Raw genomic sequence first — 55,673 nt, forward strand, 5'->3', positions numbered from 1 at the left:
CTACTCGATACGACAAGATCGCCGCCAACTTCCTTGGCTTCATCAAGCTCGCCAGCATCATGCTATGGCTCAAATGATTAAATCGTCACTACAGCCTAAAGGCCCGCGACGGTCGCTTTAGCCGCGCGGATGACATCGTCCCAGGCCCGATCGAACCCGGCATCGTCGCCATAATAGGGATCGACCACGCCCGTCCCCTCGCGCCCCGGCACCATGTCCATCAACAGACGCAACTCCGCCGTGCCGTCCGACGGGCGGATGCGCCGCAGATTCTTCAGATTCTCCGCGTCCAGCGCGAAGATATGGGTGAAGCGGTGGAAATCCTCCGCTGTGACCTGCCGGCCGGCATAGCCGCCGATGTCGATGCCATGCCGCCGCGCCACCGCCTGCGCGCGCGGATCGGGCGCATCGCCGACATGCCAGTCGCCGGTCCCGGCCGAATCCACAACGATATCGACACCGGCCTTATCCGCCTCCACCCGGAGCGCCGCTTCGGCCAGCGGCGACCGGCAGATATTGCCGAGGCAGACGAAAAGAACGCAAGGCGTGCCCATCAGTCCGCCGCCGCCGTGGAGAGGCCAAGGCCCGGCACGCCGATCGAGCGCTTGCCCGAAAAATCGGTGCGGGCGACGATGACGCCCAATTTCTCCATATAGTCGATCAGCCGCCGCACCCGCCCCGGCGAACTGGTGCCATAGGCGCGGCCCAGCAGCGCGTCGTCCGGGCAAGGCCGCCCGTCCAGCGCGGCACGGGCGATCAGCAGGAAAGGGGCCAGCATATCCTCCGGCACCGGCTCCGCCGCGCGGATCGCATCCTGCCAGCGCACATCGTCGGCATCGGCCATTCCCGCCTGCGCCATGGCGAAGCGCTTGCGGAAGGCGGGAAGGTCGAGCGGCGATCGCTTCAGTCCCTTCATCCGGCAACGCACGCCGAAATCCTGATAGAGCGCCGCCACGCTGGGCGCGGCATCGCCCAGATCCGCGACGATATCCTCCAGCACGGCGATGACGACCGGCTCATTCTCGCCGAAATCCAGTTCGGGCGCGGCGGGCTTGGCGGATGGCGTGTCGGCCAGCGCGCGCATGATCTCCTCTGCCGGGCGAGCGGTCGGCTCAGGGCGCGGCGGGGGCGGCGGCAGCGCCTCTTCCTCGGCCTTGGCGAACAGCATTTCCTGAAAATCCCCGCCGGTCGTGACGGGCGGCGGCATCAGCTTGTGCGTGCCGCCGCGCGTACCGGTCTTCACCGTGCCGATCTTCACCGCCACCGGCCGCCGCGCGATCGCGGGGCCAAGGCCCAGAAAGCGCCCGCGCTCCAGATCGCGAATCTGCTCCGCCTGCCGCCGCTCCATGCCCAGCAGGTCGGCGGCGCGCGCCATGTCGATGTCGAGGAAGGTGCGCCCCATCAGGAAGTTGGACGCTTCGGCCGCGACATTCTTGGCCAGCTTGGCGAGGCGCTGGGTCGCGATCACGCCGGCCAGCCCGCGCTTGCGGCCACGGCACATCAAATTGGTCATGGCAGCGAGGCTCAGCCGCCGCGCCTCGTCCGATACATCGCCGGCGGAGACGGGGGCGAACATCTGCGCCTCGTCCACCACCACCAATGCGGGATACCAATGGTCGCGCGGCGCATCGAACAGGGTCGACAGGAAGGACGCGGCGCATTTCATCTGCGCCTCCAGTTCCAGCGATTCGAGGCTGAGGACGACGGACGCGCGATGTTCGCGGATGCGGCTCGCCATCTTCACGATCTCGCGCTCATTATAGTCGCCCGCGTCGATCACCACATGGCCATATTGATCGGCCAGCGTGACGAAATCGCCCTCCGGGTCGATCACCACCTGCTGCACCATCGGCGCGCTTTCCTCCAGCAGGCGGCGCAGGAGGTGCGATTTGCCCGACCCCGAATTGCCCTGGACGAGCAGACGGGTGGCGAGCAATTCCTCGACATCGACCAGCACGTCCTTGCCGTGATGGTCGGTTCCTATGCTGATGCTGGCGGTCACAGCATGCCTTTGGCCCAAGGGAGCGGTGGAGCGCAAGGGCACTCATGGATTGCCGAGACAATCGGTCCGCTGGGCCTTGCCCCGTTGCCTGCGCTAAGGCGTCACCATGCAGAGGCTATTTCATTGTGCCGCAGCGGCAATCCTGCTGCTCTCGGCTTGCGGCGACGATCGGCGGGAAGAACGATTGCGCGCGGTCGGCCCCAATCCTTCGCTGGACGCGCTGCTCAAGGTTGCGGATGCGGACGCCGGCGCGCGCAAGTTTGGCGTCTGTGCCGGCTGTCACAAGGCAAGCAAGGGGGCGCCCGATATTGGCGGACCCAATCTCTATGGCGTTTTCGGTCAACCCATGGGACAGCTTAGCAGCCGTTTCGGCTATACGGCGGCATTGGTCGAAGCCGGCGGGCGATGGGATGCACCGACGCTGGACGCCTGGATCGCCAATCCGCGCGCTTTGGTGCCCGGTACCAACATGCAGTTTGTCGGCATCAGCGATCCGCTCGACCGGGCGGACATCATCGCCTTTCTGAAACGACAGACGGACTGATACCGGCCGACCGATAAATATCCACGCTGGTGCCTTGACCATCGACATGTTGCGGTGCAGCATCATCCTGTCATGGAGAGCAACACAACCCCGCCCGCAGCCCCTGCGATCACGCAGAATCCCGACATTCGCTATCTGGGGCGGCTGCTCGGCGACGTCATCCGGGCCTATGGCGGGGACAAGCTCTACAAGCAGACCGAATATATCCGCTCCGCCTCGGTCGACCGGGCGCGGGGTTTGCAGGGCGCGGACCTGACGGACACGGGGCTGGATGCGCTCAGCCTGGACGACACGCTGAATTTCACCCGTGGTTTCATGCTCTTCTCGATGCTCGCCAATCTGGCCGAGGACCGGCAGGGCGTGGCGGCCGAACCGGGCGCGGACGTCGCCTCCGCCGTCGAGCGGCTCGCCGCCCATGGCGTCGACCGCAGCGCGGTGCTGGACCTGCTGTCCCACGCCCTGATCGTCCCCGTCCTCACCGCCCACCCGACCGAGGTGCGGCGCAAGAGCATGATCGACCACAAGAATCGCATCGCCGACCTGATGCACCTCAAGGATGCGGGGCGGACAGAGACCGACGAGGGCGAGAATCTGGACGAGGCGATCTTCCGCCAGATCGCGCTGCTGTGGCAGACGCGCCCGCTGCGCCGCGAAAAATTGTTCGTGCAGGATGAGATCGACAATGTCCTGACCTATTTCCGCGACATCTTCCTGCCGGTGCTGCCCGCCCTTTATGCGCGCTGGGAACGGGTGCTGGGCGCGCGGCCGCACAGCTTCCTGCGCGTGGGCAACTGGATCGGCGGCGACCGGGACGGCAATCCCTTCGTGCAGGCAGGCCAGTTGCGGTCGGCGCTGGGGCGCGGCTGCGACGCGGCGCTGGCCTTCTACATGGACGGCATCCATGGACTGGGCGCAGAACTGTCGCTCTCGACCGAACTCGCCCATGTGCCGCAGGCGGTGCTGGATCTGGCGGAAGCCAGCGGCGACGCATCGCCCAGCCGGCAGGACGAACCCTATCGCCGCGCGCTGTCGGGCATCTATGCCCGGCTCGCCGCCACCTATGTGGCCCTGGTGGGGAAGGCGCCGCCGCGCCCCTCCGCGCTCAAGGGGGAGGCCTATGCCGCCCCGACCGACCTGCGCCATGATCTGGTGCTGGTGGCGCAGGGGCTGGCCAGCGAGGGTGACGGGGCATTGTCGACCGGCGGCGCGCTCGGCCGATTGATCCGCGCGGTCGAAACCTTCGGCTTCCACCTCGCGACGCTCGACATGCGCCAGAACAGCGCCGTGCATGAGCGGGTCGTGGCCGAATTGCTCAAGCAAGCGGGGGTCGAGGCCGACTATCTCGCGCTCGACGAATATGCGCGCATCGCGCTGCTCCGCCGGGAACTGGCGAACAACCGGCCGCTCGGCGGGCGCTTCACCGATTATTCGGAGGAGACGACGTCCGAACTGGCGATCGTCCATGCAGCGGCGGACGCGCATCGCACCTACGGCCCGCAGAGCATCACCCATTATATCATTTCCAAGGCCGAAAGCGTGTCGGACCTGCTGGAAGTGAACATCCTGCTCAAGGAAGCGGGTCTGTGGCAGGCGGGGGCCGACGGCGCGCCGCCGCAGGCCGCGATCATGTCCATCCCGCTGTTTGAAACCATCGCCGACCTTGAAGCCGCGCCCAGCATCATGACCGCCTATTTCGGCCTGCCCGAAATCGCCGGCGTGGTGAAGGCGCGGGGCCATCAGGAAGTCATGATCGGCTATTCCGACAGCAACAAGGATGGCGGCTACATCACCTCCACCTGGAGCCTCTACAAGGCCAGCCTGGCGCTGGAGCCGGTCTTCGCGGATGCCGGCGCGGCGATGCAGTTGTTCCACGGGCGCGGCGGCGCGGTCGGGCGCGGTGGCGGTTCCGCCTTCAGGGCGATTCAGGCCCAGCCCAAGGGCAGCGTGCAGGGCCGCATCCGCATCACCGAACAGGGCGAGGTGATCGCCGCCAAGTTCGGCACGCGCGATGTCGCCATGACCAATCTGGAAGCGATGACCAGCGCCACCCTGCTCGCCAGTCTGGAGCCGGAGGGGATTTCGGACCGCGATGCCGCCCGTTTCGCAGGCGCGATGGACGAACTGTCCAAAAACGCCTTCGCCGCCTATCGCGACCTCGTCTACGGCACGGACGGCTTCAAGGAGTTCTTCCGCCAGCTAACCCCGATTCAGGAGATATCGGGTCTCAAGATCGGATCGCGCCCCGCCAGCCGGACCAAGAGCAACGCGATCGAGGATCTGCGCGCCATCCCCTGGGTGTTCAGCTGGGCGCAGGCGCGCGTCATGCTGCCGGGCTGGTATGGCGTGGGGCAGGCGCTGTCTGCGTTCGAGGACAAGGCGCTGCTGGCCGATATGGGGCAGCATTGGTCATTCCTCCAGTCCGCGCTCGCCAATCTGGAGATGGTGCTGGCCAAGTCGGACCTGGGCATCGCCGCGCGCTACCTCCCGCTGGTCGAGGATCAGGCGGCGGGCGACGCGATTTTCGGCCGCATTCGTGAAGGCTGGCAGCAGGCGCATGACGGCCTGCTCGCCGCCACCGGCCAGTCGCGCCTGCTGGAAAAGAACCCGGCGCTCGACGAATCCATCCGGCTGCGCCTGCCCTATATCGAGCCGTTGAACCTGTTGCAGGTCGAACTGCTGAAACGCCATCGCGCGGGCGAGGATGATCCGCGCATCAAGGAAGGGATCGAACTGTCGATCAACGCGATCGCCACGGCGCTGCGCAATAGCGGCTAGAGCGCGCTGCGTTAAATTCGACGCAGGTCGCGCGCTCTAGTTTTTTGTTTTCGCATCATTTTAAGCGAAAAACCGGTGCCCACTTTTTCGCACGATGCTCTAAATCATCGTCACCCCGGCCTTAATCCGGGGTGACATCGTGGTTGGACGGTTCGTCAAACCAGCCCCAATTTCGTCAATTCCCCCAGCATCGCGGGCGGCATCGCATCCAGATCGTCGGCCTCGCCTCCGTCCAGATCGGCGGGCGCGTCCTTGTCCTCCAGATAGCGCCAGCCCTGATGCGCGCGCTTGGGCTTGGCCCGCACCGGGATCAGGCGCGGTTCCAGCCTGATCCAGTACCGCCCCTGTCCCGTTTCCTCGAACCCGATGATCGGGCTGCGGCCGACCAGCATATGGCCGTGAATCCAGTAGAGCGATCCGCCCGCCATCTCCTCCACCCGCTTGGGCAGGTAGCGGGTGCTGGTCCGCGCCTCTCCTCCGTCTACACCCGCATGGCTTTCCAGCCAGGCGCGCAGGGTAGCGGGGCTTTCGGCGCCAAAGGCGATCTTGGTCATATGCAGCGACATCGGCAGACAGATGGGCGGTCGCACCGGATGGATCAATGCCTGGATCAGGTCAGAAAGATCGTCGCCAGCCCCAAAAATGTCAAAAAGCCCAGTGAATCCGTCATCATCGTCACGAACACCGCCGAGGATACGGCCGGATCGACATTGCTGCGGTCGAGCGTCACCGGAATGAGCACGCCCGCCAGCCCCGCCACCATATTGTTGATAAGGATGGCTGTGGCGAAGACCAGCGACAGGCCCAACTGCCCGTAAATCAGATAGGAGCCGATCCCGATCAGGACGCCCAGCACCGATCCGTTGGTGGCGGCGATGCGAAATTCCCGCCCGATGATGCGCAACGTGTTGGAACTGGTGACCTGATTGGTGGCGATGGCGCGCACCATCACCGCCAGCGTCTGCGTCCCCGCATTGCCGCCCATGCCCGACACGATACCCATCAGCGCGGCCAGCAGCGCCAGATGCTCGATCGTGTTCTCGAACAACCCTACGACCGACGCGGCGATCATCGCCGTCCCCAGATTGACGACGAGCCAGACCAGACGGGTCCGCACGGTCATCAAAACAGGCTGGTTGATGTCGCCTTCGCCCGCACCCGACAGGCGCAGGATATCCTCGCCCGCTTCTTCCGAAATGATGTGGACCACGTCATCGACGGTGATCATGCCGACCAGCCGCCCCGCCGTATCGACCACGGCGGCGGAGATCAGCGCATATTTCTGGAAGCGCAGCGCGACTTCTTCCTGATCCATGTCGACCGGGATCAGCGTCTGTTCGCGCTTCATCAGGTCGACCATGGATATGGCGCGCGGGCAGGTGAGTATCCAGCTGAGCTGGCAATAGCCGATCGGCCGATGCGCCGCATCGACCACATAGATTTCCCAGAAATCGCGGGTCAGGTCGGCATTGTCGCGCAGATAGTCGATCACCTGGCCGACCGTCATATGTTCGGGCACCGCGACCAGATCGCGCTGCATCAGGCGGCCGGCGGATTCTTCCGGGTAGGACAAGGCGGATTCGATCGCGGCGCGATCTTCCGGCTCCATCGCCTCCAGCACGGCCTGCTGGTCGGCCTCCTCCATATCCTCGATGATGGCGACGGCGTCGTCGGTATCGAGTTCGGCGGCGAATTCCGCGACCTGACGGGGCAGCAACGCCCCGATCAGGTCGTCGCGGACATAGTCGTTCAGCTCGGACAGAACTTCCGCGCCGACCAGATCGCCCAGCGCGGCCGCAACATCGGCGCGCCGGTCCGACGGCGTGAGTTCCAGAAGGTCGGCAATGTCGGCCGGGTGCAGCGGCGATACCAGCTCGCGCGCCGTCTCGCTGTCGCCATCCTCCACCGCGTCGAGCACGGCGGACAGAAATTCAGGTTTCAGCCGGTCATCCTCGTCCAGACCGGTTTCGGCCTGTTCCAGGATGACGTCTTCGTCAGTCTCGTCCCCATGCAACAGGGGTTCGGCTGGATCGCCGCGCTCGCTCATGGCGCCCCCTACTGTCCGGTTCCTGTAACATCGGGCTGCTTTCGCTGATGCACCAACGAATTGCAATGGGGGTCAGGCCCGTTGGCCGTCTTCTCCACAAGAAACTTCCATCCCTTTTTGAAGCCTCTATATGGGGGCATCACGCCTTCAACCACGAGAGGAAGCCTCATGGCCGACGATACCCTTACCCTTACCCTCGACAGCGGCGGCGACGTCGTCATCAAGTTGCGCCCCGACCTTGCCCCCGGCCATGTCGAGCGCATCACGACGCTGGCCAAGGACGGCTTTTATGACGGCGTGGTGTTCCACCGCGTCATCCCCGGCTTCATGGCGCAGGGCGGCGATCCGACCGGCACCGGCATGGGCGGGTCGAAGCTGCCCGACATCAAGGCGGAATTCAGCCGGCAGCCGCACGTCCGCGGCGTCTGCTCGATGGCCCGTTCGTCCAACCCGAACAGCGCCAACAGCCAGTTCTTCATCTGCTTCGACGACGCCACCTTCCTCGACGGCCAGTACACCGCATGGGGCGAAGTGACGTCGGGTATGGAGCATGTCGACGCCCTGCCCAAGGGCGAGCCGCCGCGCACGCCGGGCAAGATCGTCAAGGCGACCGTTGCCTGAAAGCGCGGCCTGAACTGACACAGAAAGGGCGCCCGGTTCAACGACCGGGCGCCCTTTTCGCGTCGCCTGCCGATCATGGCCGGCGTCAGCGTTTCTTCGCCATGCCGTCCGTCATCGAAATTGCCTGGGCCGGTTCCGTGCCGGGGACGTCCGGCGAGGGGACATAGGTGCCGATCGACACGATGTGCCAGCGCCGCTCCGCCGCCTTGTCCTCCGGTGCATCCTCGACCCGGCGCAGCACCACCTGCCGCAACATATGCCAGGGCTTGCCGTTCGCGGCGATACGGCCATAGACCTGCACCGGGACGGTCACCTGCGTCGCGGTGCCATCCGGCGCAGTCACCGGCTCGGACGGCGCGCCGATATGGGCGTGAATCTCGCTGAAGCCCCGGAAGCGCGCCGCGAAATGGGCGTCATCCTGCGATCCGATCGCGCCGCTCTGGTCCCAGAGATCCTGCGCGTCGACGAAGCGCTTTTCCTCCAGCAGGCCATAATAGCCCTGCACCACCTGTGCTGCGCCTTGTGCGCTGTCGGGAGTGATGGACCCTTCCACGACCGGTTCGGGGTCGATCGGCAGGCCGCCGGGCGTACCCGGCTCCGGCGGATTCAGCGGTTCCATCAGCGCCATGGCCTCGGACCGCACATTGTTACCCAATTGCGCGGCATTGGCGCCATTGGCCAGATTGTCGATCGCGCTCTCCTCCCGCCCGTCGCAGGCCGCGACGAACAGGAGGGGCAGCAGAAATATGGTCGTCTTGACAGCCCGCATCAGTCAGGACGTACCCGTGCCGACGGCTCGCGTCCACCACCGGATCGTGCCGGTCCGCTCCAACTGCGCTGTGGGCGCGGCTGGCTCATCTGCGGACGGCTTGGCCGGGGTTGCGGCCGGGCCTGCGGCTGGCGCAGACCCGGCTGCGGCGTCGGGCGCGCGCCGTCTCTCGCACCATCATTGCCGCGCCAGCGGTTGCGGTCGCCACCCTGGCCCGGATTGCGATCCCGGCCCCAGTTGCGGTCGCGCGCCCAATCGCCGGGGCTGCGGTCGCGTCCCCAGTTGCGGTCGGGCCTGTTGCCGTCGGGTGTGTTCGTGCCCTGTGGCGGGCGCGGCGGCCTTACCCCATTGCCCGGCCGGCCATCGCGATCCCGATCCCGCCAGTTACCGTCACGGTCCCGGTCACGCCAGCGATCACCGTCCCGGCGATCGCCCCGTCGGCCTTCCCAATAGCGGCGCTGGCCATCATTCCAGCGGTGACGCCGGCCGCCGCGATCATAGACGTAATAGCCGTTGCCCGGATAATAATAATTGTCATACCAGCCGCTATAGAGGCCGGGCTGATAATAGCCCGACGGACCATAATAGCCGTCACCATAATAGCCACCGCCACCATAATAGCCGGTGCCCACATTCACGCCGCCATAGCCATAACCATCGTCATAGGCGCAGCCGCCCAATGCCAGCGCACCTGCCAGCCCGATCACAGCCAGAAACCGATGTCGGATGCCCGTCATCGTCCTTCTCCTCATCATCATCTTCTGTCAGGCGTAACGCGGCCCGCTTGAATTGGTTGTGAATGGATTAATCTTTCTCCGCCAGCGTTTATCGCAGGTTCAGAAAACGGCCCTTCCGTTCATCCAAATGACAGAAAGCGTGGTCTTTCCGTCACATAATCGCCCTTCGGCGCGCTTTTCGGAATCATTCAGGAAACCTTCCGCCGGGGCCGGCGATTATTCCCCTTGTCGATGGCAGCCGCTTTGAGCGCTCGCATCGACCCGGCGGGTCCACACCGCCGCACATAATCCACAACCGATAAAGGGTCACACCCATGAAGACACTGCTTTTTTCGGCAGCCGCTGCCGCTTTCCTGTTGCCCGCCGCTGCGATGGCCCAGGACGATTCCGGTTCTACCCGTCGCATCGAACCCTATGTCGGCGTCATGGGCGGCGTGCATAATTTCGACAGCGAAACCGGCAAGGAAGGCATCCCGCCCGTCGGCTACAAGGGCCGCATGGTCGAAGGCGTCGCCGGCGTGAACTACAACGTCGCCGGTCCCATCGTCGTCGGCGTGGAAGGCACCGCATCCAAGGGCGTGTCGGGTGACATCGATTGGGAATATGGCGTGGCGGGCCGCGCCGGCGTGAAGGCGGGCAAGGACAGCCTGATCTTCGGCAAGGTCGGTTACAAGTGGGTCAATTTCGACGCGCTCGGCCCCAACAGCCCTGACTTTCACGGCACCACCTATGGCGCCGGCGTCGAACTGTCGCCCGCCGACATGGGCGGATCGGCCCAGAGCAGCAACATCCGTCTGCGCGTTCAGGCCGACACGATGGGCAATTTCCGCTCGATCCGCCCGATGGCCGGCGTCGTCGCGAAGTTCTGATCTATAACGGTTAGACAGGGGCGGGTCCGCGCGATCCGCCCCGTCGTTCGGTCAATTTCCTGTGCCTTTTGATGCAGGAGTTGGGGGTGCGGAACGGTTTCCAGGACTGCAACCGTTCCGCATTTCCACAGATTTTCGCGCGGGGTGCGTGTCTGAAAGCGACCATTTTTAGCCGGTCGCCGATGATTTACGCCACTCTGATAGCAGCCGTTCCCCCAGCACCAACGTAGCAACTATCTCAACGTGCGACCTTCGCGCCGCACTGCTTACCGCCTGCCGCTGCCACCAAATCAACAGCGCTGATGCCTCGTGATGCCATAATGATTCCGTCGTTATCAAGCTGTCCCCAGCTGTATTCATCAGCAGATGGGCGATCGACATCAGGGGGTGTCACCAACCACCATGCATCCTTCGCCCTGTAATGGATTGGCCGCATTAAGGTTTCGTAGTTCGAAGGCGTAAAACCATCTTCTGTATATGATTTATCGAGGGGCGACGCTATCGGCCACACGAGCTTCCCTTTACGATCATAAACGAGCTGATAATTCGATTCTTGCAGAGAATATTTCCCGTCACGTTCCATCTTTAGAAAAAGTAGGAATTGCTTAATGGCGGAGTTGAACCGGGTATGCAGTGATGTTCGAACATCGATATCGGAGGATTTGATTGATCCAGCAATCACCTGTTTGACTGCGAACCGAATTGAAACGGGCGATCTGATAATAATTTCGTCAGGCTTGCTCTCTACCGGCTGCCATCGATAGCGAGGGCTTGTCGCAATTAAAGCGACGTCGAAACATGACTTATCGGCTTCGACGGTTTCGGCACTCGCTGACGATATAGCTGTCACCGTCAATACAAGTGCCAAGCTATAGGTCCAGATTTTAGACATGCTGCTGAGAAGCCACGACGGCTTAATGTCGTCAAGATCGAAGTTTCACCCGAAACCGGCCTGTCGCCTACCCACCCATCCTGCAAGCTCACCCCCGCTTCACCCTTTCCGCCACCACGCGCAGATCGTCCACGAACCGCGCCTGTTCCGCCGCCTGCCTTTCCGCATCGGGCAGGCGCAGCAGATAGCTCGGATGCACCGTCACCCACCCTTCCGCGCCGTCCTTCAAAGCGATTGCCGAACCGCGCGTGCGGCTGATCGTCACCGCCTTGCCCAGCATCGCCCGCGCCGCGCTGGCGCCCAGCGCCACGATGATGCGCGGCCGGATCAACTCAATTTCCTGCCCCAGCCACCAGCGGCACGCCTCGATCTCGCCGGCGTCGGGCGACTGGTGCAGCCGCCGCTTGCCCTGACGCTCGAATTTGAAATGCTTGACCGCGTTGGTGACATAGGCGCGGGATCGGTCCACCCCCGCCTGCGCCAGCGCCCTGTCGAACAACTGCCCCGCCGGCCCGACGAAGGGACGCCCTGCCAGATCCTCCTGATCGCCCGGCTGCTCGCCGATGAACAGCAGCGGCGCGTCGAGCGGTCCCTCGCCGAACACCGTCTGCGTCGCGTCCCGGTGCAGCGCGCAGCGGGTGCAGCCCATGGCTTCCTGGCGGATCGTGGCCCAGACGGTGGCGATATCGCCCTGCCGCCTGGGCGCCTTTTCCGGCAGCGGCGCGGTCGCGATCATCGCGGCCTCACGCGCCTGCGCCCCGGCGATCAGGTCCGGGATCAGCGCCGCTTCGGGCAGGTTGCGCCAATATTTCTTCGGCATTTCGGACAGCATGGCCCCGGTCTTGAGCCGCGCCGGATTGAAGATCGCGGCGTAATAGCCCGTCCATAACGCTTCGACCGGATCGCCGTCGGGCGCATCGTTCCGCTGCGCGCCCAGTCCCTCGATGAGCGTCTCGCCATCCCAATGGATGCTGACGTCCGGCGTCAGGATCGACCAGCGCATCGCGGCGAAACGGCGCAGGAAAAAGCCCGCATTGGCGCGAACGATATGATGCTCCGGCTCGAACCAGGCGACGAATCGTTCGCCCCCCTCATCCGCCATTTCGCGAAAGCGCACGAAGGCGCGCATCTTGTGGATGTCGCGCCGCACCGCCTTGGCCAATATGTCGATCCGGCGGAGCAGCGGATCGGCCTTGTCCTCCATCAGCCCCGGCCGCCCGCGCAGCCGGCATAACAGGGCATAGAGCAAGGCGAACCGTTCAGGATCGCGATGCAGGCTGGCTTTCTGCGCCAGGTCGATAAAGGCGCGCGACACGGAAAATCCCGCGTCCGCCCGATCCGGCGGCAGGGGATCGCCGCCGAACAGGTCGCCCGGCGCTTCGCCCACCTGCCACAGGATATCCGCTGGATCGACGCCCGCCATCGCCAGCCGCCGCGCCGCCCCGCGCCAGCCGTCGAAGTCATCGTGCGCGGTCAGCGCGATGCGGTACATCGGGTTCCGTCACGCATCGGCGGGCGGATCAATTCTCCGCCTGCGCCCGCTCCAGTTCGGCCGGCTTGCGCTTCGCGAACAGCGCGCCCAGCTTCGCTTCCTCGGCCGCCGACAGCGCCTTCGCGGCGTCGGGGAACATCTCTTCCTCCTCCTCGTCGATATGGTGGAGGTAGCGCTTTTTCATCTCGGCGAATTTCTTCCGCCACGCCTCGCCATTGAATTTGAGGTCGTCCAGCTCTTCCAGATAATCGTCGATTTCCTTGTGCTCGGACACGCTGTGCTGCGCATCCTCGCGCAGGTCCGGCTGCGCCAGCATGGTGGCGTAAAGCGTCTCTTCCTCCGCTGCGGCATGAGCGGACACTTCGACCTTGAACTGCTCGAACAGCTTTTCCAGCCGCTCCTCGTCCTTCGCGCGCTCCGCCTCCGCCATCTTGTCGAACAATTGGCGATGGGTGTCGTGATCCTGTTTCAGGCGATCGAAAATGCTGGCGTCGGCCATGGTTCTTCCTCCTCGTGCGAGCAGGAAGAACGACGGTCGCCGCAATTGGCTCCGAAGGATCAGCCGAAGAAGAAGCGGAAGATGATCGCGACCGGAATCCACAGCAGGGCGCCGACGATGCTGGCGCCCCAAAGCTGCAACATGTCGCGGCGAAAGCGCAGCGCAAGGCCATGGTGCGACAGGCCGCCCTGCTCCAGCATCTGCCAGCGCCGTTCCAGCCCGCGCGCGGCGATGCCATAGCCGCCGATCGCGACGATGATGCCCAAGTGCAGGACGAGCGAGCCGCCCATCTTGGCGACGATGAAGATCTGGGCAAGGCAGAAGACGACCAGGGCAGCCGCCAGGTGCGTACTGATGCGCTTGGCGAAGCCTTTGCCCAGTGAACCCTTACCCTGCGTGCGATTGCCGATTGCGGTCGCCAAGACCCCATTCTCCTTTTTTGACCCTGGCGACAGAATTTCATGTGTAGCGCGATCGATCAACCCAAATTTACGCTTATGCGAACAAATCCAGTTGCTGCGCTGGCGGCGCGATATGCGCGCGCAGGTCCGCCCGGTCCGTCAGCGTGAGCGGCCGCCAGTCCGCCGCGATGAGGAACGGCCGCAATTTCTTGATGGACGTCGTAAGCCGCGCCACATCGTCCAGCCGCAACCGGCGGTGGCGTCGGCTCATCAGGATGCGATTGACCGCCTTCACCCCCAGCCCCGGCACCCGCAGCAAGGCTTCGCGCGGCGCGCGGTTGACGTCCACCGGGAAGGCGGCGCGATGGTTGAGCGCCCAGGCCAGCTTGGGGTCGATATCCAGCGGCAGGCAGCCGGTCGCCGCATCGGTCGCCGCCGCGATCTCCCGCGCATCATAGCCGTAGAAACGGATCATCCAGTCCGACTGGTACAGCCGATGCTCCCGCATCAACGGCGGGCGCTTCAATGGCAGCACCGCGCTGGGCGAAGGAATGGGCGAAAAGGCGCTGTAATAGACGCGGCGCAGCTTGTGCCGATCGTACAGGCTGCTCGCCCTGGCGATGATCGCCCGGTCGTCGGCCACGTCGGCGCCGACGATCATCTGCGTTGACTGGCCGGCGGGGGCGAAGCGGGGCGCGCTCTTATATTTGCGCCGCGCGTCATGCCCGTCCTCGATGCCGTTGCGCAGATGCCGCATCGCCCCTTCGATCCGCTTGCCGTCCTTTTCCGGCGCCAGCCGCTGCAAGCCCGCATCGGTCGGCAGTTCGACGTTGATCGACAGCCGATCGGCATACAGCCCCGCCTGCTGTAGCAATGCCGGGTCGGCGTCCGGGATCGTCTTCAAATGGATATAGCCGCGAAAATCATGATCCTCGCGCAGCGACCGGGCGACCTCGACCATCTGCTCCATCGTGTAATCGGACGATGCGATGATGCCGGAGGAGAGGAACAGCCCTTCGATATAATTGCGGCGGTAGAAGTTGAGCGTGAGTTCCACCACTTCCTGCGCGGTGAAGCGGGCGCGGCGCACATCGCTCGACCGGCGGTTGATGCAATAATGGCAGTCGAAGATGCAGCTATTGGTCAGCAGGATTTTCAACAACGATATGCAGCGTCCATCGGGCGCATAGGCATGACAAATGCCCATCCCCTCGGTCGATCCGATCCCCTTGCCATCGCGGCTGTCGCGCTTGGTCGTACCGGACGACGCGCAGGACGCATCATATTTGGCGGCATCGGCCAATATTTCGAGTTTCTGCCGGGTGGATAATTGCGCCATTCGTTCCTGATATGTTCGGGTCAACCCTCTGTCCACAACTTCGATCAAGGCCTGCACCATGGGACAGGGGCTGGCGCAAGCGCGCGCGACCCTTGCCTTCGTGCCCCGGCCCGGCCATCACCCGGCCCATGACATGGCATTTCTGGATCGACCGCGGCGGCACCTTTACCGATGTGGTGGCGCGAGCGCCCGACGGGCAATTGCACACGGCCAAATTGCTGTCGAACGACCCGGAACGCTATGCCGACGCGGCGGTCGAGGCGGTGCGCCGCCTGACGGGGACGGCCACTGGCCCGATCCCGCCCTGCACCCTGCGCATCGGCACCACCATCGCCACCAACGCCCTGCTGGAGCGCAAGGGCGAGCCGGTGCTGCTTGCCATCACGCGCGGGTTTCGCGATGCGATCCGCATCGGTACGCAGGAACGGCCGGAGCTGTTCGCGCGGCATATCCGGTTGCCCGACGCGCTCCACGCCGACGTCATCGAAATCGACGAGCGGCTGATGGCCGACGGCACCATCCGCACTCCGCTCGATGAAGCCGCCGCCCGCGCCGCGCTGCAATCGGCCTATGACAGCGGCCTGCGTGCCGTCGCCATCGTGCTGATGCACGGCTATCTCCATTTCGCGCATGAACAGGCGCTGGCGCGCATCGCCGCCGACATCGGCTTTACCCAGATCAGCGCCAGCCATGACGTCGCCCCGCTCATCAAGCTGATCGGGCGTGGCGATACGACGCTGGCCGATGCCTATCTTTCCCCGGTGCTGCGGACCTATGTCGATGGCCTGCGCGCCGCGCTGGGGGAGGATGCCGACATGCTGTTCATGCAGTCGAGCGGCGGCCTGACCGACGGCGCGCTGTTCCGGGGCAAGGATGCCGTGCTGTCCGGCCCGGCGGGCGGCATCGTCGGCCTCGCCCGCACGGCGGAGCAGGCGGGTTTCAAGGAGGTGATCGGCTTCGACATGGGCGGCACGTCGACCGACGTATCCCATTATGCCGGCGCTTACGAACGCGACAATGAAGCGCGTGTCGCCGGGGTGCGCCTGCGCGCGCCGATGATGCGCATCCACACCATCGCGGCGGGCGGCGGCTCCATCTGCTCGTTCGTCGATGGCCGGTTCCGCGTCGGCCCGGAAAGCGCGGGCGCGGTGCCCGGCCCGGCCTGCTACCGGCGTGGCGGCCCGCTCACCATCACCGACTGCAACGTCATGCTGGGCAAGATCCAGCCCGATCATTTCCCCAGCCTGTTCGGCCCGAATGGCGACCAGCCGCTGGACGCGAAGGCGGTCGAGGCGCGCTTCGCCGCCCTCTGCATGCAGGTGCAGGCAGAAACCGGCCGCACGATGCCCCCGCGTGACGTTGCGCAAGGCTTCATCGCCGTCGCCGTCGCCAGCATGGCCAATGCGATCAAGCGCATATCGGTCGCACGCGGGCATGACGTGTCGCGCTACACCCTCGCCAGCTTCGGCGGGGCTGGGGGGCAACATGCCTGCCTCGTCGCCGACGCGCTGGGCATGGACCGGGTGATGATCCATCCGCTGGGCGGCGTGCTGTCCGCCTATGGCATGGGCCTGGCCGATCGCCGCGCCGTGCGCGAACGCACGCTCGCCTTGCCGCTGGGCGATGGCGGGCTGGACGCCGCCCTCGTCACGCTGGCCGATGACGCTCGCGTCGATCTGCCGCAGGCGGACCGGATCGAAACGCTGCTGCGCCTGCGCTATGACGGCACGGACAGCCTGTTCGACGTCCCGCTGGGCGACGTCGAAACCATGCGCGCCGACTTCCTCGCCCAGCATCAGGCCCGCTTCGGCTTCGCGGGCAAGGGGACCATCCTCATCGACATGGCGCGGGTGGAGGCGGTCGCCTCGACGCGCGAAGCGATGGACGGCATCGTGGACATCGCCGCGCAGGCCGCCCCGGCGCTGGCCCATATCGACTATGCCGGCGACACGGCCCCCGTCCATGATCGCGCCGGTCTGTCCGCAAATAGCGTGATCGATGGCCCGGCGCTCATCATCGACCCCGTCTCCACCACGGCGGTCGAACCGGGCTGGCGGGCGCAGCTCGACGCGCATGGCAACCTCATCCTCACCCGCCATATCCCGCGCGCCAATCCCGACAGCGGCGACATGACGACGGTCGATCCGGTCCGGCTGGAGGTGATGGGCGGACTTTTCATGGCGATAGCGGAGGAAATGGGCGCCGCGCTTCAGCACAGCGCGTCGTCGGTCAACATTCGCGAACGGCTCGATTTTTCCTGCGCGCTGTTCGACGCGGCGGGCAATCTGGTGGCGAATGCGCCGCACATGCCCGTTCACCTCGGCAGCATGGGCGACAGCATCCGCACCATCATGCGCCGTCGCGGGACGGGCGCGGACGGACAGCCGATCGACGGGCGCGGCATGCTGCGGGGCGACGTCTATGCGCTCAATGCGCCCTATGATGGCGGCACCCACCTGCCCGACGTCACCGTCGTCATGCCGGTGTTCGTGGGGGACGGCGCACCGCGCTTCTATGTCGCGGCGCGCGGCCATCATGCCGATATCGGCGGCATCACCCCCGGCTCGATGCCGCCCGGCAGCACGTCGGTCGAGGAAGAGGGCATCGTCCTCGACAATCTGCTGCTGGTCGATCGCGGCGATTTCCGCGAAGCCGCGATCCGCGACCTGCTGGCGTCCGGCCCATGGCCCGCCCGCAACATCGACCAGAATATCGCCGACCTCTCGGCCCAGATCGCCGCCTGCGCCAAGGGGGCCAGCGAACTGCGCCGCATCAGTGATAATTACGGTATCGAAACAATATCCGCCTATATGGGCCATGTGCAGGACCAGGCCGAGGCCGCCGTCCGCCGCCTGATCGACCGGCTGTCCGACGGCCATTTCCGCTATGCGATGGATAGCGGCGATACTGTCCAACTCGCTGTCCATGTCGATCGCGCGGCCCGCGCGGCCACCATCGACTTCACCGGCACGGCGGCGCAGTTGCCCAATAATTTCAACGCCCCCGCCTCGGTCGTGCGGGCGGCCGTCCTCTATGTCGTGCGCACCCTGATCGACGAAGCCGTGCCGATGAACGACGGCTGCCTGAAGCCCATCACCATCATCGTCCCCGAAGGCTCGATGCTGCGCCCGTGCTATCCCGCCGCCGTGGTCGCGGGCAATGTCGAAACCAGCCAGGTCGTGACCGATGCCCTGTTCGGCGCGCTGGGCGTCATGGCGGGCGCGCAGGGGACGATGAACAATCTGACCTTCGGCAACGACCGCCACCAATATTATGAGACGATCGCCGGCGGCGCCGGGGCCGGCCCCGACTTCGACGGCGCGTCGGTGGTGCAGACGCACATGACCAACAGCCGCCTGACCGATCCCGAAATCCTCGAAACCCGTTTTCCGGTGTTGCTGGAAGAGTTTTCGGTGCGCGCCGGGTCTGGCGGGCAGGGGCGGCATCGCGGTGGCGATGGCGCGCTGCGCCGCATCCGCTTCCTGGAGGACATGACCGCCGGCATCCTGTCCAACCGTCGCATCGTGCCGCCTTTCGGCCTTGCCGGCGGGGCGCCCGGTGGGCTGGGCCGCAACAGCGTGGAACGGGCCGACGGCAGCATCGAACCGCTTGGTCCCACCGCAACGGCGCAACTTTCTGCGGGCGACGCCTTCGTCATCGAAACGCCAGGCGGCGGCGGCTTTGGCGATTGACCCCGATCAGGGCCTGATCGCTTGACAAGCGCCCCGTAGGGGTCTGTTCTGCTGTCGGGGGAGTGGGGCATGACGCCGGACTCAGCGACGCAGATCAGATGGGGCTTGGCGGCCGCGCTGCTGGCGGTGGCGGTTGTCGCCATCCTCGCGCTCGTGCCCGATCCCTTCTTCCGCCAGCAGGCGATCGCCACCACGCTGGACGATGTGGAGGGCGTATCGCCGGGTGTGCAGGTCTATTTCCGGGGCGCCCCGGTCGGCGCCGTCCGCTCCGTCGATCTCAACCGCCGGAACCGCACCTTCGCCGTCGAAATGGGCATCGACCGCAACTGGCAACCGTCCGCCTGTTCCTTCGCCACCGTCGCCTCCGCCAATCCGCTCACCGCGCCGCGGATCGAGCTGGTGGCGCTGGAAACCGCCGCCGCGCAATGCGTCGCCGCCCGCCGCGCCTATGGCTGCGATCCGGTGCCGGCCGGGCGCGACGGGGCGATGCTGACCGGCTGTCGCCGCCCGGCCGACCTGTTCGAAACCGCCGCGCTGGCGATTGGCGAAGCCGCCAATGTCGCCCGCACCGCCAATGCCATGGCGCAGACATTGTCCGGCCTGTTGCAGGGCGATGGTACGGGCGGCGCGGGCGACATGGTGCAGGTCGCCCGCAACGCGACCCAGACGCTGGCTGCGCTCAACAACCTCAGCACCCGGCTCGACCACAGCTTCACGCCCGGCCGGGGCGACATTGCCGTCACCCTCTCCCATGTCCGGCAGGCGACCGGCCGTGCCTCCGAAATCGACGTCGCGGCGCTCAACGGCATATTGCGGGAAACCCGCGCGCTGGTGGCGCAGAATCAGGCCAGCATCGCCGGCATCCTAGCCGAAGGAAAGAGCAGCGCCGGCGAAGTGCGCACCATATTGGAGGGGGCATCGGCCTCGCTGGTGGCGACCAGCGCCAATCTGGAGCGCACCAGCAGCAGCCTCGGCGCGCTCAGCGAGCGGCTGGCGGGCGATCCCACTTTTGCGATCCGGGGCCAGCGCTATGCCGATCCGCCCCCGCCGGGAGGTCAGAAATGAAGCCTTGCGCCCTCATGGTCCTGGCTGTCCTGTCCGCCTGCGCCGCGCTCAAGGGCGGCGACACGCCGGTCACCATGCGCCTGTCGCCGGCCTTCGCCCCCGGCCAGCCCGTCGCCAGCCCCAGCTTCACCGTCGCGCCGGTGCAGGCGCGCGGCCTGTCCGGCGGGTTGCGCTATGGCTATGTCGATGCCGCCGCGCCCGGCGAAATCCGGCAAGCCGCCACCTATTTCTGGGAAGAGCCGCCGGCCGACAGCCTTGCCCGTGCGCTGGTTGCGGGCCTGCGCACCCGCTTCGCCACAGTGACCGGCCCGTCGCTGCCGCTGGCGGCCGACCGTCGCGTGGTGGCCACGCTCGACCGGTTCGAGGAAGTGAGTGCCCCCACGGGCGCACAGGCCGTCATCGCTTTCGACGTGACGCAGGTGGCGCAGGGCAAGGCGATCTGGGCCGGCCGTTACTGCGCGACCCGGCCGATCGCCTCGGCCGCCGGCACCGCCCGCGCCGCCGCCTTTCAGGACGTGATCGAACAGGCCGTCGCCGCCTTCGTTCAGGATGTCGCGATCGGTGCGGTCACCGCTGCGTCCTGCTGAATCAGCCTTCCGCGTTCCAGCCGATAGACCCGCTCGCACAGCCGCCCGGCCAGCGCCATGTCCTGCGTCAGCAGCAGCAGCGCCCGGCCCTGCGGCACGATCCGGCGCCGCACCTGCGCCTCCAGCATGTCGCCGCGCGCAAAAGCCCCCTCGAACGGTTCGTCCAATATCAGCAATTCAGGATCGCGCACGAAGGCGCGGGCCAGTTCCGCCCGCCGCCGTTCGCCTGCCGACAGCGTATCGGCGCGGGCCGCCGCCACCTGCTCCAGCCCGAATTCCAGCAACAGCCGGTCGATCCGCCGCGCCGTCCGCCCGCTGCCGCTGTCCATCGCCAGCCGCATATTCTCCTCGATGCTAAGGTCGCCGAGCAGCGACCCGCCCTGCATCGCCACGCCGCAGCGCGCCCGCAGCAACCGGCGCGCATCCGGGCCGGTCGCGTCCAGCGCCACCCCCATCAGCCGCACCGTGCCACTGCCCGGTGGCGTCAGCCCGATCGCCAGCTTCAGCAGCCAGCTTTTCCCGCTGCCGCTGTCCGCCAGGATCGCCACCCGCTCCCCCGGCCCGATGATGAGGTCCACCCGGTCGAGCAGCCGCATGCCGCCCAGCACCAGACCCACCGCCTCGAATGCCAGCAGCGCCGTCACAGCAGGGCGGTCCATAATGCCGCCGCGCTGAATATCCCCAGCAGGCCGGCGGTGAAGGCGGTGGTGGCGCGCCGTCCGATGTCAGCGGGGGACCGCACCGGCCTTGCCCCCACCGCGCTCCCCACGCCAAAGGCGATCAGGGCGTAGAGCAGCAGCTTGGCCATGCCGGTCAGCATCGCCTGCGCCGCATCATGGGAAAAAGCGAAGCCGGCCCACAGCGCCCAGCCGACATTGGCGATCATCGCCAGGGGCAGCGCGCAGCCGACGATCGCCGCGATCCCGCCCAGCGCCATGTGGATCGGCGCGGACAGCAGCACCGCGACCAGCGGCGGTCCCAGCACATGCGCCACCGGATCGCGCCCCAGTGCCTCCAGCGCGTCGATCTCCCGGTTGAGCGCCATCGCGCCCAATCGGGAGGACAAGGCCACCGTCACGCTGCCGCAGGCGAACAGGCCGACCAGCAGCGGCACGATGTCGCGCAGCACGATCTCCGCCAGCGCGCTCAGCACCGGAATCTGTGCATTATACAGCGCCAGCAATCGCGCCGCGCCGATCCCGGCGATGAGTCCCGCCAGCATCGCGAGTGGCAGCAGGGTCCGAAGCGGCCGCCAGACATGCAGCGGCAGGCCATCGGCCAGTTGCCGCCCCGCCAGCCCGTCGCCGGCGATCACCCGCCGCCCCATGCCGGTGCCGGCGCGCATCGTCAGCCACGCCCCTGCGCCGATCGCCGCCAGCAGCTTCGCCAGGCCGTTCAGCGCGACCATGGCGCCCGGCCGATCGTGCCGTCCGCTTCGATCAATATGGCGCGCGGATCATCGACCGGCCCCGTCGCCAGCAACAGGTCCGCGCTGGCCGTGGGCTCCGCCATCCCGCCCGCATGAATGCTGTCCGCCCCCGGCACCAGTGCCGCCGCCTGCCGGGCTTCGTGGCCGGGCAGGGGATCGAGGATCGCCTGCACATGGGCCGGCAGGATCAGTTGCACCAATTGTCCCTGATCCTGCAATGCGATCAGCAGCGCGCGCGACCAGCCATCGGACAGGTCGCCGGCAAAGACCGGCGCCCGGTCTGGATAATGGGCGCCAAGGGCCGCCACCAGCGCGGCCGGGTCGGCCGCCCCTGCCGCGCCACCCGGTCGCAGCGCCACGGTCAGCGTCCGCAACGCCCGCCGCCCGGATGCCCCCAGCAGCCGCGCCATGATCCGCACCTGCTCCCGGTCCAGATCCTTGATCGGCTCGCTCAGATCGTCATAGGGCAGGATATCGGGGTGCAGCCGGCGGCCATCGTCCCGCACCGGCGCATAGGTCCAGCCCTGCACCAGCTTGGCCGCCATCCACCGATCATGTTCGGCGCGCGACAATTGCTCCAGCTCGTCCGGGGTCAGGACCAGCGACGGCCCGCCGCCCTCGACCAGCCGCGCCCCGATATCGCGCAACTTGAGTTGGTAGCAGTCCGCCACCAGCCGGTTGTCGTCGCGAAAGCTTTCGGGCAGGTCTTCCCATTCCTGCATCGACGTCCGTGCGCCGATCCGCTCGCCCTCGGCAAAGCGCCCTTCCAGATAGAAATCATGGATCGACCGGGCCAGCGCGTCATGCCGGTCCTGCAACAGCATGTCGGGATCGGCCAGGTCGGCCAGGCTGCCGAACGGGAACAGGCCCGCGCCGACATGATGGTTGTGCGCGCCTGCCATGCGGACATGGATCGGCGGCGCGGGCAGGGCGGCGGCGCGATAGCGGGCGTCGACCGCCAGCGCCACCGCCAGCGCACGATCGTCATCATCCAGGTCGATCAGGATCGCGACCGGTTCGCCGGCCAGCGCGACATGGGCGTCGATCAGCCCCGCCATCCCCGCCGGATCGGGCCGCGCCTCCACGAAGCGCAGCGGCGACAGGCTGTCCGCGCCGGGATTGCGCGCGTGAAACGCCGCCTCGGCCTGCCCCGCATCCTGCACATGGATCGCAAAGCCCGGCTTGCCGCCATCGCGATAATGGCCGCCCGCCAGCGTCCGCAGCACATAGCGCTCGATCAGCGGGGTGAAGCCGATCACCAGCACACCGCGCCCCGCCTGTCCCGCGCGGGTGAAGGCGTCGATCGGCCGGGCCAGCGCCAGATGCCGCGCGGCGATGTCGGGCAACGCCGCCAGCCGCACCCGCGCGGTGCGCCGGTCGCCTTGCTCGAATCGCTGCTCCACGCTGCGTCGCAGGTCCAGGTCGTCGACGCGCAGGATGATGTCGATCGGGTCGCCCGCCGGCCGCACGGCGGCGGCCTGCGCCAGCAGGGCGGAGGCCAGCGCGATATTGCCGCGCGCCTCGCGCGACAGCAGCAATGCCGCCCGCGCCTTGTCCAGCGCCAGCGCGGCGGCGCTGTCCTCCGCCACATCCTGCTGCACCTCGGCCGCGCCCGCCTCCAGCGCGTCGCCGATCCACAGCCATCGCCGGTCCTGCGGCCACAGCAGCACGCGCTGCCCGTCTGCCAGCGCGCCTCGCGCCGCCTGCCCCGCCAGTCCGCCGCTCTCGTCCCCGGCGATCACCAGATGTCCGCCCCGCGCGCGGATCAGCGCCAGCCGCAGCGGATTGCGCAACTGCTCCCACGCCAGCGCCGCCGTCGACCAGAAGGTCAGCAGCGGTAGCGCCCAGCGCGCGATATTCAGCGACAGCGGCAGGTCGCGCCCCTCCAGCAATTGCGGAAAGCTGCCGACGATCAGCCGCAGCGCGCGCAGCGCGTCCTGCATGAGCGTCGTGGGCAGGTGCGCATCGGCATAGGCCTGCGCAAAACCCCAGCTACCCAGCAGGAAGGCGACCGCCATCGCGCCGAAACGCACGACCGGCGCCACCGGCGGCAGGCGCAGGCCCTTCGCCCTCCCTTGCCGTCGCTGATGGCCCCGGCCGCCCATCGCCGGGGTCAGTTGCCGGTCTGGAGCCGGACGAAGGCGGCCGATACGCCTTCGCCCCGTTGCGCGGCCAGCCGGGCGCGCAGCCGGGTCAGGAATTGCCGCTCGGTCCCGTTCACCACCTCGTCATCGCCAAACAGCGGCTTGGCCGACGCCAGCGCGACGATCATCTCCGGGCCGAAGGGCGGGGCGACCTGATAGCGCTGCGCCGTCCGGGACAGGCCGATGGTGACGCGGCGCGCGCCCTTGCGATCCGGTTCGGGATGGCCGCGATGCAGTTCCACCGCGCTGCCATCCGCCTGAAGATAGATGATGCTGAGATAGGGGCGGGCGGCACTGGTCGTCGCGCTGACGCCGAAAATGTCATTTTCGCGCATCACCACCGGATCGCCGGCCCGATCCTTGCCATCCTGCGTCAGCACGCTGATCGCGGTGCCTTCACTGGCCATCGGCGCGGCCAGCGTCAGCGCGGCCTCGCATTGCGGCCAGGGCAGATGGCGCACTGCGAAGCTGCGGCCGGGATCGGCCTTGGCGGACGCTTCGCGCAGCGCGGCGATGGCGTTCAAATCGCCGGAAAAGCCGGTCACGCTACTGCTGCCCTGCACCATGACCGCACCACAGGGCATGGCCGCCATCTGATCGGCGAAGATCTGCGCATCGCTGCGGGGCGGCGGGGGCGGCGTGCCGGACGCGGCCGGGGCGACCGGCGCCTCCAGCGAATAGGCTTCGCCCGCCAGCAGCCTGAACGTGTCATAGCCGATCCAGGCATAGCCCTTGTCGCCCCAGCCCAGGCCCCAGCTATTCATGACCCGCAGCGCCTGCCGGTCCTCGTCATAGCCGACGATCGCCATGGCGTGATAGCCGGCCCTGTCCGGCTTGTCGGCGCGGGCATAGATGCCATCGCCCCGGAAGGCCTTGAAATCGGCTGAAGCGGGCATGGCGAAGATCACCGGCGCACCCCGCGCCAGCGCGCCCTTCACATCGTCCAGCACGATCGGCGTGCGCCAGTCGTCCTTCACCTCGCGATCGACGGCGCGCCAGTCGAGCAGGCGGAAATCGCTGGCCTTCGCTTTCAGCGCATCGGGCGCGGGGATGGCGCATTTGGTCATGTCGTCGGGGAAGTCGGCCAGGCTGACCGCGCCCTCGTTCTTCAACAGGGTCAGCGCCTGGACGATGGTGATGGAGCCGGTACAGGGCGACCCCGCCGGGCGCAGCCGGTTATAGACATAGGCCGGGCTCATCTGGTCGGCCGGTTCGTCCGGCTGCACATTCTTGTCGCGGAAATTGAGGAATGTGCGCGCCGCATAGGTGGTCGCCCAGGCCACGCAATTGGGCTGCGGCCCCTGCGATCCGGGCGGCGGATAGGCGTTGGACAGGTCGACCTGCTTGGGCAGATAGGCGCGGAATCGCCCCTGTTTGGGCAGCTTGGCATACTCTTCGGGGGAAACGGGCGCCGCACCGGTCATGAACATAGTGTCGTCGGCCTGCTGGGCCGACAGCCCCGCACCTGAGAGCGCCAGCAAAGCCGGCGCTCCCCATTTCACGAGACGGCGTGTCATCACCCGTTCCTCCCCCTGATGTATGTTTTTAGAAGCGGTAACCGACGGTCAGCGTCACCGCGTCGAAATCGAAATCATGCGCGACGCTGCTGGTGCCATGGGTGTAAATGAGGCCGATGCGCAGTTGCTCGGCGCGGCTCTTCTGTTCCGCCTCGCGGGTGCGGATGCCCACGCTCAGCGCGGCTTCATGCACATTTTCATAGGCTTGCGGATCGCCGGCCAGCTTGGTCCAGGTATAGCTGGCGCGCAGCGATCCCTGCCGCCCGCCGAACATCCGCCCCTTGAACGGCAATTGATAGGCGATGCCGTTGCGGAACGACCAGACATCTTCCTTGAAATAGAAGAAAGGCTTCTTGCCGATGCCGGTATCGGTGGTGGTGGACCAGCCGACCATGTTGCCGATGGTCAGGTCGCCGCGACCGACCTGCGCGATCTTGTAGCGGCTGGTGGCGGACATGGTCAGCACTTCGCTGCTGGCGCCGAAATAGCCGTCATTGTTCGACACGCCAAAGGCGACGCGCGGCGTGATCAACCAGTTGGGCTGGACCGGCAGTTCGACGCCGGCCGACAGGGTGCCCAGCACCGCCGTGTCGCCCTTGTTGACATGCAGGACGTTCAGGATCGGGTCTACCAGCACGCGGGCGCGGCTGCCCTCGAACGGGCGGAAGGCCTTCTGGTAGCGCAATTCGTAGCGCTGCCCCTCGGAGCCTGCGCCACCCCAATAGGTGAAGGCGCCGCCGATCGTGTCAGCATCGCCCTCCATGTCGAAACCGGGCGTGTCCGGATCATCGTCATAGTCGAGGTCGTTGAGATTGAGCGCCGTCGTGACGGCCGTATGTTGCAGGCTGTTCGGGCTACCGATGCTCGCATAATAAGGCGAAGCAAAGGCCGTGCCCGGCACCAGAATCGCCACCGCGCCTGCGATCAGAAACTTGTTCATGTAAACTTACCCCCTCTTGATGCGCCCCGGTTCCACCCGCCGGCGCAAACCCTCATTCAACCCCGGATCAGGACGATCCCCCGATTTCGTCCGGTTCCAGATCGCGCACGACGCGCAATCCCGCATCCTGCCGGCGCTTGCCCGGCGGTACGGTAAAGCGGTTGGCCGATCGCAGCGTATCGGGTGCGCTCTGGAACGACCCGCCGCGCATGATTCGCCCCTTGCAACTCGTATCGGTGCAGCCCGCTGTCCATTCCCACATATTGCCCTGCATCTGGTTGAGGCCGAAGGCATTGGCGGGATAGCTGTTCACCGCTTCGGGATAGCCGCGATAGGGCGCGGTATCGGAGCCGTGATAGCGGGCGGTATGATCGTAATTGGCCATGGACGGACCGATATCGTCGCCCCAGGGAAAGGCCGTGGGCGCGCCGGCCCGGCTGGCATATTCCCATTCCTGCTCGCTCGGCAGGCGATAGGCGCGGCCCGACTGGACCGTCAGCCAGGCGAGGAAGGCCTGCGCATCCTCATAGCTGATGTCGCTCGCCGGGATCAGCGGATTGGGATTTTCCTTCGACCAGTTGCCCAGCTTCGGACAGGCATTGTCGCGCACGCAGCCATTCCATTCGGCGATCGTCACTTCATAGACGCCGATCGCGAAGGGTCGGTCGATCTTCACATCGGCTTGCGCCATCTCGTCGCCGCCCCGGCCCGGTTCCGACAGGGGCGATCCGAACGGCGTGACGCCGGCCGGGACCGCGCGCATCCAGGGGCAGTTGGCGCAGTCGTAGAAACGATCGCTCGCCGCCCGGTCGCAACTGATGAAGCAGGGCGGCGCACCCTGAAGGCCATAGTCGAAGGTCGGCTTCTGGAAATTCTTGGTCGAGGACAGCGCCACCCGGTCCGACACGCGCTTCAGCGCATCGGCGATATTCTGCTGCGGCCGGCGGATTTCCTCCGCCAATATCTTGGAAAAGACGCCATCGTCGAACGCGACCTGATCGGCGCTGGTGGAAAAGGCGACCAGATAGCCCTGGTCCGGCCGGATCGCGGCGGCGGGCGCGCGCACCATGCGGCGCAGCCCCTTGCTGCCGGCCAGTTCGCCCACCGCGCTGGCCTCGGTCCCCGTCTCGGCCGCGATCATCTGCGTCAGCGAAGGCGGCGGCGCGGGCAGCACGTTGCGGCACATGTCCAGCACGATCAGCACCGTCTTCGCGCCCGATCCCAGCAGATTGTGGGTCAGCGCCGCGCGGGTCATCGTCGCGCTTTCGGGCGTCAGGTCGCGGCCTGCATCGACCGGCAGCAGCATGACGTCGCCATAGCTGCCCAATGCCGCGCCATGGCCGGAAAAATAGAGCGTGCCGAACGCCTTTGGCCCGGCGGCGGCCAGCTTCGCGCGGAAATCGGCGATGGCCTGGCGCATCGCCGCGCGGGTCAGGTCGCGGCGCACCTGCACCGGGCCGGTCCCGCTGGCGTCGACGAATCCGGTGGCGTTGAGCGCGGTCGCTACCTTGTCACCATCCGTATAAGTGGAACCCAGCCTGTCGAACGACTGGTACGCGCCGTTGACGATCACCAGCGCCAGGCGCGGTTCGTCCGCCGCGCGCACCGGCCCCGCCAGAACCAGCCACAGCATGGCCAGCATGGCCGCCAGCGCGCGGAGTCCGCCGCGCCCGCCCCCCGGCTGAATCCGGCTCATCGCGCGGCCTTGCGCGGGGCGAACTCGACCTGGGTCACGACCTGATCGACGGCGTCGACATGCAGCACCGCGTCATAGCGGCGCGCGGCCTTATAGGGTTGGGCGGGGCCGCCGCCGAACAGGTTGGCGAAGAAGCCGCCGAAGCCGCGCCCCTTCTGGCAATAGGGCGCGATGCTGACCGTGCCGCCGCTCTGCTTCACCTCATTGAGCCATGCGCCCAGCGGCAGCGGCGCCTCACGATCCGCCGCATAGGGCGTGTCCATGTCGACCACGACGGTCCGGCCGCGCCGCAGCTTGCTCTTGAGCGCCTGGTCGAAGGCGACGCCGTCGCCGAAGCGGAGGGTCGGTTTGCGCACCGGCCGGTCGCAGCTTTTGAGGACCGGCAGCACCGCTGCCTGCTTGCCCGGATCGGCGACAGGAGCGGGGACGATCGCATGGGCGGGCGCCTGCTGCACGTGTTGCTCATTTGCAATGGCATTGGGGGCGGGCGGCTCTGGCGGCAAAATCCGCACGCCGCGACCCGCTGCGCCGCTTGCGGGGGCCTGATCGGACGGTGGAACGGTCGCGTCCTGCGCCAGTCCGTTCGTTGTGCTTCCGAACATGAAGATAAGCGAAGCAATAGCTATAGTGCAACGCAACACGGTCATATGCCCGCTCCGAGTCATGATATAGTTATTGCCCCGATTACCTATCCATGATTATGAGTGTAGGAGTTTCAAGGCAACAAAAAAGCGCGGGGGATTCCTAATGTCGGTGGGGCGGCGTGGATTCTGGGCAACAATATTGACCGGATTTATCACACTAATAACCCATTCGGGTTATGCCCATGCCGAGACGCGGGCGCTGCTTGTCGGGGCCTGGCAATTTAAATCCAGTCTTATCATGGATCTGGTCGGGCCGGAAAATGATCTGGCCGCTATGGAGACGCTGATCCGGGAGCAGGGGGCCAGCGATGTCACCGTCCTGCGCAATGAGGGCGTCAACCGCACGACGGTGGAAACCGCGCTCCATGCGCTGGGCCTGCGGGCCAAGCCGGGTGACTGGATCTTCCTCTATTATACCGGCCATGGCGCGCTGGCGGAGGCGGCGGTCAAGGGGACGCGCGACGGCGATACCGACCAGTTCCTGCCGCTGCCCGGCTTCGATCCCGATGTGAAGGATGCCGAACGCTTCATCGTCGACAAGGATTTCTACACATGGCTGTCGCTGTACGTGCCGCGCGGCGTGCAGGTGCTGATGATGGCCGACACCTGCCATTCGGGCACCCTGCACCGCTCGGTCGATCCGCGCGCCATGGGCATGACGCCGCGCCTGACGCTGGGCGCCCGCAATGTCGAGCTGGGCGCCCGGCCCGCGCCGCGCTTCGCCTCGGTGCTGGCGGCCAGTGACGACATCGGGGGCAGTGCGACCCGCGACGACCTGCCCAACCTCTTCTACATCGCCGCCGCGCGCGACGACCAGATCGCCTGGGAAAATGCGCTGCCGGTGGAGGGCGCGCCGACTCGCGGCTTCCTGACCTGGTCGTTCGAGCAGGGGATCGCCACGCCGCGCGCCGATGGCAAGGGCATGGCCGCCGATCAGGATGGCGACGGCACGCTTTCGATCGGCGAACTGGGAGCCTATCTCAACGTGCAGGTGCGGATGCTCAGCGGTCAGCGGCAGGAAAGCAATATAATCATCCCGCCGGGGCGCGAACGGCAGGGCCTGTTCGCCACCGTGCCGCCGCCGCCGCCGCCGTCACCCACACCACCCGCGCCGCCGCCGTTGCCTGGCCTCTATGTCGAGGACCTCAAGGCGCGCGCCAGCGTCAGCGGCGACCATCCCTGGCGTATCCTGACCGACGGGCAGGGGGCCGACTTCGTCTGGGATGCGCGCGCGCAGGCGATGCTGCGGCGGACCGGCGACATCGTCGCGCAGACTGTGAAGACGCCGGCGCAGGTGCGTGGCGTGATCGACAAATGGGCCGCGCTGGAGGCGCTGCGTCCCCTCCTGTCGGAACGCGGCGCCCGGCTGATGGTCGGCCCGCTCGACAATGGCGCGCGCTATCCCTCCGGCGCCCCGGTCACGCTGGCGCTGGCCCAGTCGCAACCCGGTCAGGGCGTCGCGGCCGGTCCGCGCTATGCGACCATATTCAACATCGCTTCGGACGGTACTATCCAGCGGCTCTTTCCGGTCGCGGCGTCGGATGGCGATGGCGCGCTCGCCGCCGGCCAGTCGCTCCCCGTCCTCGACAGTCAGGTGATCCCGCCCTTCGGCGCCGATCATGTCGTCGCGCTGGTCACGCCGCAGCCGCCGCAGGATTTCCGCCTGCTGCTGCGCACGGTGGAAAATCAGCGCGCCGCCGCCCGGCTGGTCGAACCGATCCGCGCGCTGCTGGCAAAGGCCGGGGGACAGGCCGGCCTGTCGATCGGCGAACTCTATACCGGCAACTGACCGGCCATGTCGTCGCCCGCGCGCCTAGTTGCTCAGGATCACGGTCCGGCTTCTGGCGGCGCTGCGATTGCCGATATCGACGCGATATTGCCCCGACGCGCGCGGCGTGACGGCGCAGACCGGCGCATAATCCCTGTTGTCGTCCAGGCAAATCTGCTTACCCGACGCATCGAGCAGGCGGATATACATATTGGTGCCGATATCGCCGATCGCCCCGATGCGCAGCGGCTCGCCCCCTTTGGCGGTGACGGTGAAGCGATAGGCATTGCGCGGATCGACATCCAGCACCCGCCGCACCAGCCCCTTGCCAAAGGCGGAGGCGACCACACCGCGACCGGCCGACTGCGCCATGCGAATCTGCAACAACAGGCTCTGGTCGTCGCGGGCCAGCGCCCTGGCCTCGGCGAACAGGGCGGCCGGCGAGAAGGCGGCATCGTCCTGCGCCCTGTCGCCGCCCATCCTGTCGCCGCTCATCGGCACCTGTTGCAGCATCCGGGCAGCCGTCAGCATCGCATGGGGATCGCGCTCGCGCCGGGCGAAGTCGGCCACCTGTTGCGCGGCGATCGCCTGCGCGAAGGGATCGGCCGGTCCATGTGGCGTTGCGTCCTGCGGTGCGACGGGCGCGGGCGTCGGCTTCTGCGCCGCCATCGGACTGCCCATGCCGAACATCGCCGCCGCGATCAGGAATCCCCGCCTCATGCCCAATCCCCTCGGTAAGATCTTCTCCGCCCCTGTGAATACTGCCGCGGCGGTCGGAAAGCCAGTGCTCGCGGGCGGTGCGGAACTGGCCGGCTACGCCCATAAGCATCTTTCCGCGCTGGTCGGCGGGGCGGGCGACGGCCGCTATGCCGCCTTCATCAGCTACAGCCATGCCGACATGAAGGTGGCGCGCTGGCTGCACCGGGCCATCGAACATTACCGCGTGCCCAGGGGGCTGGTCGGGACGCAGGGCGATCGCGGCACCGTCCCGGCGCGGCTGCGCCCGGTCTTCCGGGACGAGGATGAACTGGCCGGCGCCGCCGAACTCGGGCCAAAGCTGCAAGCCGCGCTGGCCCGGTCCGACGCGCTGATCGTCATCTGCTCGCCCAGCGCCGCCCGCTCGCCCTGGGTCGATCAGGAAATCCGTTCCTTCAAGCGCCTGAACCCGGACGCGCCGGTCTTCGCCCTCATCGCCGCCGGCGTCCCCGGTGACGGGGAGCAGGCATGTTTTCCCGCCCCCCTGCTGTTCGCGCTCGATGCGGCCGGCGATCTCGACCGCAGCCAGCCGCTTGAACCGCTCGCGCCCGACCTGCAAAAGAACGAGCGCACCATCGTCAAGCTGAAGCTGATCGCCGGGCTGCTCGGCCTTCCCTATGCCGCGCTCTACCGCCGCGACCAGCGCCGCCGCCGGCGAATCGTCGCCGCCCTCTCGGCCTTCGCCTTCCTGCTCGTCGTCACCCTGTCGGGCCTGTCGATCGCCGCCTTCACCTACGCCCGCATGGCGGTCCAGCAGCGCAACGCGGCGCAGACCGCGCGCAAACTGGCGGAGGAGAATGCCGACAAGGCGGAACGCCGCGCCTGGCTGGCGCAGGTCGCCGCGCAGGAGGTGCGCCGACTCGCGGCCGAGGGCGAAAGCTGCCCCCGCCCCTGACCGCCGACGCCGCTCAGTTTCGCCAGCTTGGATCGATTTTGTCGATTCGCCGCAGCATCGTCTGGAAATCCGGCACCCCCGGTCCGACCGGCAATTGCACGGCGCTCAGGTCGCGCTGATGCACGGCGATCACTTCGGGCGGAATATCGACCGGCGTCCCCGCCGCGCCGGCCGCCACCTGGATCTCGCAGGCGCGTTGCAGCAGCCAGTGCGTCAGGAAGGCTTCGGGCAGGCTGCCCGCCATCACCAAAGTCCCATGATTGCGCAACAGCATCACCCGCCGCTCGCCCAGATTGGCGATCAGCCGCTCGCCTTCCTCCGGCCGAATCGTGACCCCTTCGAATGCGTGATAGGCGATTCGCCCGATGAAGGCGGCGGCATAGAAACTGATCGGACGCAGCCCTTCGGCGCAGGCGCTCACCGCCATGCCCGCCGTGGTATGGGTATGGATGATGCAATGGGCGTCGGGCAGGTGGCGGTGAAACACGCTGTGCTGGGTGAAGCCCGCCCGGTTCACCGGGTAGGGGCTGCCGTCCAGCACATGGCCGTCGATATCGATCTTCACCAGGTTCGACGCCGTCACCTCATCATAGCCCAGACCGAAGGGATTGATGAGAAAAGCGCCGTCTTCGCCCGGTACGCGCAGGGTGATATGGTTGTAGATCAGCTCCGACCAGCCCATATGATCGAAGATGCGGTAGCAGGCGGCGAGCTGCTGGCGCGCCTCCCGTTCGGCGGCGGACATGTCGGGGCGCTGGGTGGCAAGGTGAGTGGCTGTCGCCATGGCAATCCTCCTGTATCTTTATCGCACCACTATCGCGCCGACCGTTCGGAATGTCGAGTTTCGGCCCTTTGGGGTTGAATTTGCATAGGCCTGCTGGTAGGGCGCCGCCCACATGGCGTGGGGCGACCCGCGACGACTCATTGGCTTTGCTATTCGGTCGGCCCGTCGGGATGGACAGACAAGTCCCGGCGAACCGCCCGTTTTCGATTGGAGATTGACGGACTTATGCAGATCATCGTTCGCGACAACAATGTCGACCAGGCTCTTCGCGCGCTCAAGAAGAAGTTGCAGCGTGAAGGCGTGTATCGCGAAATGAAGCTGCGTCGCCACTACGAAAAGCCGTCGGAAAAGCGCGCCCGTGAAAAGGCTGCCGCGGTCCGCCGCGCGCGCAAGATGGAGCGCAAGCGCGCCGAGCGCGACGGCGCGAAGTAAGCGCCGTTCGGGGCGGCGCCCGGGTCTGCGGACTCAGTCGCCCCGCTCCCTTGAAGCTGCTTTCCTGCCCTTAATTGCGAGCTAACGCCCATGTCCACGACGGCCGTTCCCCTTCGTCCTATCGCCAAGGGGTCTTTGACGCGCCTCTGGATCGGCGTCGCCGCCGTGGCGCTGGCCGCAGGCGGCCTCGCCTGGGCGGGCCAGCAGGGTGTCCAGTCCTCGCCGGCCGCGTTCCTGACGCAGAACGGCCATGCCGACGGCGTCGTGACGACCGAATCGGGCCTTCAGTACAAGGTTCTTTCGGAAGGCACGGGTGCGAGTCCGACCACCGCCGACGTGGCGCTGGTGGGGTATAAGGGCACGCTGCTCGACGGCACGGTGTTCGACGAGAATCCGCAGGCGCCGATGCCGATCGACGGCGTCGTGCCGGGCTTCTCGGAGGGCCTGCAAAAGATGAAGAAGGGCGGCAAGTACCGCCTGTGGATTCCGCCGCAGCTTGGCTATGGCGATCAGGCCGCCGGCCCGATCCCTGCCGGCTCTGTGCTGGTGTTCGACGTCACGCTGCACGACTATAAGTCGAAGGCGGAACTGATGCAGCTTCAGCAGCAGATGCAGCAGCAGGGCGGGATGCCGCAGGGCGCAGTGCCGCACGCCGGCAACTGAGCCGCAGCGTCGCAAAGCCGGAATGAAAAAGGGGCCGTTTCGCGGCCCCTTTTTTCATGCCCGGATCAGGTCCGAATCAGGCGTGCCCCTGACAGACCGAATCGTCATCCATGGTGCCGAAGGCCAGCGCATCGGCGCTGCCGATCTTCTCTTCGCCGGTGAACAGCTTGTCGAGCCGGATCTTGATGTCGCGTCGATATTCGGCCGTGGCGACGGAACGGGGCGCGGACACCTCGATATCGCAGGCGATGGCGCCCTTGATCCGCTCGACCGCGCCGTCATCCAGCACGCCCGCGCGGCGCAGTTCCAGACAAAGCTGCAACAGCCCCACGGCGGTCGCCTGCGCGCGCATCCCGACATTGGTCAGGTCGAAATGCAGTTTCTTCTGCTTGTCCAAGGGTTTCGTCATGGTCCAATCCTCTCCAGCGCCACTCTTAAAGCCAATGACCGGCCAGGGCTGTGGTTCCCATTCTGTCCTACAGGCGGGCAAATTGCTATAAGGAACGCTACAGATCGCTACGCGACAGGAAATGTCCAACTCGGGTTCGATTATATCGAAACGAGCGGGAAATGTGCGAAGTTAAGCGCGCATTTCCCTTCACCCGTTCGGGCCGAGCCTGTCGAAGCCCTTCTCTTTTGGGGAATATTGGCAGGACCGGGCAGCCCTTGGACAGATTGAGGGCGAACGGACTTATATTCTATGTGTCCGTCGATCCAACGGCACCCGTCTGGATCAGGCCCTTCTTCCCGGCCATCGCCTTGGAACGCTCCTCCAGATAGACCTTGATCATCGCGACGATCGGGTCGGCCAGGAACAGCCCCATGATGCCGAACAACGCGCCGAACAATATCTGCGCCGCCAGCACCAGCGCCGGGGCAAGGTCCGTGGCGCGCTTCGCCACCATCGGCACGATCAGATAGCCGTCGACGATCTGCACCACCATATAGACGCCAAAGGCATAGAAGCCGGTATGCGTGCCCCCGGAAAAGCCCACCAGGATGATGAGCACGCCCGAAATGATCGACCCGATATTGGGCAGGAAAGCGAACAGGCCGGTCAATATGCCCAGCAGGCCCGCCATCGGCACATTGCCCATCCACAGGAACAGCCACACGCCCACGCCTTCCACCGTCATGCCGATCAGCCGCCCGAACATCAGCCGGCGCAGCGTCCAGCCCATCTTGTCGGCGACGGCATAGAAATGGGCGCGCTTGTCGATCGGCAGCATCCAGGCGACGCCGCGTTCATAAAGTTTGGGTTCCACCGCGATGAAGATCGCCAGCACCAGCATCATGACGCCGCTGGTGATCGCGCCGACCGCCGTGCCGACCGCAGCCGTCACCCGGCCCATGCTGCTCATCGCCTGGCCGGCCAGGCCCTTCAGGTCCGACGGCGTGGCGCTGATGCCCAATTGCTGCATCCAGCCGCCGATGCGCATGACCTGCGCCTCCACGATGGTGCGCATCGCCTGCGCCTGCGCCGCCAGGCTCGATCCGGTGAGGTAGAAGGTATAGGCCATGAAGGCGACCGCGCCGAGCAGCACGATGGTCAGCCGCCAGCCCCGCGATATCGGCAGGATGCGGCCCAGCAACCGCGTGCCGCCATCCATCATCGTCGCCAGCACCAGCGCGCCCATGACCAGCATCAGCGGCTGGGCCAGCAGCACGACCAGCGCCACCGCAATGGCCAGCCCGAACCACACGCCGGCGCGTTTCAGTTCCTGATTGACCAACGGGCTACGGACTTCGCTGGGACCGGGCAATTCGACATGATGCTCGTGCGCGTCGCTCAAAACCCGGTGCCCCTTCTGCATTTATTCCGGCACTGTAACGCTCTTTGGCCGCAGGCTGTTCCCGGCCCGGCCGCTGCGGAACGCATGCAGCCAGGTCATCGGGTTCCAGGTCGAATCGCCGTCCAGGCTGAAGGTGATGAACTCCGCCCGGCCGCCGATCGCCTCGAACGGCACCGGCCCGCCCAGCCCATTTTCCTCCAGCGGCGCACGGCTGTCGGCGCTGTTGTCGCGATTGTCGCCCATCAGGAAGACATGATCCGCCGGCACCCGCACCGGCCCGTACCAGTCGAGCGCGCTCGGCCCCATGTCGATCGTGGTGTAGGTCTTGCCATTGGGCAGGATTTCCTGCCGCACCGGCAGTTCGCAATAGGCCTTGCCGTCCTTGTCCGTCACCAGTGCGCCGGGGAATTGCAGCGGCGGGCAGGGGGCGTTGCCGTCGACGGCCAGCCGCATGGGTTTCAGCATCTTCTGCTTCACCGCCACGCCGTTCAGGATCACCTGGCCGCCGCGCACCTCGATGATGTCGCCGGGCAGGCCGATCACCCGCTTGATATAATCCTCGCGCCGGTTCTGGGGGCTGACGATGACGATGTCTCCACGGCCGGGCAGGCGGCCCAGCACCCGGCCTTTCAGGAAGGGCAGGGGGTGGAAACTGGGCGACACATAGGACCAGCCATAGGGGAATTTGCTCACCACCAGCCGGTCGCCGGTCAGCAGCACCGGCATCATCGATTCGCTGGGAATGTAGAAGGGCTTGGCGACGAAACTGTGGAACGCCAGCACCGCCAGGATCAGCAGGACGATGCTTTTCAGTTCGTACAACCAGTTGACCGCCGGGGCCTTGCCCTCCTGCTGCGCGTCGGGGGCGGGCCGGTCGTCAATCTGGTCTTTTGGCAGGTCGATGGCCGTCACGGGCTGGCTTTCGCTTGGGGGATTATCGCTCACAATATCGCTCACAGGGGCAGCGCTTCGATGATGACGAAGGCCTGCGCCCAGGGATGATCATCGGTGAGCGTCAGATGTATAACCGCCTTATGCCCCGCCGGCACCATCGATTCCAGCCGCGTGAGCGCTCCGCCGGTCAGCGCCAATGTCGGCGCGCCCGACGGCGCGTTGACCACGCCGATATCCTTCATGAACACGCCTGCCTTGAAGCCCGTGCCGACGGCCTTGGAAAAGGCTTCCTTGGCCGCGAAGCGTTTCGCCAGCGTGCCGGCTCTGGTGAAGGGCCGGCGCTGCGCCTTGGCCTGCTCCACCTCGGTAAAGACGCGCTGCACGAACCGGTCGCCAAAGCGATCGAGCGAATTCTGTATCCGCTCGATATTGCAGAGATCGGAGCCGAGGCCGATGATCACGCGAAAATCCAAACGGCGCAGACGTCAACAATGCCGAGGGTTACTAAGACGACGTTGGCCTGTCCGATCAATGCACTGCGTTTTCGTTCGTGGGCAAATGCTAATCCTGCGGTTTGCCAGATGGCTGGCAACAAAAAGGTGACTGACATGGCCATGATGAAACCGACCAATACGCCGACAGCCAGAAAAGCCAGGACAACCCAATGAACCGAAAACAATATCCAGAATAGCATCGGTTGGGCGGTCGGGGCGATGTTCACCGCGCCAGATCCATTTGCCGCCGCATCTCCCTGATGCTGGCTTCCAGCCCGCCGAAGATCGCCTCGCCGATCAGGAAATGGCCGATATTGAGTTCGGCGACCTGCGGGATGGCGGCGATCGGCGCGACATTGTCGAAGGTCAGGCCATGGCCGGCATGCGGCTCGATCCCGTTCTTGGCCGCCAGCGCGGTGGCGTCGGCAATGCGGCGCAGTTCGGCCGCGCGCGCTTCACCGGACAAATGCGCGTAGGCCCCGGTATGAAATTCCACCACCGGTGCGCCCAGCCGGATCGCCGCGTCGATTTGGCGCGCGTCGGCCTCGATGAACAGGCTGACGCGAATCCCCGCGTCGTTCAATTGGCCGACGATCGGCTTCAACGTCTCAAACTGCCCGGCGGCGTCCAGCCCGCCCTCGGTCGTGCGTTCCTCGCGCTTTTCCGGGACGATGCAGGCGGCATGCGGCTTGTAGCGCAGCGCGATGTCCAGCATCTCCTGCGTCGCCGCCATCTCCAGGTTCAGCGGCACGGTCAGCGCCGCCATCAGCGTGGCGATATCCGCGTCGCGGATATGCCGCCGGTCCTCGCGCAGATGCGCGGTAATGCCGTCCGCCCCGGCCTTCACCGCCAGCAGCGCGGCCTTCACCGGATCGGGATGTTCGCCCCCACGCGCGTTGCGGATGGTCGCCACATGGTCGATATTGACGCCAAGGCGCAGGGGCATGGTCATCTGTGTTACTGCTTCCGGCTGCCGGGCTTGATCGCGGGGACCGCCGCCAGTTCGGGCGGGATCGCATCGGCTTCATACACCGGGAAGTTGATGGACACGAGCGGGTAGAAGGGCACGCCCAGATCGACTTCACCGGCCGACCGGTCGACCAGCGCGACTTCGGCGACGACGATGCCGCCTTCGGCTTCCACCGCCGCGATCGCCTGGCGCGACGACAGGCCGGTGGTGACGACGTCCTCGACCATCAGCACTTTCTGCCCCGGCGTGATCGCAAAGCCGCGGCGCAGCTCGAACACGCCGTCGGGCCGCTCCAGAAACACGGCGTCCTTGTCCAGCGCGCGGCCGACTTCATGGCCGATGATCAGGCCGCCCATCGCCGGCGACACGACCAGATCAATCTCCTGCCGCACTTCGCGCGGCAATTGCTGCACCATGGCGCGGGCCAGCTTGCCGGCGCGATCGGCGTTCATCAGCACGCGGGCGCATTGCAGGTAATTGGCGCTGCGACGACCCGACGACAGGATGAAATGTCCTTCGAGCAGCGCCCCCGCCGCCCGGAATTCCGCCAATACTTCCTCGTCTGTCATGCCGTCCTAAATCCATGTCGTGCGCCCGGTGCCCTGCGGTCCGGTCGGTCTTCCACCCGCATGGCGCGCAGGTTGGCGCGCCATGATCGCGCCCCTGTGCGCGGAGCCTGCCGAATAGGCGGCCAAGGGAAGCGTTGCAACAGCGAAGAAAATCTGCTCCGACATGCTTGAGGCAGGGGAAAACCATGCCTATAAGCCGCGGCAGAACCGAAACGGGCGAGGACTATCAGCGCATGACATGCGCGTCTTCGTTGCAGCGGCGCCAAGGGGTTACGGGGTAGAAGACGCTATGAACAAGGTGAAATCGCTCGTTCTAGCCGGGTTGTTGGCCTTAGCGCCTTCACTCGCAATGGGCGGACATGCACTTGCGCAGGACAATGCCGTCGCTGCCGCACCAGCTACGGAAAATGCCGCCGCACCGGCCGAATCGGCCGCCAATGCCACCGCGCCCGCCGCGGAGGCTGCGCCCGTTGCCACCGTCGCCGCGCCGCCGCGGATGAAGCCTACCGAAGGCATCGGCATGCCCAAGCCGGGCGAATACACCCTGCAGGAACAGTTCACCTCGACCGGCCACACCGCGCGCTGGTTGCATGACGTGATGCTGATCCCGCTGATCTTCGCGATCTCGATCTTCGTCCTGATCCTGATGCTCTATGCGATGTGGAAATTCCGCCGCAGCGCCAACCCGATCCCGTCGAAGACCGCGCACAACACGATGATCGAAGTGATCTGGACCGTGTTGCCGGTCGTGATCCTGCTGGTCGTCGCGGTGCCCTCCATCGGCCTGCTCGCGGATCAGTATAAGCCCGCGCCCAAGGATGCCGTCGTCGTCAAGGTGACCGGCTATCAATGGTATTGGGGCTATGAATATCCCGACAACGGCATTCCGGAGTTCGTCTCCAACATGCTGCCGGAAGACAAGGCGAAGGCCAATGGCGAGCCTTATCTGCTCGCGCCCGACAATCGTCTGGTGCTGCCCGCCGGTCGCCCGATCAAGCTCATCATCACCGGCGCCGACGTGATCCACGCCTTCGCCGTGCCCTCGCTCTGGGTGAAGATGGATGCCGTGCCGGGTCGCCTGAACGAGAAGAGCTTCACCATCGACGAGCCGGGCGTCTATTACGGCCAGTGCTCGGAGCTGTGCGGCGCGCGCCACGGCTTCATGCCGATCGCGATCGAGGCACTGCCCCCGGCTCAGTTCGACCAGTGGGTGCTCTCGCAGGGCGGCAAGCCCGCCGGAACGGCCCCGGCCGCGACCGCAACGGCGCCTCAGGCAGCGGAAAAGACGGCTGACGCCGCGCCCGCCGCCGACGCGAAAATCTGATCAGGGGTAGGAACGCCATGACCACCATCACCGCAGATCATCATCACGATCACGCCCATGATCACGATCATCACGATGCCGATCACAAACCAGCCTTCTTCCAGCGCTGGTTCATGTCCACCAATCATAAGGACATCGGCACCCTCTACCTGATCTTCGCGATCATCGCCGGCATCATCGGCGGCGGCATTTCGGGCCTGATGCGCGCCGAACTGGCCCATCCGGGCATCCAGTATCTGCATACATGGGCGATGATGATGGACGGGCCGGAGGCGACTCTGGACCAGGCCTATCATCTGTGGAACGTGCTCATCACCGCCCACGGCCTCATCATGGTCTTCTTCATGGTGATGCCCGCAATGATCGGCGGCTTCGGCAACTGGTTCGTGCCGATCATGATCGGCGCGCCGGACATGGCCTTCCCGCGGATGAACAATGTCAGCTTCTGGCTGCTCATTCCCGCCTTCGCCCTGCTGCTCGGCTCGACCTTCGTTCCCGGTGGCACCGGCAACGGCGCTGGCACCGGCTGGACCGTCTATGCCCCGCTGTCGACCAGCGGTTCGGCCGGCCCCGCCGTCGACATGGCGATCCTCTCGCTGCACATCGCGGGCGCCTCGTCGATCCTGGGTGCGATCAACTTCATCACCACCATCCTCAACATGCGCGCGCCGGGCATGACCCTGCACAAGATGCCACTGTTCGTCTGGTCGGTGCTGGTCACCGCCTTCCTGCTGCTCCTCGCACTGCCGGTCCTGGCCGCCGCGATCACCATGCTGCTGACCGATCGTAACTTCGGCACGACCTTCTACGACGCGGCCGGTGGCGGCGATCCCGAACTCTACCAGCATCTTTTCTGGTTCTTCGGCCACCCCGAAGTCTACATCATGATCCTGCCCGGCTTCGGCATCGTCAGCCAGATCATCTCGACCTTCAGCCGCAAGCCCGTCTTCGGTTATCTTGGCATGGCCTATGCCATGGTCGCGATCGGTGTCGTCGGCTTCGTCGTCTGGGCGCACCACATGTTCACCACCGGCATGTCGGTGAATGTGAAGATGTATTTCACCGCCGCCACCATGGTCATCGCCGTACCCACGGGCATCAAGATCTTCTCGTGGATCGCGACCATCTGGGGCGGCTCGATCAGCTTCAAGACGCCGATGGTCTGGGCGCTGGGCTTCATCTTCCTCTTCACCGTGGGCGGCGTCACCGGCGTCGTGCTGGCCAATGGCGGCGTCGATGACGTGCTGCACGACACCTATTATGTCGTCGCGCACTTCCACTATGTCCTGTCGCTGGGCGCGGTGTTCGGTCTGTTCGCGGGCTTCTACTACTGGTTCCCGAAAATGTCGGGCAAGATGTACAATGAGTTCCTCGGCCAGTTGCACTTCTGGGTGTTCTTCATCGGCGTGAACCTGCTGTTCTTCCCCATGCACTTCCTGGGCCTGTCGGGCATGCCGCGTCGCTATCCCGATTATCCCGCCGCGTTTGAAAAGTGGAACGAACTGGCCAGCCACGGCTATGAAATCATGGCGGCCGGCATGGGCATCTTCTTCATCAACCTGATCTGGTCGCTGGCGGCCGGCAAGAAGGCGGAAGCCAACCCCTGGGGCGAAGGCGCCACCACGCTGGAATGGACCCTGTCCAGCCCGCCGCCCTTCCACCAGTTCGAAACCCTGCCGGTGATCGACGACACGGCGCATCATTAAGCGCTGCCATCATGGGCGTCCCGGTTCGCCGGGGCGCTCCAGGGGGTACGGGGCGGACAATCTGCCCACCGGAGGCCCCGTTGCCCGGATCGGCCCGGCCGTGTAAAGGCGCCGGGCTGAACCCACGAGGAAATTATGGCCAGTTCGTCGTTCGCCACCGGGGCCCAAACCCCTACCGACAGCCCCATGCTGCCCGCCCATTGGCGCGATTTCGTCGCGCTGACCAAGCCGCGAGTCATGACTCTGGTCGTGTTCACGGGCCTGTGCGGACTGCTGGCCGCGCCGGGGCATCTGCACCCCATCCTCGCCTTCACCACGATTCTCTGCATCGCCATCGGGGCCGGCGCCGCCGCCGCGCTCAATCAATGGTATGAGGCGGACATCGACGCCAAGATGAAGCGCACCGCCAATCGCCCGCTGCCCGCCGGCCGGATGGACCGGCAATCGGCGTTGCATTTCGGGGTCGGCCTCTCCTTTTTCTCGGTCATCCTGCTGGGTATGGCGACCAACTGGCTCGCTGCTGCGGTGCTGGCCGTGTCGATCCTCTTCTATGTCATCGTCTACACCATCTGGCTCAAGCCTCGTACGGCGCAGAATATCGTCATCGGCGGCGCGGCTGGGGCCTTCCCGCCCGTGATCGGCTGGGCGGCGGTGACGGGCGACATCAGCGCCCTGCCGGTCGCTCTGTTCATGCTGATCTTCTTCTGGACGCCGCCCCATTTCTGGGCGCTCGCCCTGTTCGTGAAGACCGATTATGCCGCCGCCGGCATCCCGATGCTGCCGGTCGTGTCCGGCGAAGTCGTGACCCGTCGCCAGATCTGGGGCTATACCGCGATCATGGCGATCGCCGCGATGGCGCCGGTGCTGCTGCAACTGACCGGCATCGTCTATGGCACCGCCGCATTGCTGGGCACCGCGCTGTTCGCCGTGTTCGCCTTCCAGGTCTATCGCCGGCGTGAGAGCGACCCGGCCCGCATGGCCCCGGAAAAGCGGCTGTTCAAATATTCGATCCTCTATCTCTTCCTGCTGTTCGGGGCAGTGGTCGTCGACCGCTGGCTGCTCGCATGACGCCGGAGGAAAACGACAAGATCCGCGCCCGGCAGAAATCGCGCGCGCTGGTGATGGGCCTGCTTCTGGGCGCGCTCGTCCTGCTGTTCTACGGCATCACCATCGCCAAGATGGGCGGCAATTGATGGCCACCCTGCCGCCTTCCCCGTTCGACCGCGATCGCCGCAACCGGCGCACGCTGGCGGCGATGGCGGCGGTGGGTCTGTCCATGCTGGGGCTGGGCTTCGCGTCCGTGCCTCTCTATCGCATCTTCTGCGAACAGACCGGCTTTGGCGGCACCACCAGACGGGCCGCCGCCGATGTGCAGGTGCAGGCCGCCACCGGCCACACCATGTCGATCCGCTTCGATTCCAACGTCCAGCCGGGCATGCCATGGCAATTCTACCCGGAACATCGCACGGATACCGTGACGATCGGGCGCAAGGACATGGCGATCTTCATCGCCAAGAACATGTCGGACAAGCCGGTGACCGGCACCGCCAGCTTCAACGTCACCCCGACGCAGGCGGGCGCCTATTTCACCAAGATCCAGTGTTTCTGCTTCACCCAGCAGACGCTCAAGCCCGGTGAGGAAGTCCGCATGCCGGTGCTTTATTATATCGATCCGAAGATTTTGCAGGATTCGGACAACAAGGATACGCAGCAAATTACCTTGAGCTACACCTTCTACCCTGTTGAGCAGGATGGGAAGCCAAGCTAAAGCTGGAAACGATAACGGAAAAGCGAACAGGGAAGAGACGATGGCAGGCGCCAAGAACCACGATTATCACATCCTTCCGCCCAGCATCTGGCCGCTCTTCGGCTCAATGTCGGCGCTGGTCATGGCATTTGGCGCGATCATGTGGATGCACCCCGACGCCATGCCGGCAGGCGGCGGCTGGGTCTTCCTGCTCGGCGTCGCTGGCGTCCTCTTCACCTTCTACAGCTGGTGGGCCAATGTGATCACCGAAGCCCATGCCGGCGACCATACGCCGGTGGTGCAACTGCACCTGCGCTACGGCATGATCCTGTTCATCGCGTCGGAAGTCATGTTCTTCGTCGGCTGGTTCTGGGCCTTTTTCGACTTCTCCCTCTTCCCCAGCGCGCTCGCCCCGATCGAGGGGATGTTCCCGTCCAAGGGGATCGAGGTCATGAATGCGTTCGAGCTGCCCTTGCTCAACACGCTGATCCTGCTCTGTTCGGGCACCACCGTCACCTGGGCGCATCATGCGCTGATCCATGGCGACCGCGAAGGCCTGAAAAAGGGTCTGTGGTGCACCATCCTGCTCGGCCTGCTCTTCTCGTCGATCCAGGCCTATGAATATGCGCATGCGCCGTTCCCGTTCGGTGGATCGCCTTACAGTTCGGGCTTCTACATGGCGACCGGCTTCCATGGCTTCCACGTCATCGTCGGCACCATCTTCCTGATCGTGAACCTGGTGCGCGTGTACAAGGGCCACTTCACCCCCCGCCAGCATTTCGGCTTCGAAGCCGCCGCCTGGTACTGGCATTTCGTCGATGTGGTGTGGCTGTTCCTGTTCGTCGCCATCTATGTCTGGGGCGGCTGGGGCGCGCCGGTCCACGGCGGCTGAGGCAACGCACTACGCTGACAAGATCAATCGGCCGGGGCATCTGCTCCGGCCGTTTTCTTTTGGCCTGCATGGGGATATCACCGCGACGGATTTCTCTTCATGCGTCATTGCGAGCATAGCGAAGCAATCCATTGTCGCTACGCTCGCAATGACGATATTCCATCACGTCTTGAGGACCGGCCATGACCGATCAGCCCCCGCTCGCCCCAGCGCCCACCCGCATCCCCCTGATCCCGACCCTGCTCGTCGCGCTGGCGGTGCTGACGATGATCGGCCTTGGCGTTTGGCAACTCCAGCGTCGCGGCGAAAAAGCAGCGGCGCTGGCGCTGGCCGCCGCCAATCCGGGCCGCCCGGCGGTGTCTTTCCCGAACCTGCCGCCGGTCGAAGCCGACATCCTCTTCCGTCCGTCCTCGCTCCATTGCCTGCGCGTGGTGGGCTGGCGAGTGGAGGCGGGCCGCGCTGCTGACGGGTCGACCGGCTATCGCCATATCGCGGAATGTTCGACCGGGGCGGAAGGGCCGGGCGCGCTGGTCGCGATCGGCGTGGGGCAAAAGCCCGACGACAAGCCGAACTGGACCGGGGGACAGGTCAGCGGCTGGATATCCCAGGAGCCCGACCATCGCGCCCTTGTCGAGCGCATAGGCGGCAAGGCGCCACCGCTCCGCCCGATGCTGATCGCCCGCGAAGCGCCCGCCGGCCTCAAGCCCGCCGCGCCGCCCAGCGCGGCCGACGTCCCCAACAACCATCTCGCCTATGCGGTGCAATGGTTCCTCTTTGCCGGCGTGGCGGTCATCATCTACATCCTTGCCCTGCGCCGCCGCAACAAAAGCGCCTAATCGCTTGCTCCCGCGCGCGCGGGCCGCTACCGCGCTTTCCCATTATGCAATATCAGAGCACCAGGGGGAGCGCGCCCGCGCTCGGTTTCGAGGATGTGACGCTGGCCGGTCTGGCGTCCGATGGCGGCCTGTATCTGCCGACCCGCTGGCCGGCCTTTACCGCCGACCAGATCGGCGCGCTTGCCGGCCTCTCCTATGTCGAAACCGCCGTCCGGGTGATGAGTCCCTTCGTCGCCGGTTCGCTGACCGAAGACGAACTGCGCGACCTGTGCACCGCCGCCTATGGCCGCTTCAGCCATCAGGCCGTGACCCCGCTGGTCCAGCTCGACCATCAGCACTGGCTGCTCGAACTGTTCCACGGCCCGACGCTGGCGTTCAAGGATGTCGCGCTCCAGTTGCTCGGCCAGCTATTCGAACGGTTTCTCTCGCGCCGCGACGATCACCTGACCATCGTCGGCGCGACGTCGGGCGATACCGGCTCCGCCGCGATCGATGCCGTTGCGGGCCGTGAGAAGATCGACATCTTCATGCTCCATCCCGAAGGCCGGGTGTCGGACGTGCAGCGCCGCCAGATGACGACCGTGCTGGCCCCCAACGTCTACAACATCGCGATCGATGGCAGCTTCGACGATGCGCAGGCGCTGGTGAAGGCGATGTTCAACGACGCCGGTTTCAAGAGCCGCTTCAACCTGTCCGCCGTCAACTCCATCAACTGGGCGCGGCTGATGGCGCAGGTCGTCTATTATTTCTACGCCGCCGTCCGCCTGGGTGCGCCGGGTCGGCAAGTCGCCTTCTCGGTCCCGACCGGCAATTTCGGTGACGTGTTCGCCGGCTATGTCGCTGCGCAGATGGGCCTGCCGGTCGCCAGACTGATCGTCGCCACCAACGTCAACGACATCCTGCATCGCGCCCTGTCCGAAGGCGATTACAGCCAGGGGCAGGTGGTCGCCACCGCCACGCCCAGCATGGACATTCAGGTCAGCTCCAATTTCGAGCGCCTCCTGTTCGACGCCGGCGGGCGCGACGGCCTTGCCCTCGCCGACCAGATGCGCGGTTTTGAAGCCAGCAAGGCGATGCGCCTTACCAACGCCCAGCGCGACGGCGCGGCCCATCTCTTCTCCTCCACCCGTGTCGATGCCGACGGCATGACCATGGCGATGCGCTGGGCCTATGACGGCGCTGGCCAGATCGTCGATCCGCACAGCGCCATCGGCCTTGCCGCCGCGCGTGAAGCAGGCCTCGACTCGTCCATCCCGGTCGTGACGCTGGCGACCGCGCACCCGGCCAAGTTCCGCGATGCCGTGGAACGGGCGACCGGCACCCGCCCGCCGCTGCCCGCCCGCGTGGGTGATCTGTTCGCGCGTGAGGAAAGCTATGCCAAGCTGCCCGGCACGTTCGAGGCCGTCACCGCCTATATCGCACAGCGCGCGACCCCGCGCGGCTGATCGGAGCGGGGTTTGGAACTCAAGACTCTCATCGGCGAACCCTGGTCCGACTACGGCCTGCTCGACAGTGGCGACGGGCGCAAGCTGGAACGCTATGGTCGCTTCCGCTTCATTCGCCCGGAGCCGCAGGCGATGTGGAAGCCCGCGACGACCGACTGGAAAGCCGACGGCGAATTCATCCCCGGATCGGACGAGGATGGCGGCGGTCGCTGGTATTATGAAAAGCCGGTCCCGGCCGAAGGCTGGCCGCTGCACTGGCGCGAAGTCACCTTCCAGTCGAGTTGCACGCCCTTCCGTCATCTCGGCTTCTTCCCCGACATGGCGCCGATCTGGGACGATCTGCGCGCCACCTATGCCGACAAGCCGGACGCGGAGGTGATGAACCTGTTCGGCTATACCGGCGTCGGCACGTTGGCCCTGTCGGCCGGTGGCGCGCGCATGGTGCATGTCGATGCGTCGAAGAAATCGGTTGCGCAGGCCCGCGCCAATGCCGACCTGTCGGGCATGGCCGACAGGCCGGTCCGCTGGATCGTGGAGGACGCGGCCAAGTTCGTCGCCCGCGAAGTCCGCCGCAATCGCCGCTATGACGGCATATTGCTCGACCCGCCCAAATATGGTCGCGGCCCCGATGGCGAAGTCTGGCGGCTGGAGGAAGACCTGCCCGGCCTGATCGCCAACTGCCGGGCCTTGCTGGATGCCGACAGTCGCTTCCTGTTCCTGACCGTCTATGCGGTGCGCATGTCCGCGCTGGCGATCGGCGAATTGCTGCGTCAGGCCTTTGCCGACCTGCCCGGCACCGTGGAAGCGGGCGAACTGGCGGTGCGGGAAGAAGCGCGCGGCATCGCCTTGCCGACCGCCATCTGGGCGCGCTGGAAACGCTGACCGTTAAAATTTGTTAACGACTTCCCGATAGACTGGCGGCCTGGAAACAAGGTCGCGCATGTTCAATTCTCTCTCCACCCGGATCGCCGCCTTTGGCGCGCTGGTCTTCGTTGCCGTTCTGTCGTTGATCTGGATGCTGGTCGATGCCTCGATCCAGACTCGCGACAGTTTCCGCTGGGTGAGCCATTCGGCCGAGGTGATCGAAACGATGGACGACGCCCTGTCCGCCCTGCGCGAAGCGGAATCGGGCCAGCGCGGTTTCGTCCTGACCCGCAATGCCAGCTTCGCCGATCCGGCCGATGCGCGCGTCGCGGTCGCGCGCGACGCCATGGTCCGGCTGGACCGGCTGACCGCCGACAATCCGACCCAGAATATGCGCGCGCGTGAATTGCGCAGCCTGATGGACCGGCGCATGGCCATGCTGAGCGGCACGTTGGCCGATGCGCGCATGGGGGATTATGACAAGGCGCGCACCGCCATCGCCAGCGGTGCCGGGCGCGATCTGATGACCATGCTCACTTTGCGCATCGACAGCTTCCTCGCCGAAGAACGTGCCCTGCGCCTCACCCGCATCGACGCGGCCGATCGCCGGCTGGGCTGGGTGCGGCAACTCGCGCTGGTCGGCGGGCCGATCGTCGCGCTGGCCATCCTGTCCGTGTCGCTGCTGCTGATCTGGGGCATCCGTCGTCCCGCTGGCGTCATCAGCCGCGCGATGACCGCATTGGGGGAGGGCGACCGGAGCACGCGGGTCACCACCGCCATGGGATCGCGCGAATTCGCCCGGCTGGCGTCCGGCTATAATGCAATGGCCGACCAGTTGCAGGCGGCGGTCGCCGATCAGGGGCGTAGCGAGCAGGAGTTGAAGGCCGCCCATGGCGAACTGCTGCGCAACAGCAATATCCTGCGCGAACGCGGCGAGGTGATCGAACTGCTGGGCGGCATGGCCCATCGCATGCAGGCGGCCCGCACCGACGAGGAACTGGCGCAGGTCATCCGCGTCTTCATGCCGCGTGTGCTGCCGGGCATCCCCGGCGCGCTCTACGCCCATAATAACAGCCGCAACCTGCTGGTGCCGATCACCGGCTGGAGCGGTTTCACCCCCGCTGAGGATGGCTTCGCGCCCGACCAGTGCTGGGCGCTGCGGCGTGGCCAGAGCCATTGCGTCACCCAGCCCGGCGGCGACATCGTCTGCGGCCATGTCGATCGGCAAGCCATCTATCATTGCGAGCCGCTGCTGGCCGGCGGCGAAGTGATCGGCACCCTCTATCTGGAGGGCGTGATCGGCGAGGAAAGCGGATTCCGCCTGACCGTGATGGCGGAAAATATCAGCTCCGCGCTGGTCAACCATCGGCTCCAGCGGGGCCTGCGCGAACAGACGATCCGCGATCCGCTGACTGGCCTGTTCAACCGCCGCTACATGGAAGAAGCGCTGACGATCGAGATCGCCCGCGCCCGCCGCTCCGCCGTGCCGCTGAGCGCCGTCATGTGCGACGTCGATCATTTCAAGCGCTTCAACGACGAATTCGGCCATGAAGCCGGCGACGTCGTGCTCCAGGCGGTCGCCCATGAAATGCGCAGCCGTTTCCGCGACGGCGACATCGTCTGTCGCTATGGCGGGGAGGAATTTGCCGTCATCGCGCCGGGCACCACCGCGCAGGCGCTGGCAGGCCGGGTGGAGGATGTGCGCAAGGGCATCGCCGAAATCGTGCTGCGCCATGGCGGCCGGGCGCTGGGATCGACCAGCATGTCTTTCGGCATCGCGACCTGGGACGAAAACATGGCGGGTGACGGCGCCGCGCTGCTGCAACTGGCCGATGCGGCGTTGTATCGGGCCAAGCGCGAAGGCCGCAACCGCACGGTCATCGACATGCCGCAGGCCGCCTGATCGCCACCCCTGTGAAGTGTTCCCCGGCCCACGCCGGGGAATGGAGAGCCGCAGGATCGGATCAAAGCCGGTCGATATCAGCCCAGCGTCAGGTAAATTTCCGCCTCGATCAGCCAGTCGTCCCCGACATGCCGCCATTTCGCGCTGTATTGGCCCGACGCGATCGTCGTGCCGGCGACCATGCCGGTCCAATGGCCATGCTCCATCGCGATCGGCTCGACCGGGGAGGCGACGATCCGGTCCGGCGTGCGGGTATAGATCATCCGCTCCTTCGCCGCGAATTCGCGCTTCCACGCCTGCAACTGCGCCTTGCGCCCGGCGATGATGGCGCTGTCCGTGCCAGTCATCATCACGACATTCATGGTCAGCAAGGGGCCGATGGCGTTCAGGTCGCCATCCGCCAGCGCCCGGTTGAACGCGGCGCGCGCCATGCGAATGGCCAGATCGGCGGTAGCGGTCATATCCAGCTATTATCCTGAAAAACCGTTCGCCCTGAGCCTGCCGAACGGCTCGGCCGAACGGGGTGAGGCCTTCGCTCGCGCTCAGGCGCCGGCTTTGCCTGGCCCGAACGGAGGTTGAAGTTCACCCACAGCGCGCCGATGTAATCACCATCGCTTCGTCATAGCCGACGGTCAGCCGGTCGGGCCGGAAATCCATCGTCATGGCCATGCCGGGACCGCCCCAGCGCAGCGACTTCGCGCCCGAAGCCTTGAGCAGCGCCGCGCCCACCTCCGCACTGGCCTTCTGCCCCGTAAAGCGCTCCAGCCCGTCATGCCTGCACGGTCCTTCAGCGGTGGCCGGCGGAGTGGCCGGTCCTTCGTCCCCCGCACCGGCACAAGCGGACAGACTTGATGCCATCAGCCCCAGGATCGCCATCCGCATCACCGCTCTCCTCATTCCGTGCGCGTCATCTTCAGCCGGCCATTCTTGACCGCAAAGGCCATGCGGCCCTCGACCAGATCAACCGCGTCCCGGCCGAATTGTTCATAACGCCAGCCTTCCAGGATGGAGAGGCCTTCGCGCACGCCCGCCGCCAGCGCATCAATATCGTCGGTCCGCGCGATCAGCCGCGCGGCGACATTGATGTCGCGCGACCGGATCTTGAGCAGCAGCTTGAGCAGGTCGGCGACCAGCGCGCCATCCTTGCCCAGCCCCGGCCGGCGCGGTTCGCGATCGGGCATCTCGTCGCGCGCCAATGGCTGATGCTTGGCCAGCGCATTCATCAGCCGCGCGCCGATATCGTTGCTTTTCCAGGTAGTGGACAGGCCCCGGACCTTGCCCAGATCCTCCTGATGGCGCGGCGGATGGCTGGCGATATCGGCCAGCGTCTCGTCCTTCACGATGCGACCGCGCGGCAGGTTCTTGTCCTGCGCCTCGATTTCGCGCCACGCCGCCAGCGCCTTCAGCCGACCCAGCACATCGGGCTTCTTGCTGGCGATGCGCACGCGCTGCCAGGCCTGCTGCGGGTCGTTTTCATAATGGGACGGATCGCTGATCCGCTCCATTTCCTGGTCCAGCCAGTCGCCACGCCCGGTCTTGCGCAATTCGTCCAGCATCTTGGGGAAAATCTGGATCAGGTAGGTGACGTCGCCGATCGCATAGTCGATCTGGCGCTTGTCCAGCGGCCGCCGCGCCCAGTCGGTAAAGCGCGCGCCCTTGTCCAGCACCACGCCCATCCAGGCATCGACCAGATTGCCGTAGCCGATCTGTTCGCCCAGCCCCAGCGCCATGGCGGCGATCTGCGTGTCGAACATCGGGTGCGGCGTCTTGCCGGTCAGGTTGTGGACGATCTCGATATCCTGCCCGCCGGCATGGAAGACCTTGAGGATATCCTCATTGTTCACCATCAGGTCGAGCAGCGGCTTCATGTCCAGCCCGGGCGCCTTGGGGTCGATCGCGGCCGCCTCGTTCGGATCGGCGACCTGCACCAGGCACAGTTCGGGCCAATAGCTATTTTCCCGCATGAACTCGGTATCGACGGCGATGTAGGGGGATTTCGCGATGCGGGCGCAGAAGTCGGCAAGAGTCTTGCTATCGGTAATCAGCGGATGAATTTGCATATGGTCTTCGATCTTATTATGGGCTGGCCCGCGTCCGTGGGCTGGTCAATATGACATGGCTGGCCATAGCGAGACTGCAACAGTTTGTCATTTCCGTAAAACGAATCCGAAAGATGTAAACGCCATGCACGCCTATCGCACTCATACCTGCGGCGCCCTGACCACAGCGGACGTCGGCAATGCGGTCCGCGTGTCGGGCTGGGTGCATCGCAAGCGCGACCATGGCGGCGTCCTCTTCGTCGATCTGCGCGACCATTATGGCATCACCCAGATCGTGGCGAAGGCCGACAGCGATCCGCTCCGCGCGCTGGAATCGCTCCGCCTCGAATCCGTCGTGACGATCGAGGGCAAGGTCGTCGCCCGCGCCGCCGAAGCCATCAACCCCAGGATGGCGACCGGCGAGATCGAGGTCGTGGCCGATGTCGTGACGATCCTCTCCGCCGCCGCCGAACTGCCGCTGCCGGTCGCGGGCGAGCAGGATTATCCCGAAGATATCCGCCTGCGTTACCGCTTCCTCGACCTGCGCCGCGAAACGCTGCACGCGAACATCGTCAAGCGTACAAAGGTCATTTCCGACATGCGCCGCCGCATGGAAGGTGCTGGCTTCACCGAATATTCGACGCCGATCCTGACGGCTTCCAGCCCGGAAGGCGCGCGCGACTTCCTGGTGCCCAGCCGCATCCACCCCGGCAAATTCTACGCCCTGCCGCAGGCGCCCCAGCAATATAAGCAGTTGCTGATGGTCGCCGGTTTCGATCGCTATTTCCAGATCGCGCCCTGCTTCCGTGACGAAGACCCGCGCGCCGACCGTCTGCCCGGCGAATTCTACCAGCTCGACCTGGAAATGAGCTTCGTCACGCAGGAAGACGTCTGGAACACGATGGAGCCGGTCATCGCTTCGGTGTTCGAAGAGTTCGCCGAGGGCAAGCCGGTAACCCCGGCGGGCAGCTTCCCGCGCATCCCCCACGCCGAAGCGCTGCTGAAATATGGCAGCGACAAGCCCGATCTGCGCAACCCCGTCATCATCCAGGACGTCACCGACCATTTCGTGGGTTCGGGCTTCGGCATTTTCGCCTCGCTGGTCGATGGCGGCGCGCGCATCCGCGCCATCCCGGCGCCGGGCGCTGGCGCCGGCAGCCGCAAATTCTTCGACGACATGAACGTCTGGGCGCGCGGCGAAGGCTATTCGGGCCTGGGCTACATCAACATCAAGGATGGCGTTCCCGGCGGCCCCATCGCCAAGAATCATGGCGAGGAAGCGACCGCCAAGCTGATCGCGGCGCTGGGCCTTGGCCCCAACGACGGCGTCTTCTTCGCCGCGGGCAAGGAAACGCAAGCCGCAAAGCTCGCCGGCCTCGCCCGCATCCGCGTCGGCGAACAGCTCGACCTGATCGACAAGGACCGGTTCGACCTCTGCTGGATCGTGGACTTCCCCTTCTACGAATATGATGAGGACTCGAAGTCGATCGACTTCGCCCACAATCCCTTCTCCATGCCGCAGGGCGGCCTCGATGCGCTGAACACGCAAGACCCCCTCACCATCAATGCCTATCAATATGATATGGTCTGCAACGGCTTCGAAATCGCGTCCGGCTCGATCCGTAACCAGTCGCCCGACCTGATGGTCAAGGCGTTCGAACTGGTCGGCCTGAGCAAGGCGGATGTGGAGGAACGCTTCGGCGGCCTCTACCGCGCCTTCCAATATGGCGCGCCGCCGCATGGCGGCATGGCCGCTGGCGTCGATCGCATCGTGATGCTGCTGTGCGGCGCGCAGAATCTGCGCGAAATCACGCTGTTCCCGATGAACCAGCGCGCCGAAGACCTTTTGATGGGCGCGCCCAGCGCCGCCGAATTCAAGCAATTGCGCGAACTCCATGTCCGCGTGGTGGAGCCGCAGGCGAAGGCATAACGCGCCTAGCGCCGGAAGACATTGTTCGCGCAGAGGCGCGGAGCCGCAGAGACAAAAACCCTCCGCGTCTCCGCGCCTCCGCGTGTTTCCTCTTTTTTCCGTCTTCCGGCCGCTACCGCGCGGCCAAATTTGACTTTTCCCGCTCCAAGGCGTTGCCTGCCATAGCAACAGCATCGGAGACGCGCCCATGACCATCGACCTTGCCGATTACGAACAGGGCGCGAAATATAAAGGCGATTATGAGGCCGACCTCGTCGCTCTCCAGCAGCGACTCGCCAAGATTCAGGTCGCCCATATCCTGCACGGGCGGCGCAGCGTCATCCTGCTGGAAGGCTGGGACGCGGCGGGCAAGGGCGGCATCATCAAGCGGCTGAGCGCCGACTGGGATCCGCGTTATTATCAGGTCCATCCGATATCAGCGCCGACCCAGATCGAGCAGGATCATCATTTCCTCTGGCGTTTCTGGACCCGCCTGCCCGCCAGCCACAATATCGGCATCTTCGACCGAAGCTGGTACGGCCGCGTGCTGGTCGAGCGGGTGGAGGGCTATTGCAGCAAATCCGACTGGAAGCGCGGCTATGACGAGATCAACGCCTTTGAAAAACAGTTGGCGCAGTCCGGCACGAATTTCGTGAAGCTGTTCGTCCACATCACGCAAAAGGTGCAGGACGAACAACTGGCCCAGCGGATCGACACGCCATGGAAGCGTTGGAAGACCGGCGCCGACGATTATCGCAACCGGGCCAGGCGCGCCGACTATCTCGACGCGATGCACGCGATGTTCAAGAAGACCGACACCAAACACGCCCCCTGGCAGGTGATCGACAATAACAATCGCAAGGCGGGGCGGATCGCGGCGTTGACCTATGTCGCTGATCGGCTGGAGAAACTGGTGCCGCTGGACTTTCCGGATGCCGATCCGGCGATCGTCAAACTGGCGCAAGATGCCTTCGGATATAAGGCAGAAATATAGTAAAAACAGTATCTTGTAACAAAACCGTCATCAAAATCTAACGCCGTATTTACCAATAGGGGGCTAGGCCGGCCGCCATGAACGCCGTTCCCCTCACCGTGTCCGACGCTTCTGCCTCGCCGGACTTTGCGCTGGCCCAGCGCAGCCCGATCATCCGGCTGGGCCGTCCGCTCAGCGAGGCGGTCGACTGGTTCCAGAGCGATTCGGGTCTGCGCCTGTTGCCGGTGCTGGATATGGCGGATCGTCCAGTGGGCGCGATCTACGAGCGCGATATGCGCCGCATCCTGTTCAACCCCTTCGGCCATGCGCTGCTGCGCAACCCCAGTTTCGGCGGTCGCCTCGACGATCATGTCCGCCCCTGCGCCACGGTCGATCGCATGGAAAGCGTAGAGGCGCTGGTCGACCTCTTCGCGGCGCAGGGCGCGGGCTGCGAAGGACTGATCGTCACCGATGGCGGCCGGTATGCAGGCATATTGGGCGGCCCGCTGCTGCTGCGCCTCGCGGCAGAGCGCGACGCCCGCGTGGCGCTGGAACGAGCGGTGCGGGTCGAGCAGATCACGCAGGAAAGCGCGGCCTTCCGCCACGATATCGCGACGATGATCGTCGACATGGCCGCGATGGCCGAACGGCTGTCGGCGCTGGCGGGGCAGGCGGCGGTGCGCGCGGCCGGTGATGGTGCCGATTCGGCCGCCATGGCGGTTGCGGCGGCACAGACCGCCGAACGGCTGGGCCAGTTGGCCGCTGGCGGAACCGAACTGGGCCAGTTGTTCCGTGCGATGGAGGCCGAAGCGGAAGCCGCCGGGCAAGCCATTGCCGAAGCCGCCGCACGCAGCCGCTCCGGCATGGCGCGTAGCGCCGCGCTGCGGATCGAGGCCGACGGCATCGGCGACGTGATCGCCCTGATCGACAGCATCGCCAGGGCCACCGCCATGCTGGCGCTCAATGCCGGGATAGAGGCCGCTCGCGCCGGGGAGGCGGGGCAGGGCTTTGCCGTCGTCGCGCGGGAAGTGAAATCGCTCGCGCAGCAGACCCGCGAGGCTGCGGCCGGCATATCCGGGCGCATCGACCATATCCGCGCCGCCATCGGGGAGGTGGCAGCCGGCCACGCCCATATGGACGCCACCATGACCCGCGCCGACCGGTTGTCGGCAGCGGTGTTCGAAGCGGTGGCGCGCCAGAGCGCCTTCAGCCGCACCATGGCCGACAGCGTGGCGGAGGCCGGCGCCGCCAGCGCCCATATCCGCACCGGCGCGCGCCAGATCAGCGACAATGCGCAGGCCACGGCGCTGGCGGCG

Annotated in this window: 54 protein-coding genes (1 of these 54 running past the window's edge); 24 read left to right on the top strand and 30 right to left on the bottom strand. The window is 65.9% G+C overall.

What is annotated here, in order from left to right; translation table 11 throughout:
- Positions 1-95: 95 nt before the first annotated feature.
- Together ASE85_RS08320 and ASE85_RS08325 are read right to left on the bottom strand one after the other, a co-directional pair.
- Entirely contained in the window at positions 96-554 is a 459-nt protein-coding gene (locus tag ASE85_RS08320; protein WP_056686516.1) for a low molecular weight protein-tyrosine-phosphatase, read from the bottom strand.
- Complete coding sequence (locus ASE85_RS08325) at positions 554-2,002, bottom strand: helicase HerA domain-containing protein (protein WP_056686519.1); 1,449 nt, start codon at positions 2,000-2,002, stop codon at positions 554-556. Before ASE85_RS08325 ends, ASE85_RS08320 begins: the two co-directional genes overlap by 1 nt.
- A 106-nt stretch (positions 2,003-2,108) precedes the next feature.
- On the opposite strand from ASE85_RS08325, the gene ASE85_RS08330 reads away from it, so the two are divergent.
- Together ASE85_RS08330 and ppc are read left to right on the top strand one after the other, a co-directional pair.
- Positions 2,109-2,546, top strand: coding sequence for a c-type cytochrome (locus ASE85_RS08330; RefSeq protein WP_056686522.1), 438 nt, complete (start codon positions 2,109-2,111; stop codon positions 2,544-2,546).
- 72 nt (positions 2,547-2,618) lie between these two features.
- Positions 2,619-5,321, top strand: a complete 2,703-nt coding sequence (gene ppc, locus ASE85_RS08335) for a phosphoenolpyruvate carboxylase (protein ID WP_056686525.1) — start codon at positions 2,619-2,621, stop codon at positions 5,319-5,321.
- Positions 5,322-5,476: 155 nt separating this feature from the next.
- Here the strand turns inward: ppc and ASE85_RS08340 are convergent, their stop codons facing one another.
- Positions 5,477-5,887 carry a DUF1489 family protein gene (locus tag ASE85_RS08340; RefSeq protein WP_056686694.1) on the bottom strand — a complete coding sequence of 137 codons (411 nt, stop codon included), beginning with the start codon at positions 5,885-5,887 and terminating at the stop codon, positions 5,477-5,479.
- Between the two features lie 44 nt (positions 5,888-5,931).
- Positions 5,932-7,368, bottom strand: coding sequence for a magnesium transporter (gene mgtE / locus ASE85_RS08345; RefSeq protein ID WP_056686529.1), 1,437 nt, complete (start codon positions 7,366-7,368; stop codon positions 5,932-5,934).
- A gap of 168 nt (positions 7,369-7,536) precedes the next feature.
- On the opposite strand from mgtE, the gene ASE85_RS08350 reads away from it, so the two are divergent.
- On the top strand, positions 7,537-7,989 hold the full coding sequence (locus ASE85_RS08350) for a peptidylprolyl isomerase (protein WP_056686531.1): 453 nt from the start codon (positions 7,537-7,539) through the stop codon (positions 7,987-7,989).
- 85 nt (positions 7,990-8,074) lie between these two features.
- Here the strand turns inward: ASE85_RS08350 and ASE85_RS08355 are convergent, their stop codons facing one another.
- Both ASE85_RS08355 and ASE85_RS08360 read right to left on the bottom strand, forming a co-directional pair.
- Positions 8,075-8,758: a hypothetical protein gene (locus tag ASE85_RS08355; RefSeq protein ID WP_056686534.1), complete on the bottom strand. Its 684-nt coding sequence runs from the start codon at positions 8,756-8,758 to the stop codon at positions 8,075-8,077.
- Entirely contained in the window at positions 8,758-9,495 is a 738-nt protein-coding gene (locus ASE85_RS08360; RefSeq protein WP_056686537.1) for a hypothetical protein, read from the bottom strand. Before ASE85_RS08360 ends, ASE85_RS08355 begins: the two co-directional genes overlap by 1 nt.
- Before the next feature lie 314 nt (positions 9,496-9,809).
- Between ASE85_RS08360 and ASE85_RS08365 the strand changes: the two genes are divergently transcribed.
- On the top strand, positions 9,810-10,364 hold the full coding sequence (locus ASE85_RS08365; RefSeq protein ID WP_056686540.1) for an outer membrane protein: 555 nt from the start codon (positions 9,810-9,812) through the stop codon (positions 10,362-10,364).
- A gap of 238 nt (positions 10,365-10,602) precedes the next feature.
- Here the strand turns inward: ASE85_RS08365 and ASE85_RS22935 are convergent, their stop codons facing one another.
- The 5 genes from ASE85_RS22935 to ASE85_RS08385 form a co-directional block, all read right to left on the bottom strand.
- A complete protein-coding gene (locus ASE85_RS22935) occupies positions 10,603-11,256 on the bottom strand; it encodes a hypothetical protein (protein ID WP_156358260.1) in 654 nt (217 codons plus the stop codon).
- An 88-nt stretch (positions 11,257-11,344) separates the two neighbouring features.
- Entirely contained in the window at positions 11,345-12,748 is a 1,404-nt protein-coding gene (locus ASE85_RS08370; RefSeq protein WP_056686543.1) for a UdgX family uracil-DNA binding protein, read from the bottom strand.
- A gap of 28 nt (positions 12,749-12,776) precedes the next feature.
- On the bottom strand, positions 12,777-13,247 hold the full coding sequence (locus ASE85_RS08375) for a hemerythrin domain-containing protein (RefSeq protein ID WP_056686546.1): 471 nt from the start codon (positions 13,245-13,247) through the stop codon (positions 12,777-12,779).
- Between the two features lie 59 nt (positions 13,248-13,306).
- Positions 13,307-13,669 carry a hypothetical protein gene (locus tag ASE85_RS08380; protein WP_235523412.1) on the bottom strand — a complete coding sequence of 121 codons (363 nt, stop codon included), beginning with the start codon at positions 13,667-13,669 and terminating at the stop codon, positions 13,307-13,309.
- 73 nt (positions 13,670-13,742) lie between these two features.
- The gene (locus ASE85_RS08385) at positions 13,743-14,987 is read right to left on the bottom strand and encodes a putative DNA modification/repair radical SAM protein (protein ID WP_056686548.1); all 1,245 of its coding nucleotides are present in this window, start codon (positions 14,985-14,987) and stop codon (positions 13,743-13,745) included.
- A 128-nt stretch (positions 14,988-15,115) separates the two neighbouring features.
- Here ASE85_RS08385 and ASE85_RS08390 point away from each other — a divergent pair, with 128 nt between their 5' ends.
- The 3 genes from ASE85_RS08390 to ASE85_RS08400 all read left to right on the top strand — a co-directional run bounded on the left by ASE85_RS08390 (position 15,116) and on the right by ASE85_RS08400 (position 20,331).
- On the top strand, positions 15,116-18,679 hold the full coding sequence (locus tag ASE85_RS08390) for a hydantoinase B/oxoprolinase family protein (RefSeq protein ID WP_056686551.1): 3,564 nt from the start codon (positions 15,116-15,118) through the stop codon (positions 18,677-18,679).
- A gap of 69 nt (positions 18,680-18,748) precedes the next feature.
- Complete coding sequence (locus tag ASE85_RS08395) at positions 18,749-19,744, top strand: MlaD family protein (protein WP_056686554.1); 996 nt, start codon at positions 18,749-18,751, stop codon at positions 19,742-19,744.
- Positions 19,741-20,331, top strand: a complete 591-nt coding sequence (locus ASE85_RS08400) for an ABC-type transport auxiliary lipoprotein family protein (RefSeq protein WP_056686557.1) — start codon at positions 19,741-19,743, stop codon at positions 20,329-20,331. The genes ASE85_RS08395 and ASE85_RS08400 overlap by 4 nt, the downstream gene beginning before the upstream one ends.
- Here the strand turns inward: ASE85_RS08400 and ASE85_RS08405 are convergent.
- The 7 genes from ASE85_RS08405 to ASE85_RS08435 form a co-directional block, all read right to left on the bottom strand.
- Positions 20,289-20,990: an ATP-binding cassette domain-containing protein gene (locus tag ASE85_RS08405; protein WP_235523415.1), complete on the bottom strand. Its 702-nt coding sequence runs from the start codon at positions 20,988-20,990 to the stop codon at positions 20,289-20,291. The genes ASE85_RS08400 and ASE85_RS08405 overlap by 43 nt on opposite strands.
- Positions 20,972-21,739: an ABC transporter permease gene (locus ASE85_RS08410; RefSeq protein ID WP_056686560.1), complete on the bottom strand. Its 768-nt coding sequence runs from the start codon at positions 21,737-21,739 to the stop codon at positions 20,972-20,974. Before ASE85_RS08410 ends, ASE85_RS08405 begins: the two co-directional genes overlap by 19 nt.
- Entirely contained in the window at positions 21,727-23,865 is a 2,139-nt protein-coding gene (locus ASE85_RS08415; RefSeq protein ID WP_056686563.1) for a RyR domain-containing protein, read from the bottom strand. Before ASE85_RS08415 ends, ASE85_RS08410 begins: the two co-directional genes overlap by 13 nt.
- An 8-nt stretch (positions 23,866-23,873) precedes the next feature.
- On the bottom strand, positions 23,874-25,421 hold the full coding sequence (locus tag ASE85_RS08420; protein ID WP_056686566.1) for a C1 family peptidase: 1,548 nt from the start codon (positions 25,419-25,421) through the stop codon (positions 23,874-23,876).
- Between the two features lie 28 nt (positions 25,422-25,449).
- Complete coding sequence (locus ASE85_RS08425) at positions 25,450-26,361, bottom strand: hypothetical protein (RefSeq protein ID WP_056686569.1); 912 nt, start codon at positions 26,359-26,361, stop codon at positions 25,450-25,452.
- A gap of 67 nt (positions 26,362-26,428) precedes the next feature.
- Positions 26,429-28,057 carry an SUMF1/EgtB/PvdO family nonheme iron enzyme gene (locus ASE85_RS08430; RefSeq protein WP_056686571.1) on the bottom strand — a complete coding sequence of 543 codons (1,629 nt, stop codon included), beginning with the start codon at positions 28,055-28,057 and terminating at the stop codon, positions 26,429-26,431.
- A complete protein-coding gene (locus tag ASE85_RS08435) occupies positions 28,054-28,512 on the bottom strand; it encodes a hypothetical protein (protein ID WP_156358261.1) in 459 nt (152 codons plus the stop codon). Before ASE85_RS08435 ends, ASE85_RS08430 begins: the two co-directional genes overlap by 4 nt.
- Positions 28,513-28,840: 328 nt before the next feature.
- Here ASE85_RS08435 and ASE85_RS08440 point away from each other — a divergent pair, with 328 nt between their 5' ends.
- On the top strand, positions 28,841-30,490 hold the full coding sequence (locus ASE85_RS08440) for a caspase family protein (RefSeq protein WP_235523416.1): 1,650 nt from the start codon (positions 28,841-28,843) through the stop codon (positions 30,488-30,490).
- 24 nt (positions 30,491-30,514) lie between these two features.
- Here ASE85_RS08440 and ASE85_RS08445 read toward each other — a convergent pair whose 3' ends face one another.
- On the bottom strand, positions 30,515-31,189 hold the full coding sequence (locus tag ASE85_RS08445) for a hypothetical protein (protein WP_056686581.1): 675 nt from the start codon (positions 31,187-31,189) through the stop codon (positions 30,515-30,517).
- Here ASE85_RS08445 and ASE85_RS08450 point away from each other — a divergent pair.
- The gene (locus ASE85_RS08450; RefSeq protein ID WP_056686584.1) at positions 31,188-32,120 is read left to right on the top strand and encodes a toll/interleukin-1 receptor domain-containing protein; all 933 of its coding nucleotides are present in this window, start codon (positions 31,188-31,190) and stop codon (positions 32,118-32,120) included. The two genes, ASE85_RS08445 and ASE85_RS08450, sit on opposite strands and share 2 nt — an antisense overlap.
- Before the next feature lie 13 nt (positions 32,121-32,133).
- On the opposite strand, the gene ASE85_RS08455 is transcribed toward ASE85_RS08450, so the two are convergent.
- Positions 32,134-32,904 (bottom strand): class II aldolase/adducin family protein, encoded by a 771-nt coding sequence (locus ASE85_RS08455; RefSeq protein WP_056686587.1) that lies wholly within the window; start codon positions 32,902-32,904, stop codon positions 32,134-32,136.
- 225 nt (positions 32,905-33,129) lie between these two features.
- On the opposite strand from ASE85_RS08455, the gene rpsU reads away from it, so the two are divergent.
- Both rpsU and ASE85_RS08465 read left to right on the top strand, forming a co-directional pair.
- Positions 33,130-33,336, top strand: a complete 207-nt coding sequence (gene rpsU, locus ASE85_RS08460) for a 30S ribosomal protein S21 (protein ID WP_056686590.1) — start codon at positions 33,130-33,132, stop codon at positions 33,334-33,336.
- Between the two features lie 90 nt (positions 33,337-33,426).
- Positions 33,427-33,999 carry an FKBP-type peptidyl-prolyl cis-trans isomerase gene (locus ASE85_RS08465; RefSeq protein WP_056686593.1) on the top strand — a complete coding sequence of 191 codons (573 nt, stop codon included), beginning with the start codon at positions 33,427-33,429 and terminating at the stop codon, positions 33,997-33,999.
- Positions 34,000-34,075: 76 nt separating this feature from the next.
- On the opposite strand, the gene ASE85_RS08470 is transcribed toward ASE85_RS08465, so the two are convergent.
- The 7 genes from ASE85_RS08470 to pyrE form a co-directional block, all read right to left on the bottom strand.
- Entirely contained in the window at positions 34,076-34,408 is a 333-nt protein-coding gene (locus ASE85_RS08470) for a hypothetical protein (RefSeq protein ID WP_056686596.1), read from the bottom strand.
- Positions 34,409-34,697: 289 nt separating this feature from the next.
- Positions 34,698-35,792: an AI-2E family transporter gene (locus ASE85_RS08475; RefSeq protein ID WP_056686599.1), complete on the bottom strand. Its 1,095-nt coding sequence runs from the start codon at positions 35,790-35,792 to the stop codon at positions 34,698-34,700.
- Between the two features lie 21 nt (positions 35,793-35,813).
- A complete protein-coding gene (gene lepB, locus ASE85_RS08480) occupies positions 35,814-36,674 on the bottom strand; it encodes a signal peptidase I (protein ID WP_082462733.1) in 861 nt (286 codons plus the stop codon).
- 71 nt (positions 36,675-36,745) lie between these two features.
- Entirely contained in the window at positions 36,746-37,147 is a 402-nt protein-coding gene (gene acpS / locus ASE85_RS08485; RefSeq protein ID WP_056686602.1) for a holo-ACP synthase, read from the bottom strand.
- Positions 37,144-37,407 carry a hypothetical protein gene (locus ASE85_RS08490; protein ID WP_056686605.1) on the bottom strand — a complete coding sequence of 88 codons (264 nt, stop codon included), beginning with the start codon at positions 37,405-37,407 and terminating at the stop codon, positions 37,144-37,146. The genes acpS and ASE85_RS08490 overlap by 4 nt, the downstream gene beginning before the upstream one ends.
- Positions 37,404-38,132 carry a pyridoxine 5'-phosphate synthase gene (locus ASE85_RS08495; RefSeq protein ID WP_056686608.1) on the bottom strand — a complete coding sequence of 243 codons (729 nt, stop codon included), beginning with the start codon at positions 38,130-38,132 and terminating at the stop codon, positions 37,404-37,406. The genes ASE85_RS08490 and ASE85_RS08495 overlap by 4 nt, the downstream gene beginning before the upstream one ends.
- Positions 38,133-38,137: 5 nt before the next feature.
- Complete coding sequence (gene pyrE / locus ASE85_RS08500) at positions 38,138-38,719, bottom strand: orotate phosphoribosyltransferase (protein ID WP_056686611.1); 582 nt, start codon at positions 38,717-38,719, stop codon at positions 38,138-38,140.
- Between the two features lie 289 nt (positions 38,720-39,008).
- On the opposite strand from pyrE, the gene coxB reads away from it, so the two are divergent.
- The 10 genes from coxB to ASE85_RS08545 all read left to right on the top strand — a co-directional run bounded on the left by coxB (position 39,009) and on the right by ASE85_RS08545 (position 49,436).
- Complete coding sequence (coxB, locus tag ASE85_RS08505) at positions 39,009-40,043, top strand: cytochrome c oxidase subunit II (protein ID WP_056686614.1); 1,035 nt, start codon at positions 39,009-39,011, stop codon at positions 40,041-40,043.
- A gap of 17 nt (positions 40,044-40,060) precedes the next feature.
- Positions 40,061-41,749 (top strand): cytochrome c oxidase subunit I, encoded by a 1,689-nt coding sequence (gene ctaD, locus ASE85_RS08510; protein ID WP_056686617.1) that lies wholly within the window; start codon positions 40,061-40,063, stop codon positions 41,747-41,749.
- Positions 41,750-41,884: 135 nt separating this feature from the next.
- Entirely contained in the window at positions 41,885-42,817 is a 933-nt protein-coding gene (locus ASE85_RS08515; protein WP_056686620.1) for a heme o synthase, read from the top strand.
- The gene (locus ASE85_RS24205; RefSeq protein WP_254913851.1) at positions 42,814-42,942 is read left to right on the top strand and encodes a hypothetical protein; all 129 of its coding nucleotides are present in this window, start codon (positions 42,814-42,816) and stop codon (positions 42,940-42,942) included. Before ASE85_RS08515 ends, ASE85_RS24205 begins: the two co-directional genes overlap by 4 nt.
- Positions 42,942-43,517, top strand: coding sequence for a cytochrome c oxidase assembly protein (locus ASE85_RS08520; RefSeq protein WP_056686623.1), 576 nt, complete (start codon positions 42,942-42,944; stop codon positions 43,515-43,517). The genes ASE85_RS24205 and ASE85_RS08520 overlap by 1 nt, the downstream gene beginning before the upstream one ends.
- A 40-nt stretch (positions 43,518-43,557) precedes the next feature.
- Positions 43,558-44,388, top strand: a complete 831-nt coding sequence (locus ASE85_RS08525) for a cytochrome c oxidase subunit 3 (protein ID WP_056686626.1) — start codon at positions 43,558-43,560, stop codon at positions 44,386-44,388.
- A gap of 182 nt (positions 44,389-44,570) precedes the next feature.
- The gene (locus ASE85_RS08530) at positions 44,571-45,224 is read left to right on the top strand and encodes an SURF1 family cytochrome oxidase biogenesis protein (RefSeq protein WP_056686629.1); all 654 of its coding nucleotides are present in this window, start codon (positions 44,571-44,573) and stop codon (positions 45,222-45,224) included.
- A gap of 44 nt (positions 45,225-45,268) precedes the next feature.
- Positions 45,269-46,669 (top strand): threonine synthase, encoded by a 1,401-nt coding sequence (gene thrC / locus ASE85_RS08535; RefSeq protein WP_056686632.1) that lies wholly within the window; start codon positions 45,269-45,271, stop codon positions 46,667-46,669.
- A gap of 12 nt (positions 46,670-46,681) precedes the next feature.
- Entirely contained in the window at positions 46,682-47,551 is an 870-nt protein-coding gene (locus tag ASE85_RS08540; RefSeq protein WP_056686635.1) for a class I SAM-dependent methyltransferase, read from the top strand.
- 58 nt (positions 47,552-47,609) lie between these two features.
- The gene (locus ASE85_RS08545) at positions 47,610-49,436 is read left to right on the top strand and encodes a diguanylate cyclase (protein WP_056686638.1); all 1,827 of its coding nucleotides are present in this window, start codon (positions 47,610-47,612) and stop codon (positions 49,434-49,436) included.
- Between the two features lie 77 nt (positions 49,437-49,513).
- On the opposite strand, the gene ASE85_RS08550 is transcribed toward ASE85_RS08545, so the two are convergent.
- From ASE85_RS08550 to rnd, 3 genes are all read right to left on the bottom strand, one after another.
- Complete coding sequence (locus ASE85_RS08550) at positions 49,514-49,897, bottom strand: nuclear transport factor 2 family protein (protein ID WP_056686641.1); 384 nt, start codon at positions 49,895-49,897, stop codon at positions 49,514-49,516.
- Between the two features lie 121 nt (positions 49,898-50,018).
- The gene (locus ASE85_RS08555) at positions 50,019-50,318 is read right to left on the bottom strand and encodes an I78 family peptidase inhibitor (RefSeq protein ID WP_056686644.1); all 300 of its coding nucleotides are present in this window, start codon (positions 50,316-50,318) and stop codon (positions 50,019-50,021) included.
- A gap of 11 nt (positions 50,319-50,329) precedes the next feature.
- Positions 50,330-51,496 carry a ribonuclease D gene (gene rnd / locus ASE85_RS08560; RefSeq protein WP_056686647.1) on the bottom strand — a complete coding sequence of 389 codons (1,167 nt, stop codon included), beginning with the start codon at positions 51,494-51,496 and terminating at the stop codon, positions 50,330-50,332.
- Positions 51,497-51,620: 124 nt separating this feature from the next.
- Between rnd and aspS the strand changes: the two genes are divergently transcribed.
- From aspS to ASE85_RS08575, 3 genes are all read left to right on the top strand, one after another.
- On the top strand, positions 51,621-53,405 hold the full coding sequence (gene aspS, locus ASE85_RS08565) for an aspartate--tRNA ligase (protein WP_056686650.1): 1,785 nt from the start codon (positions 51,621-51,623) through the stop codon (positions 53,403-53,405).
- A 187-nt stretch (positions 53,406-53,592) separates the two neighbouring features.
- On the top strand, positions 53,593-54,378 hold the full coding sequence (locus ASE85_RS08570; protein WP_056686653.1) for a polyphosphate kinase 2 family protein: 786 nt from the start codon (positions 53,593-53,595) through the stop codon (positions 54,376-54,378).
- A 77-nt stretch (positions 54,379-54,455) separates the two neighbouring features.
- Positions 54,456-55,673, top strand: partial view of a methyl-accepting chemotaxis protein gene (locus ASE85_RS08575; protein ID WP_056686656.1) — the 5' portion only. 96 nt of this gene lie beyond the right edge of the window; 1,218 of the gene's 1,314 nt are visible here — the first part of the coding sequence; the start codon lies at positions 54,456-54,458; the stop codon falls past the right edge of the window.

The organism is Sphingobium sp. Leaf26 (genome assembly GCF_001421665.1).
Taxonomy (GTDB): domain Bacteria; phylum Pseudomonadota; class Alphaproteobacteria; order Sphingomonadales; family Sphingomonadaceae; genus Sphingobium.

What these genes read in the sequence shown, in the direction of transcription:
- ASE85_RS08395 (WP_056686554.1), top strand. Translation starts at nt 18,749, where the DNA reads ATGACGCCGGACTCAGCGACGCAGATCAGATGGGGCTTGGCGGCCGCG.
- ASE85_RS08465 (WP_056686593.1), top strand. Translation starts at nt 33,427, where the DNA reads ATGTCCACGACGGCCGTTCCCCTTCGTCCTATCGCCAAGGGGTCTTTG.
- rpsU (WP_056686590.1), top strand. Translation starts at nt 33,130, where the DNA reads ATGCAGATCATCGTTCGCGACAACAATGTCGACCAGGCTCTTCGCGCG.
- ASE85_RS08545 (WP_056686638.1), top strand. Translation starts at nt 47,610, where the DNA reads ATGTTCAATTCTCTCTCCACCCGGATCGCCGCCTTTGGCGCGCTGGTC.
- ASE85_RS08530 (WP_056686629.1), top strand. Translation starts at nt 44,571, where the DNA reads ATGACCGATCAGCCCCCGCTCGCCCCAGCGCCCACCCGCATCCCCCTG.
- ASE85_RS08365 (WP_056686540.1), top strand. Translation starts at nt 9,810, where the DNA reads ATGAAGACACTGCTTTTTTCGGCAGCCGCTGCCGCTTTCCTGTTGCCC.
- ASE85_RS08550 (WP_056686641.1), bottom strand. Translation starts at nt 49,897, where the DNA reads ATGACCGCTACCGCCGATCTGGCCATTCGCATGGCGCGCGCCGCGTTC.
- ASE85_RS08495 (WP_056686608.1), bottom strand. Translation starts at nt 38,132, where the DNA reads ATGACCATGCCCCTGCGCCTTGGCGTCAATATCGACCATGTGGCGACC.
- ASE85_RS08455 (WP_056686587.1), bottom strand. Translation starts at nt 32,904, where the DNA reads ATGGCGACAGCCACTCACCTTGCCACCCAGCGCCCCGACATGTCCGCC.
- ASE85_RS08415 (WP_056686563.1), bottom strand. Translation starts at nt 23,865, where the DNA reads ATGGGCGGCCGGGGCCATCAGCGACGGCAAGGGAGGGCGAAGGGCCTG.
- ASE85_RS08405 (WP_235523415.1), bottom strand. Translation starts at nt 20,990, where the DNA reads ATGGACCGCCCTGCTGTGACGGCGCTGCTGGCATTCGAGGCGGTGGGT.
- thrC (WP_056686632.1), top strand. Translation starts at nt 45,269, where the DNA reads ATGCAATATCAGAGCACCAGGGGGAGCGCGCCCGCGCTCGGTTTCGAG.
- ASE85_RS08525 (WP_056686626.1), top strand. Translation starts at nt 43,558, where the DNA reads ATGGCAGGCGCCAAGAACCACGATTATCACATCCTTCCGCCCAGCATC.
- ASE85_RS08360 (WP_056686537.1), bottom strand. Translation starts at nt 9,495, where the DNA reads ATGACGGGCATCCGACATCGGTTTCTGGCTGTGATCGGGCTGGCAGGT.
- ASE85_RS08445 (WP_056686581.1), bottom strand. Translation starts at nt 31,189, where the DNA reads ATGAGGCGGGGATTCCTGATCGCGGCGGCGATGTTCGGCATGGGCAGT.
- ASE85_RS08555 (WP_056686644.1), bottom strand. Translation starts at nt 50,318, where the DNA reads ATGCGGATGGCGATCCTGGGGCTGATGGCATCAAGTCTGTCCGCTTGT.
- aspS (WP_056686650.1), top strand. Translation starts at nt 51,621, where the DNA reads ATGCACGCCTATCGCACTCATACCTGCGGCGCCCTGACCACAGCGGAC.
- ASE85_RS08430 (WP_056686571.1), bottom strand. Translation starts at nt 28,057, where the DNA reads ATGAGCCGGATTCAGCCGGGGGGCGGGCGCGGCGGACTCCGCGCGCTG.
- ASE85_RS08375 (WP_056686546.1), bottom strand. Translation starts at nt 13,247, where the DNA reads ATGGCCGACGCCAGCATTTTCGATCGCCTGAAACAGGATCACGACACC.
- ASE85_RS08520 (WP_056686623.1), top strand. Translation starts at nt 42,942, where the DNA reads ATGGCCACCCTGCCGCCTTCCCCGTTCGACCGCGATCGCCGCAACCGG.
- ASE85_RS08450 (WP_056686584.1), top strand. Translation starts at nt 31,188, where the DNA reads ATGCCCAATCCCCTCGGTAAGATCTTCTCCGCCCCTGTGAATACTGCC.
- ASE85_RS08400 (WP_056686557.1), top strand. Translation starts at nt 19,741, where the DNA reads ATGAAGCCTTGCGCCCTCATGGTCCTGGCTGTCCTGTCCGCCTGCGCC.
- ASE85_RS08470 (WP_056686596.1), bottom strand. Translation starts at nt 34,408, where the DNA reads ATGACGAAACCCTTGGACAAGCAGAAGAAACTGCATTTCGACCTGACC.
- ASE85_RS08425 (WP_056686569.1), bottom strand. Translation starts at nt 26,361, where the DNA reads ATGAACAAGTTTCTGATCGCAGGCGCGGTGGCGATTCTGGTGCCGGGC.
- coxB (WP_056686614.1), top strand. Translation starts at nt 39,009, where the DNA reads ATGAACAAGGTGAAATCGCTCGTTCTAGCCGGGTTGTTGGCCTTAGCG.
- ASE85_RS08515 (WP_056686620.1), top strand. Translation starts at nt 41,885, where the DNA reads ATGGCCAGTTCGTCGTTCGCCACCGGGGCCCAAACCCCTACCGACAGC.
- mgtE (WP_056686529.1), bottom strand. Translation starts at nt 7,368, where the DNA reads ATGAGCGAGCGCGGCGATCCAGCCGAACCCCTGTTGCATGGGGACGAG.
- ASE85_RS08330 (WP_056686522.1), top strand. Translation starts at nt 2,109, where the DNA reads ATGCAGAGGCTATTTCATTGTGCCGCAGCGGCAATCCTGCTGCTCTCG.
- ASE85_RS08355 (WP_056686534.1), bottom strand. Translation starts at nt 8,758, where the DNA reads ATGCGGGCTGTCAAGACGACCATATTTCTGCTGCCCCTCCTGTTCGTC.
- ASE85_RS08350 (WP_056686531.1), top strand. Translation starts at nt 7,537, where the DNA reads ATGGCCGACGATACCCTTACCCTTACCCTCGACAGCGGCGGCGACGTC.
- pyrE (WP_056686611.1), bottom strand. Translation starts at nt 38,719, where the DNA reads ATGACAGACGAGGAAGTATTGGCGGAATTCCGGGCGGCGGGGGCGCTG.
- ASE85_RS24205 (WP_254913851.1), top strand. Translation starts at nt 42,814, where the DNA reads ATGACGCCGGAGGAAAACGACAAGATCCGCGCCCGGCAGAAATCGCGC.
- ASE85_RS08370 (WP_056686543.1), bottom strand. Translation starts at nt 12,748, where the DNA reads ATGTACCGCATCGCGCTGACCGCGCACGATGACTTCGACGGCTGGCGC.
- ppc (WP_056686525.1), top strand. Translation starts at nt 2,619, where the DNA reads ATGGAGAGCAACACAACCCCGCCCGCAGCCCCTGCGATCACGCAGAAT.
- ASE85_RS08385 (WP_056686548.1), bottom strand. Translation starts at nt 14,987, where the DNA reads ATGGCGCAATTATCCACCCGGCAGAAACTCGAAATATTGGCCGATGCC.
- ASE85_RS22935 (WP_156358260.1), bottom strand. Translation starts at nt 11,256, where the DNA reads ATGTCTAAAATCTGGACCTATAGCTTGGCACTTGTATTGACGGTGACA.
- ASE85_RS08320 (WP_056686516.1), bottom strand. Translation starts at nt 554, where the DNA reads ATGGGCACGCCTTGCGTTCTTTTCGTCTGCCTCGGCAATATCTGCCGG.
- ctaD (WP_056686617.1), top strand. Translation starts at nt 40,061, where the DNA reads ATGACCACCATCACCGCAGATCATCATCACGATCACGCCCATGATCAC.
- ASE85_RS08390 (WP_056686551.1), top strand. Translation starts at nt 15,116, where the DNA reads ATGACATGGCATTTCTGGATCGACCGCGGCGGCACCTTTACCGATGTG.
- ASE85_RS08410 (WP_056686560.1), bottom strand. Translation starts at nt 21,739, where the DNA reads ATGGTCGCGCTGAACGGCCTGGCGAAGCTGCTGGCGGCGATCGGCGCA.
- rnd (WP_056686647.1), bottom strand. Translation starts at nt 51,496, where the DNA reads ATGCAAATTCATCCGCTGATTACCGATAGCAAGACTCTTGCCGACTTC.
- ASE85_RS08340 (WP_056686694.1), bottom strand. Translation starts at nt 5,887, where the DNA reads ATGTCGCTGCATATGACCAAGATCGCCTTTGGCGCCGAAAGCCCCGCT.
- ASE85_RS08570 (WP_056686653.1), top strand. Translation starts at nt 53,593, where the DNA reads ATGACCATCGACCTTGCCGATTACGAACAGGGCGCGAAATATAAAGGC.
- ASE85_RS08420 (WP_056686566.1), bottom strand. Translation starts at nt 25,421, where the DNA reads ATGACACGCCGTCTCGTGAAATGGGGAGCGCCGGCTTTGCTGGCGCTC.